At 44.7% G+C, this 57671-nt stretch carries 43 protein-coding genes (1 of these 43 only partly in view); 20 read left to right on the forward strand and 23 right to left on the reverse strand.

Annotation, left to right across the window (positions count from 1 at the left end):
• From ACLGGO_RS03845 to ACLGGO_RS03855, 3 genes are all read left to right on the forward strand, one after another.
• Positions 1-441, forward strand: the 3' portion of a protein-coding gene (locus tag ACLGGO_RS03845) for a CatB-related O-acetyltransferase (protein ID WP_446418331.1). Its footprint begins 189 nt before the window's first position; 441 of the gene's 630 nt are visible here — the last part of the coding sequence; the start codon falls outside the window, past its left edge; the stop codon is at positions 439-441.
• A 560-nt stretch (positions 442-1001) separates the two neighbouring features.
• On the forward strand, positions 1002-1247 hold the full coding sequence (locus tag ACLGGO_RS03850) for a hypothetical protein (protein WP_446418332.1): 246 nt from the start codon (positions 1002-1004) through the stop codon (positions 1245-1247).
• Positions 1244-2302 carry a ParA family protein gene (locus tag ACLGGO_RS03855; protein ID WP_446418333.1) on the forward strand — a complete coding sequence of 353 codons (1059 nt, stop codon included), beginning with the start codon at positions 1244-1246 and terminating at the stop codon, positions 2300-2302. Before ACLGGO_RS03850 ends, ACLGGO_RS03855 begins: the two co-directional genes overlap by 4 nt.
• Here ACLGGO_RS03855 and ACLGGO_RS03860 read toward each other — a convergent pair.
• Entirely contained in the window at positions 2297-2419 is a 123-nt protein-coding gene (locus ACLGGO_RS03860; protein ID WP_446418334.1) for a hypothetical protein, read from the reverse strand. The two genes, ACLGGO_RS03855 and ACLGGO_RS03860, sit on opposite strands and share 6 nt — an antisense overlap.
• Positions 2420-2446: 27 nt before the next feature.
• On the opposite strand from ACLGGO_RS03860, the gene ACLGGO_RS03865 reads away from it, so the two are divergent.
• The 6 genes from ACLGGO_RS03865 (at position 2447) to ACLGGO_RS03890 (ending at position 6846) form a co-directional block, all read left to right on the forward strand.
• Positions 2447-3118 carry a response regulator gene (locus ACLGGO_RS03865; RefSeq protein WP_446360344.1) on the forward strand — a complete coding sequence of 224 codons (672 nt, stop codon included), beginning with the start codon at positions 2447-2449 and terminating at the stop codon, positions 3116-3118.
• A 138-nt stretch (positions 3119-3256) separates the two neighbouring features.
• Positions 3257-5239, forward strand: coding sequence for a CHASE2 domain-containing protein (locus ACLGGO_RS03870; RefSeq protein WP_446418335.1), 1983 nt, complete (start codon positions 3257-3259; stop codon positions 5237-5239).
• 79 nt (positions 5240-5318) lie between these two features.
• Complete coding sequence (locus tag ACLGGO_RS03875) at positions 5319-6095, forward strand: DUF928 domain-containing protein (RefSeq protein WP_446418336.1); 777 nt, start codon at positions 5319-5321, stop codon at positions 6093-6095.
• Between the two features lie 63 nt (positions 6096-6158).
• On the forward strand, positions 6159-6413 hold the full coding sequence (locus ACLGGO_RS03880) for a UPF0175 family protein (RefSeq protein WP_446362203.1): 255 nt from the start codon (positions 6159-6161) through the stop codon (positions 6411-6413).
• Positions 6406-6579 (forward strand): hypothetical protein, encoded by a 174-nt coding sequence (locus ACLGGO_RS03885; RefSeq protein WP_446418337.1) that lies wholly within the window; start codon positions 6406-6408, stop codon positions 6577-6579. The genes ACLGGO_RS03880 and ACLGGO_RS03885 overlap by 8 nt, the downstream gene beginning before the upstream one ends.
• 99 nt (positions 6580-6678) lie before the next feature.
• Entirely contained in the window at positions 6679-6846 is a 168-nt protein-coding gene (locus tag ACLGGO_RS03890) for a hypothetical protein (protein WP_446418338.1), read from the forward strand.
• Here the strand turns inward: ACLGGO_RS03890 and ACLGGO_RS03895 are convergent.
• Positions 6827-9439, reverse strand: a complete 2613-nt coding sequence (locus ACLGGO_RS03895) for a CHAT domain-containing protein (protein ID WP_446418339.1) — start codon at positions 9437-9439, stop codon at positions 6827-6829. The genes ACLGGO_RS03890 and ACLGGO_RS03895 overlap by 20 nt on opposite strands.
• A 714-nt stretch (positions 9440-10153) precedes the next feature.
• On the opposite strand from ACLGGO_RS03895, the gene ACLGGO_RS03900 reads away from it, so the two are divergent.
• Positions 10154-15802, forward strand: coding sequence for a beta strand repeat-containing protein (locus tag ACLGGO_RS03900; RefSeq protein ID WP_446418340.1), 5649 nt, complete (start codon positions 10154-10156; stop codon positions 15800-15802).
• A gap of 182 nt (positions 15803-15984) precedes the next feature.
• On the opposite strand, the gene ACLGGO_RS03905 is transcribed toward ACLGGO_RS03900, so the two are convergent.
• On the reverse strand, positions 15985-16707 hold the full coding sequence (locus tag ACLGGO_RS03905; RefSeq protein ID WP_446418341.1) for a THxN family PEP-CTERM protein: 723 nt from the start codon (positions 16705-16707) through the stop codon (positions 15985-15987).
• A gap of 678 nt (positions 16708-17385) precedes the next feature.
• On the opposite strand from ACLGGO_RS03905, the gene ACLGGO_RS03910 reads away from it, so the two are divergent.
• Complete coding sequence (locus ACLGGO_RS03910) at positions 17386-17976, forward strand: Uma2 family endonuclease (protein WP_446418367.1); 591 nt, start codon at positions 17386-17388, stop codon at positions 17974-17976.
• A gap of 388 nt (positions 17977-18364) precedes the next feature.
• Here the strand turns inward: ACLGGO_RS03910 and ACLGGO_RS03915 are convergent, their stop codons facing one another.
• Positions 18365-19165: a PEP-CTERM sorting domain-containing protein gene (locus ACLGGO_RS03915; protein WP_446418342.1), complete on the reverse strand. Its 801-nt coding sequence runs from the start codon at positions 19163-19165 to the stop codon at positions 18365-18367.
• Positions 19166-19654: 489 nt separating this feature from the next.
• On the opposite strand from ACLGGO_RS03915, the gene ACLGGO_RS03920 reads away from it, so the two are divergent.
• Complete coding sequence (locus tag ACLGGO_RS03920; RefSeq protein WP_446418343.1) at positions 19655-21433, forward strand: ShlB/FhaC/HecB family hemolysin secretion/activation protein; 1779 nt, start codon at positions 19655-19657, stop codon at positions 21431-21433.
• Positions 21434-21815: 382 nt separating this feature from the next.
• Here ACLGGO_RS03920 and ACLGGO_RS03925 read toward each other — a convergent pair whose 3' ends face one another.
• The 4 genes from ACLGGO_RS03925 to ACLGGO_RS03940 form a co-directional block, all read right to left on the reverse strand.
• Positions 21816-25406: a GAF domain-containing protein gene (locus tag ACLGGO_RS03925; RefSeq protein ID WP_446418344.1), complete on the reverse strand. Its 3591-nt coding sequence runs from the start codon at positions 25404-25406 to the stop codon at positions 21816-21818.
• Between the two features lie 520 nt (positions 25407-25926).
• The gene (locus tag ACLGGO_RS03930) at positions 25927-26241 is read right to left on the reverse strand and encodes a hypothetical protein (RefSeq protein ID WP_446418345.1); all 315 of its coding nucleotides are present in this window, start codon (positions 26239-26241) and stop codon (positions 25927-25929) included.
• 329 nt (positions 26242-26570) lie between these two features.
• Positions 26571-26906, reverse strand: coding sequence for a hypothetical protein (locus ACLGGO_RS03935; RefSeq protein WP_446337622.1), 336 nt, complete (start codon positions 26904-26906; stop codon positions 26571-26573).
• A 340-nt stretch (positions 26907-27246) separates the two neighbouring features.
• A complete protein-coding gene (locus ACLGGO_RS03940; protein WP_446337621.1) occupies positions 27247-28119 on the reverse strand; it encodes an alpha/beta fold hydrolase in 873 nt (290 codons plus the stop codon).
• 358 nt (positions 28120-28477) lie between these two features.
• On the opposite strand from ACLGGO_RS03940, the gene ACLGGO_RS03945 reads away from it, so the two are divergent.
• The gene (locus tag ACLGGO_RS03945) at positions 28478-29623 is read left to right on the forward strand and encodes a response regulator (RefSeq protein ID WP_446418346.1); all 1146 of its coding nucleotides are present in this window, start codon (positions 28478-28480) and stop codon (positions 29621-29623) included.
• Positions 29624-29703: 80 nt separating this feature from the next.
• Here the strand turns inward: ACLGGO_RS03945 and ACLGGO_RS03950 are convergent, their stop codons facing one another.
• The gene (locus ACLGGO_RS03950; protein WP_446418347.1) at positions 29704-31134 is read right to left on the reverse strand and encodes a hypothetical protein; all 1431 of its coding nucleotides are present in this window, start codon (positions 31132-31134) and stop codon (positions 29704-29706) included.
• 939 nt (positions 31135-32073) lie between these two features.
• Between ACLGGO_RS03950 and ACLGGO_RS03955 the strand changes: the two genes are divergently transcribed.
• Positions 32074-32943, forward strand: coding sequence for a phosphotransferase (locus ACLGGO_RS03955; RefSeq protein WP_446418368.1), 870 nt, complete (start codon positions 32074-32076; stop codon positions 32941-32943).
• Positions 32943-33968 (forward strand): outer membrane protein assembly factor BamB family protein, encoded by a 1026-nt coding sequence (locus tag ACLGGO_RS03960; RefSeq protein ID WP_446418348.1) that lies wholly within the window; start codon positions 32943-32945, stop codon positions 33966-33968. Before ACLGGO_RS03955 ends, ACLGGO_RS03960 begins: the two co-directional genes overlap by 1 nt.
• Positions 33969-33982: 14 nt before the next feature.
• Here ACLGGO_RS03960 and ACLGGO_RS03965 read toward each other — a convergent pair whose 3' ends face one another.
• The 4 genes from ACLGGO_RS03965 to ACLGGO_RS03980 all read right to left on the reverse strand — a co-directional run bounded on the left by ACLGGO_RS03965 (position 33983) and on the right by ACLGGO_RS03980 (position 41505).
• On the reverse strand, positions 33983-34960 hold the full coding sequence (locus tag ACLGGO_RS03965) for a CHAD domain-containing protein (protein WP_446418349.1): 978 nt from the start codon (positions 34958-34960) through the stop codon (positions 33983-33985).
• Between the two features lie 47 nt (positions 34961-35007).
• On the reverse strand, positions 35008-35541 hold the full coding sequence (locus ACLGGO_RS03970; RefSeq protein WP_446337615.1) for a pentapeptide repeat-containing protein: 534 nt from the start codon (positions 35539-35541) through the stop codon (positions 35008-35010).
• Positions 35542-36004: 463 nt separating this feature from the next.
• Positions 36005-37333: a four-carbon acid sugar kinase family protein gene (locus tag ACLGGO_RS03975; RefSeq protein WP_446337614.1), complete on the reverse strand. Its 1329-nt coding sequence runs from the start codon at positions 37331-37333 to the stop codon at positions 36005-36007.
• A gap of 299 nt (positions 37334-37632) precedes the next feature.
• The gene (locus ACLGGO_RS03980) at positions 37633-41505 is read right to left on the reverse strand and encodes a PAS domain-containing protein (RefSeq protein WP_446418350.1); all 3873 of its coding nucleotides are present in this window, start codon (positions 41503-41505) and stop codon (positions 37633-37635) included.
• A gap of 238 nt (positions 41506-41743) precedes the next feature.
• On the opposite strand from ACLGGO_RS03980, the gene ACLGGO_RS03985 reads away from it, so the two are divergent.
• From ACLGGO_RS03985 to ACLGGO_RS04000, 4 genes are all read left to right on the forward strand, one after another.
• Positions 41744-42562: a nucleoside transporter C-terminal domain-containing protein gene (locus tag ACLGGO_RS03985; RefSeq protein WP_446337612.1), complete on the forward strand. Its 819-nt coding sequence runs from the start codon at positions 41744-41746 to the stop codon at positions 42560-42562.
• Positions 42563-42641: 79 nt separating this feature from the next.
• The gene (locus ACLGGO_RS03990) at positions 42642-42989 is read left to right on the forward strand and encodes a translation initiation factor (RefSeq protein WP_446337611.1); all 348 of its coding nucleotides are present in this window, start codon (positions 42642-42644) and stop codon (positions 42987-42989) included.
• A 133-nt stretch (positions 42990-43122) separates the two neighbouring features.
• Positions 43123-43689 carry a Uma2 family endonuclease gene (locus ACLGGO_RS03995; RefSeq protein ID WP_446418351.1) on the forward strand — a complete coding sequence of 189 codons (567 nt, stop codon included), beginning with the start codon at positions 43123-43125 and terminating at the stop codon, positions 43687-43689.
• Between the two features lie 247 nt (positions 43690-43936).
• Complete coding sequence (locus ACLGGO_RS04000; RefSeq protein WP_446337609.1) at positions 43937-44836, forward strand: hypothetical protein; 900 nt, start codon at positions 43937-43939, stop codon at positions 44834-44836.
• Between the two features lie 123 nt (positions 44837-44959).
• Here ACLGGO_RS04000 and ACLGGO_RS04005 read toward each other — a convergent pair whose 3' ends face one another.
• From ACLGGO_RS04005 to ACLGGO_RS04030, 6 genes are all read right to left on the reverse strand, one after another.
• Positions 44960-46675: a helicase HerA domain-containing protein gene (locus ACLGGO_RS04005; protein WP_446337608.1), complete on the reverse strand. Its 1716-nt coding sequence runs from the start codon at positions 46673-46675 to the stop codon at positions 44960-44962.
• A 103-nt stretch (positions 46676-46778) separates the two neighbouring features.
• Positions 46779-47261, reverse strand: a complete 483-nt coding sequence (locus ACLGGO_RS04010; RefSeq protein ID WP_446418352.1) for a hypothetical protein — start codon at positions 47259-47261, stop codon at positions 46779-46781.
• 285 nt (positions 47262-47546) lie between these two features.
• A complete protein-coding gene (locus tag ACLGGO_RS04015; protein WP_446418353.1) occupies positions 47547-49610 on the reverse strand; it encodes a serine hydrolase domain-containing protein in 2064 nt (687 codons plus the stop codon).
• A gap of 189 nt (positions 49611-49799) precedes the next feature.
• Positions 49800-51029: an RNA-guided endonuclease InsQ/TnpB family protein gene (locus tag ACLGGO_RS04020; protein ID WP_446337605.1), complete on the reverse strand. Its 1230-nt coding sequence runs from the start codon at positions 51027-51029 to the stop codon at positions 49800-49802.
• 330 nt (positions 51030-51359) lie between these two features.
• Entirely contained in the window at positions 51360-52151 is a 792-nt protein-coding gene (locus ACLGGO_RS04025) for a glutathione S-transferase family protein (protein ID WP_446418354.1), read from the reverse strand.
• A 95-nt stretch (positions 52152-52246) separates the two neighbouring features.
• Positions 52247-53023, reverse strand: coding sequence for an MBL fold metallo-hydrolase (locus ACLGGO_RS04030; RefSeq protein ID WP_446418355.1), 777 nt, complete (start codon positions 53021-53023; stop codon positions 52247-52249).
• Between the two features lie 461 nt (positions 53024-53484).
• On the opposite strand from ACLGGO_RS04030, the gene ACLGGO_RS04035 reads away from it, so the two are divergent.
• Positions 53485-53727, forward strand: coding sequence for a hypothetical protein (locus ACLGGO_RS04035; RefSeq protein WP_006105755.1), 243 nt, complete (start codon positions 53485-53487; stop codon positions 53725-53727).
• Between the two features lie 186 nt (positions 53728-53913).
• Here the strand turns inward: ACLGGO_RS04035 and ACLGGO_RS04040 are convergent, their stop codons facing one another.
• From ACLGGO_RS04040 to ACLGGO_RS04055, 4 genes are all read right to left on the reverse strand, one after another.
• Positions 53914-54606, reverse strand: a complete 693-nt coding sequence (locus ACLGGO_RS04040) for a carbonic anhydrase (RefSeq protein ID WP_446337602.1) — start codon at positions 54604-54606, stop codon at positions 53914-53916.
• 229 nt (positions 54607-54835) lie between these two features.
• Entirely contained in the window at positions 54836-55267 is a 432-nt protein-coding gene (locus ACLGGO_RS04045; RefSeq protein ID WP_446418356.1) for a PIN-like domain-containing protein, read from the reverse strand.
• Entirely contained in the window at positions 55264-55968 is a 705-nt protein-coding gene (locus ACLGGO_RS04050; RefSeq protein WP_446418357.1) for a DUF433 domain-containing protein, read from the reverse strand. Before ACLGGO_RS04050 ends, ACLGGO_RS04045 begins: the two co-directional genes overlap by 4 nt.
• Before the next feature lie 245 nt (positions 55969-56213).
• On the reverse strand, positions 56214-57545 hold the full coding sequence (locus ACLGGO_RS04055) for a sensor histidine kinase (RefSeq protein WP_446418358.1): 1332 nt from the start codon (positions 57543-57545) through the stop codon (positions 56214-56216).
• Positions 57546-57671 lie beyond the last annotated feature (126 nt).

Consider the following 57671-nt stretch of genomic DNA (forward strand, 5'->3'; position numbering starts at 1 on the left):
TTAATTGGCAAATTTTGCGCGATTGGTTCAGATGTAAAGTTTATTATGAATGGGGGGAATCATCGCACCGATTGGTTTACTAATTATCCCTTTCCAATTTTTGGTTCCGGATGGGAAGTCGCCATGCCTGATAGCTGGCCCCACAAAGGGGATACGGTGATTGGGAATGATGTCTGGATGGGTTATGGAGCAACAATTATGCCCGGTATTCATATAGGGGATGGGGCGATAATCGCCACCGCATCAGTAGTAACTCGCTCTGTTGAACCTTATACGATTGTGGGGGGAAATCCGGCGCAAGTAATCCGTAAGCGTTTTGACGATAATGTTATCGCTGAACTGTTAGAGATGCAATGGTGGAACTGGGATATTGAGAAGATTACCCGTAATCTGAAAGCAATTTGTGGTTCAAATATACAGGCATTACGTGAAGCGGTATGACTAACGGTTAGGGGAATTAGAACCCCAGCATCTTCAAGACAGCGGGATTCTCGTCGAGTGCGATCGCGTGCAATATTCTCCTGCTAAGGAATAAAGGATCAATTTTACGCTATCAGTTATTGATCCAAAACTGGGTGTGACACCCCTCACCCCTCAAGGCGATTATAAGAGTAGTAGATGTACCTTTAGGACTAGAGAGAGAGTTACATGAGAGAGTGACTCTCTTCTTCCTTTTGGGATCAAAAAATCCACTCAAGTAAATTAATGCAACAATTCTTTGACGCAAGTGGTAAGAGTTGGAGAATATTTTAGCTCTTGCAACGTAGGCGTGACGCGCAGCGATAGCGACGTAAGGAGCGTCAGCCTTCTCAAAGAGTAACCCAACGCAAGCCGTGTAACGGATTGAGTTTCGCTATCGCTCTACCCAATCTACTTGAGACTTTTGTACTTACTTTAATATACTTCCTAGGAACGGGCAGACGATGTTCAAGCAGTATCTGCCAAAGACTACTACTATAGAAACTACAAGTTAAGCTGAAAGTATTACTAAGGAGGGCTGAATGAATGATCAGGAGTTGGCAACTCTGCTAAATGATCTGGAATCGGATCGGGTGGAACGTAAGGCTTTAATATCTGACCGAAGTATCATTCGTCAGGCTATTTGTGCTTTTGCCAATGACTTACCCAACCACCAGCAACCCGGAGTTCTGTTGGCACGCAAAGAACTACAAAAAAACGGCAATCCACCTTTAGAATTCGTTGTCGAAGACGCCCATCTGCTAGTCACACTTAAGAAAAAACCATGAATACAACGATTATTGCGTTTTTCAATAACAAAGGCGGTGTGGGTAAAACGTCATTAGTTTATCACTTAGCCTGGATGTATAAAGATATGGGGCTGCGAGTTGTTGCCGCTGATCTCGATCCTCAAGCGAATCTAACGGCTGCTTTTCTGGACGAGGAGCGATTGGAAGAGCTTTGGTTAGGTAAGGATGCTCATACTGTTTTTGATTGTATACAGCCGCTATTAAAAGGAACAGGTGATATTGATAATCCCTACCTGGAATTCATTGAGGAAGCTCAGTTATCGCTTTTTGGAGGAGACTTAGGGCTTTTAGTCGGAGACTTATATCTTTCTGGTTTTGAAGATGATCTTTCAGGACAGTGGTCAAATTGTTTAGATGGGAAAGAAAGAGCGTTTCGAGTTATGTCTGCCTTCTGGAGAATTATGCAAAAAGCCGCTTTAGCTCATAACGCTGATGTGATATTACTGGATTTAGGTCCTAATTTGGGGGCGATTAATCGGGCGGCGCTAATTTCAGCCGACTATGTAGTTGTTCCTCTGTCACCAGATTTATTTTCCTTGCAAGGTTTGCGTAATCTGGGTCCAACTTTGCGGACATGGCGCGAAGAATGGCAAGAGAGACTAGCTAAAACAAGTTCTCCAGGAAAGAAGGGTTTAGCCACAGATTTACAGCTTCCCCAAGGCAAAATGCAGCCAATTGGGTACGTTGTTTTGCAACATTCAGCCCGATTAGATCGTCCAGTGAAGGCGTACAATCGTTGGATTGCGCGTATCCCAACGGTTTATCATGAAGATGTATTAAATCAGCCGCTGACTCATACTATTTCTGTAGCCGATGATCCGAATTGTTTAGCCTTGCTAAAAAACTATCAGAGTTTAATGCCCATGGCTCAGGAAGCCCGTAAGCCTATCTTTCACCTCAAACCGGCTGACGGGGCGATTGGCGCTCATACTTATGCAGTGAGGAATGTTTACCAAAAGTTTGAAACATTGGCTCGCGCGATCGCCCAACGAACAGGAGTAAAACAGTTACTAACACCAACTGTGCCTTTATAATGGCATAATTAGGTTGGTGAAAATAAACCTAACTATCCACGGAAGTCTCACATTGGCAAGGGTTTCGCGATCGCACTTGTCCAGTCCGTAAGGTTGAGTTAATTTAAGCCAATCCATTTATTTTTATTAATTAAGAAAACTACGATGAGCAAAGATTCATCAGAGCCAACACCGCGAAAAATTATTATTGTAGATGATCATGGGTTAATTTTGGAGAAAACCAGTGAATATCTACAACAGCAATATCCAGAGGCAAAACTTTTCCAGATGACAACGGCAAAAATGACTCTGGAACAAGTGGCAAGGGTTCAACCTGATTTAGTCGCCATAGATCTTTCCATCCCGGAAACAGATGGGGAGGTAGCCCGTGTTGATACAGGCATCCAACTGCTGCGAACCTTGATGGAAAACTATCCGACTCTGAATATTTTTGTGCAAAGCAGTTACATTAAGGCACTCGTGCGAATTAAACCAGATATTGATCGTCATCAGGGTGGTTTTACTTTAGCGGATAAAGCTCTTTTCAGTCAAGATATGTTAAACCGGATTGAATTGGCACTACAGGGAATTACCCATACCAAAGACCTGAAGCTGCCACCTGGAGAATTCAAATCTGAGTGGCTACAGGTTATTGATCTAGCCTTTCAAGACGGATTGCAAGATAAAACCGTTGCCGAAAAAATGGAGGTATCTGAACGAACGGTGCGTCACTATTGGACTAAAATCCAAGATGTTCTGAATGTTTATCCGGAACCGGGTAAAAATATGCGAATTCAAACGGAAAGACGCGCTAGAGAAGAAGGGTTTATTGATTGATATATGAACGCTAATCAGGTATATTGAATAAAAGTTATTTTTCATTGGTCATTGGTCTTATGTCATTGATTATTGGTCTTATGTCATACCAAATCCGGCATACATAACCCTGTTATGTCCAGATTGTAGAGACGTTTCATGCAACGTCTCTACATAAATCCAGTAAAATGGGATAAGTCAAGGAAGGAACAGTTGCGGCAAGGTTTGGGGAAGAAAATAATAGCAGAATTTGTGATCTGGCGCAGGGGAGCGCTACCAGGACTGGTAATTCTGATATTGGTGATTGTCGCTCGCCTCAGTGGTTGGCTGCAATTTTTAGAATGGATGACTCTTGATGCTTTGCTGCGTTGGCGTCCCCAGGAATCCATTGATGAACGGATTGTGATTATTGGCATTAATGATGGGGATATTCGCCAAGTCGGGACTTATCCTATCCCGGATCAAGAGATAGCCAAATTATTAAGAACACTACAGACTTACAATCCTAGAGCTATCGGGATTGATATTATTCGAGATATCCCTGTTGAACCCGGTCATGATGAATTAGTTACCGCATTTAGGGATATTAAAACTATAATTGCCATTGACAAAGTATTATTTCCACCCATGGCTGCGCCACCCACATTACCCTCTGAACAGGTGGGTTTTGCTGATGTTATTCACGATACAGATGGTCAGGTTAGACGCAGTCTTTTAGGAACACCAACATCGTTAGGATACAAGTTTTCGTTTCCATTGCGCTTAGCCCAAATGTATTTAGCGGCGGAAGGTATTTCCCTGGAAAATGGCACTCGTGATCCTCATGCAATGCGGTTTGGTGAAACTGAAATTCCTCGCTTTTTACCTAATTCTGGAGGGTATGTTGATGCTGATGCGGGTGGGGTTCAGGTTCTGCTGAATTTTCGCAATAGTCGAGAGGGATTTCGTACCCTATCTTTGGATGATATTAACCGGGGGAATTTTCCGGCACATTGGATTCGCGATCGCGTTGTTTTAATTGGTATCACTTCCCCTGGTGTGAATGATATTGTGAATACGACAGCTTTGACTGATTTGCAGCCCTCTGGACAGATTTATGGGGTAGAATTTCAAGCTCATGGGGTTAGTCAAATTATTAGTGCGGTTCTGGATAGACGCCCCCTGTTGAATGTTTGGTCCGATAGATGGGAATATCTTTGGATTATCAGTTGGGGTGTATTGGCTTTGAGTGTGGGGCGGCTGACTCAATCGTCGTTGCAGAATCTTGGCTATGTTAGTTTGGCTAGCTTGCTCCTGCTTGCTATGAGTTATGGGTTTATTCGTTTAGGTTGGTGGATTCCGGTTGCTCCCGTTTTGTTAGTTTTGGTGTTCAATGGTATGGGGATTAGTGCTTTTGCTTTCTATAAATATGACCGGGCGTTGAAGTCTCAACTTGAAGTCCGCCAACGCACGATTGAGCAAACATTTAATCGGATTCATAATCAACCGATGCAAACCTTAGCTTATGTGATTAAGCAGGTGCAAGACCAAGACTTGAGTTCAGAAATGATGGTGGTGAAACTTCAACAGGTTAAGGCGGAAATTTGGGACGTTTGTGAGTATCTTAAGTGGGAAGCATTAAGTCAATATAAGCTGAGTAAAAATAAAACATTACAACTGAGTAATGATTTAATCTTTGACCTAGAATTCCCGATTCATGAACTTTTTTATACCGTTAGTCGGCATACTCTGGAGCGAGACTTGCCGGAATTCAAAACTCTGAAGATTAAGGTTTTAGAGTTTGCGGCGATTGCCGAGGAGGACTTTAATTTTGAGCAAAAGCGAGGACTTTGTGAATTTATAGAAGAAGGATTGTGCAATGTGGGTAAACACGCCGTCGGGGTGACTCGCCTTAAGGTTATTGGTAAAATTCAAGATGGGTGGTACAGTCTCAGTATTCAAGATAATGGGGTTGGTATTCGCTCATTGGCTGAAGGACATGGCACCAAACAGTGTAAACGTTTAGCGAAACAGTTGGCGGGTGAGTTTAAGCGAGAGTCTATTTCTGGTCAAGGAACGTTGTGTGAACTGACTTGGCGTTTGGCAAGGAGGAGGTTAGACAGGAAGAGGTTAGACCTACGATATTGGCGAAAAAGGTTTTAAGCAATTAAAAGTTTATGGGTGGAAACTGGTACAATATATCAGTTAATATGAGCTAAATATCGCCAGGGGGTAATCAAAGGTGAAATATTCCTGTTCCCGATTTATTGTCCAACCATTTCTACTTATTTTAAGTTTATCCCTAGTTGTGACGCCGACAGCTTTAGCTGAATACGTGCCACCTCCAGATCAGAAACCACCCAGTGATTATACAACTTCATCGGGTCCAAGGGGCGGATGCGAAGGTGACGGAATACCCCTAACTGCCCTTGCCCCTAAAACTCATGTGGGGGCAACCCTGTCTACCCATCCCACCTTGGCTTGGTTTGTCCCTGACTCGACAATTAAACCGATGGAATTTAGACTCTATGAGTATGATGCTCAGGGTAAACCTAAACCTGTGGGTCAACCAATTCAGTTAGAGAGTTCACCAGGAATTATGATGTTATCCCTGGCAAGGGAGCAGTTAGAATTAACGGTGGGGAAGACCTATCTTTGGCAAGTGACGATTCTTTGTGATTCGGATAACGATTCCAGCGATTTAATTGCTAGGGCAGATATGCAAGTGGTGCAGATGCCATTAGCTTTGGAGGAGAAACTTGCTCAGGTTAAACCCGGTTTGGCGACGGTTGAACTCTATGCCTCGGCAGGGTTTTGGTATGATGCTATGGGTGAGGCATTACAGCTTGCTCCTCCCTGGCAATTAGGAGAAGATGCTGTATCTCTGTTGAGAGATCTGGTGAATTTTGCACCCAACCAAACCCGTCGAGAATTCTATAGAGCGGAGTTAGAATTGATTGAGAATACGATGTTAATTCTTCGGGCAGACAAAAATTGCTGTATTACGCCCAAGGATTGAAAATCAAAATTCCTTAATAAAAAGGCATGAAACCCTTTACATAACTCCTAGTCAAAAAACATAATGTCACACCAACTCACAATCACCTACCCAGAAACCTTTCCCGATGCCCTGCAACAAACCAGAGAACAGTTTGAACAAGAGGCAAAATGGGCAATGGCTGTCAAACTTTTTGAAATGAAACGCCTATCATCCGGCATGGCAGCCGCATTAATTGGCATGGATAGAATTTCATTCTTGTTAACCTTAGATCGTTATGGTGTGCCGATAATTGATCTAACTGAAGAAGAACTATTATCGGATTTAGAAAATGCCTGAAACTGAGAGGATTGTGATCAATGCTGCACCCCTAATCGCCCTTGTCGCCGCTTTAGGGGATTTAACTGTATTGCAATCTCTCTACACTCAGGTATTGGTTCCCCTTGAAGTCTGTCAAGAAATCCTAGCCGGTGGTTCTAGCGGGTTTGCCGTAGCCGAATTCTAAGCAGCAACCTGGCTGCAAAAACAGCAAACACTCCTGAGGATTTCCCCCCTTCTCCTGAATTCCCTTGATAGAGGCGAAGCCGCCGTCATTCAGTTAGCCATGAATGAAAACATCCAAACTGTCTGTATTGACGAAATAGCAGGTAGACGAATCGCCAGATTAAGTGGACTTTCGCTGACAGGTTCCATTGGCATTTTACTCCGTGCCAAGCGGGAAGGCTACCCTATTTCAATTCAGCAAATGAACATTATCGCCAGTTACCGATGAGGATAAAGGGTGCCCAGTATGCGGGGTGGACATATTGGTTGTTGATTTCTGGACTGTTTTCTGCTTGAATTAGTTTTCGTTGTGCGAGGCTCAGGGCTTGGGCTTTACTCATGCCAGGGTTAGACCAATTGTGGTAATATTCTGTGATCAGGGTTTTGGTGGAGGCATCGGGAATAAACCAGAGAGAGGCTAAGGCTGTTTTAACGCCGGATTGAACGGCGATACCTGCTAAACCTAAGGTGGCACGCTCATCGCCAACGGCTGTCTGACAAGCGGTGAGGGCAAGTAGATCGACTGAATCAGAACCCTGACTCACCTGACGAATCGTGGTTTCTAAGTCTTTAAGCGTCAGCTTATTATTATTACCGGTGACTAAGAATGTATCTTCGGGTACAGCACTAAACTGTCCATGAGTAGCAATATGGAGAATCGGATAAACAGTTTGGCTGAGTTCGGCTTGTAAGCGATCGCGCGTAAAATCATCGTCTAAGAGGGTTTTGCTGCCGGGAAATAGGCTCTCAAGTTGCTGGAGTTCCGATTTAACGTGGGTGAGGGCGGGAAAGGTTTGTCCGTTTACTGTGGCTTTTGCCGTTAACCCCAGAGCTAAAACTTGAAGCGATTCATCGGTTAAGTGTTGAGGTGCAGTGAGGGTTAAACTGGGGGTTGTGGCAATGGCGTAGGTTTCCACTAAGAAGCTTTCCCCATTATGTAGGGCAGCCATGGGAATGCTGCGTAAGATCCCATCTTGGCTGAAAACTAGGGTGTTTATCCCAGCGGCGTCTAAATCGGTAATAAAGGGGCGAATTATCCAATTGTACAGGTTTTGAGCAGGTTTGGGGTCGTAAATCAGATCCCGTCGTCTTTCCAATCCTCGGCGAAATTCATTGACGGTTTCTCGTAGGGTTTGACTATCGATATTAATCCATTTGAGTTGGGTTGGCTTGTTGGGTAGGGTGAGCAGGATCGCGGTATGATTGTTGAAGATAATTGAACGGAAAATAGCGGTATCGTCTCCCACCAGTTGCTCTACAGATTTCTGAGGAATGGGTGTGAATAGACAATCATTGCCAAAGTAATTTTGCAGTTCGGCAAGTTTGAGGGCATCTATAGTTTTCAGGGCAGATTCTATTTCCAGTTGAGCTTCGGTAACTGGGAGACGTTCGACTCGTTCTAACTGGTATTGGGCAAAGTCTCGGTGTAAGGGATTAATCCGATCGCGAAAGTCAAATTGGACATCTGAGTCAGCCATGAGTAGTTCTTGGCGAATATCAGTTAAAGTCGCGATCGCGCGTTGGTAGGCGGCGATGGCTTGCTCTGGGTTTCCCTGTGCTTGAAATAGTCGGGCGGCTTGCCATTCCCAGAGATACAGGCTATCTTGGGCTTGTCTGTTTTGGTCTGCTGCTAACCGGGCTTTTTGGGTAAATTGTAAGGCTTGGCGATAGTCATTCTGGCATTCGTAGAAATGACCTAATTCCCCCAGGGCAAAAGACTCGGAACGCGAGTCTTCCAGGCGTTGAGCGATGGAGAGGGCTTGCTGGAGCAGGGATTCGGCAAGGGATGGCAGTTGGCGTGGCGGACATTGGTATTGTTTAGGGGTTATGGTAGAAACCGCTGGTTGGAGATTGGCTAAATCGATCGCTGCATAAACCAGATTACGGGAATCGGGGAGTTGATTGAGTAAATCCAGAGCCTCTTTTAGGGCTTGATTGATTTGAGCGGCGTCTATTTGGGGGGAAATTAGGGGATGTTGAGCCAATTTAATTAAATTAAGTAAGGCTCCCATTTGATTGGGTTGATCCTGTGATCTGCGAGCCAATTCTAGACTTTGCTGAAAATAACCAAAAGCCTGTTGGTAATCATTTAGCGCCTTTTGCCGAAATTGACTTGCCCTTTGCTTGGCACCCCGTTGTTGAGCCGAGTCAGCATAGCGCTCTTGGTGTTGTCCTTGGCGGGTGTAGGCATTGCCTAAACTGTTCAGGGTTGATGTATGATAGGCGGGGTGGTTAATGGCTAAGCTAGCTTCTAAATCCGCGATCGCGTCTTCATAATTTCCGGTGAGGAGATGGGCATTGCCGAGACTGCCCAGGGCGGCGGCTTCTCCTTGATTGTCTTCAGTGGTGCGGGCAATATATAGAGCGGTTTCCGGTTGGCAGTCTGTGGGGGAAGCCGAGGCATCACATAAAAGTGCGATCGCGTTTCGGGGTTGTCCGGTGGTAGTATAAGCTTGAGCCAGTTCAGTCAGGTTCCGCCCCAGATTCTGCCTATCTCCCAGTTGGCGATAATCAGCGATAACCTGTTGCCAATACTCAATCGCCTGTTCCATTTGCCCCAGTTGTTGATAGGTTCTGGCGAGGTTTTCTCGAATAATGGCGGTATTGGTAAGATTATGGGTTTCTTGGTAGTATTCTAGGGCTGTTTGCCAAGGTGCGATCGCGCGTTTAAAGTCGCCAGCTTGGTATAGCTCAACTCCCTGTTGCACCAATTGATTCCCTGGCACCGATTCAGCGATTGAGGGCAGATGATTCAGCCACAAGCACAGGAGTAGGCTGGTGAGAAAGAGTAGGGATTTAAGTCTGAATCGGTAGCATTGCATCAGCTGTCACGCTTTTAAATGGCTGGTTGAGACAGACGCACCGAGGGGTTTTGTTTGTAGTGAGAACTTTAGTTCTCGCTCCGCCTAGCTGGAGAGGGCTAAAGCCCTCACTACGAACCGCCAAACGACTACCTATATTGTCAGGCACTTCAATGGTAATTTGCATATTAAATAGCACTTGGCTGTCTGATTCATTACAATTTATTTTAATTATAAATCGGACTTGGGAATGAGACTGTCCATGGAAGGCTGATCACTGACTGATTTTCAGCTTATCGCATTATTAGGCTGTCAGGGCTGGAATGGGTTGGTCATTTTGTGCCATTGACTTGTCAGGTTTAGGAACTTAAGTTGGCAGAAAAGTGCAACCTGTTGTTGTCGGTTTGCCTGTATGGTATAGATATTCAGGTTATTTGCCGGGGTATTGTTCAATTTGGACAGGTTCCGTAGGGGCGCACCGACGTGCGCCCGTGTCACCCCTTCAGGGTAAAGAGTTCTTAGAGCGAGGGTGTAGGGGCGGGTTTTACAGATAACTTATGGCACCCAACTGATAACTTGAATAAACCCGCCCTTTAAAAGAACCAGGGGAGCAGAAATCCTATAGCTGAAAATTAGAATGGGTAAGGGTTATGGCTTAAGTTGACACAGATGACCGACGTGCACCCTTTAAGCGACAAAACAAGACAGTTCAGATCGAGTATCCTGGAGGCTTTGATGAACAGTCCTTTCTTTAAGAATTCAACAGAAGTAACGTGTTCCTACCTGGCTCAGATTCAATCTTCAAAACCCAGGTATTGGCAGTTAGGGTTGGTGAGTTTTTTCACCAGTCTTACTGTCTTAATCAGTCAGGATACTCCCCTTCACGCCCAGATTACCCCAGATAATACCTTAGAAGCAGAGAGTTCTCTTGTCACACCCAATGCTCAAGTGCGGGGAAGATTAGCCGATTTGATAGAAGGGGGGGCAATCCGAGAAGCTAACTTGTTCCACAGTTTCCTTGAGTTTAATATTGAAAAGGGACAGCGGGTTTATTTTGCCAATCCAGTTGGAATTGAAACGATTTTTAGTCGGGTAACCGGGAATAACCCTTCAGCTATTTTAGGGACATTGGGAGTTAATGGGGGGGCGAATCTATTTTTCCTCAATCCCAATGGGATTATTTTTGGAGAAAATGCTCAGTTAGATATTCAGGGTTCCTTTGTGGCGAGTACGGCGAATTCTGTAATATTTGAAGATGGCTCATCATTTAGTGCCACGCATCCAGAAGACTCCTCATTATTAACGATTAGTGTACCCTTGGGGTTGCAGTATGGACAGCCAGCCGCTGACGTTTCACCGGAGTTGGGAAACCTCTCTCCAAACCTCTCTCCTACTCTTGAGAAGGCTTTGAATTCTTATCAATCCTTAAATTCTCCCCCTTCCCTTGATTCTCCCCCTTCCGTGCAACAAGAGCAAAGCATCCTCTCTTCTCCCCCTTCCCTTGCAGGGAAGGGGGCTGGGGGGTTAGGTCAAATCTCAATTTTGCCAGATGGTGTGACAAGTCAGCCGCCAGCAGCGGTAGTGCATGCAGGGAATTTGGCGGTTGGAGAGGGAGAGAATTTGACCCTGGTGGGGGGTACGGTGGTAAATTCGGGGCAATTATCAGCACCCGGAGGAACAATTAGTCTTGCGGCTGTGCCGAGCCAAGGTTTAATTCATTTGGATTTAACTGGGCAAGTTAGCTCTGTTGATTTACCATTCAATAATGATACAGGTGAGGTTCTATCTGCTGCTTCAGGTTTAGCAACGTTACTGGAAAATGCTGGATTAACTGAAGCAGATATTCCGATTAATTTTCATTGGGGAACTGTGGCAATTTTAGGTTCTGTCGATACCTCAAATCCTCTGGGTAGTGGCGGTGAAATTAATCTGACAGGGAATCGGATTCAGTTACTCAATGGTGTCATCAATTCCGGCGGCGTTACGGGAGGGGAAATTAATCTCACCAGTACCTTTGTGGAAAATCGGGGAGAGATTCAGGCGGATGGTGAACGGGGAGGTAGTCTCAATATTAATGTTACTAATTTTCTCGATACTGGGGTTCTCAGCGCCACAGGAAATGCTGGGGATGGGGGAATGATTCAAGTCGATTATCAGGGCACAGTAATTCAAACCGCTACTGCGTTGACTACTGTAACCGGGAGTGAAAAAGCGGGGAGGATTCGGTTTCAGGGGGGACAGGTTTTCACCACGTCTGGGAATCTCCAGGCACAGGGGAAGTTGGGGGGTGAAATTCAGTTATTTGGGGAAAGATTGCAACTGTTGGGGACACAGGTAAATGCCAGTGGGAATCAGGGTGGCGGTGAGATTCTGGTGGGTGGAGATTATCAGGGAAATACGGTGGGGGCTGAGAATGCCGACTATACCTTAGTGAATCATGGCACCCGGTTACAAGCCGATGGGTTAACGGTTGGGGATGGGGGGAAAGTAATTGTTTGGGCAGATGGGGAGACGGATTTTTATGGGAATTTGACGGCGCGAGGTGGGGCGTTGGCGGGAAATGGGGGATTGTTGGAGGTATCGGGTAAGGAGAGTTTGGTGTTTGGTGGGTGGGGAGATGCGAGTGCGGTGAATGGGGTGGCGGGGGAGCTATTATTAGACCCGAAGAATATTACCATTGATACAGCGGTAACAGGCAACTCATTTCAATTATTTGACCCCAATCCAGCGGCAGGAAATCGATTTGGGGAGAATACGGCGGTACTGGCAAATAACAACATTGTGGTGAGTTCTCCATACGATGATTTAATGGCACAGAATGGGGGAGCCGTATACCTATTCGACTCGAACACCGGAGCGATACTCGAACCTATTCATGGTGAGAACCCAGGGGATAATTTTGGCTTGGGTGAAATAACAGCCTTGAGCAATGGTAATTATGTTTTCGGCAATCCCTTGGCAGATATTGAGGCGGTAGGGAATGCTGGGACAGTAATTCTGGCTAATGGCACCACCGGGGCGGAAATTAGCCGTATCTCTGGTACTAACCCAGGCGATTTTTTCGGCTCTGGTGAAATAACAGGCTTGAGCAATGGTAATTATGTGTTCGGCAATCGACTGGCAGATATTGGGGGGGTACAGAATGCTGGGACAGTGATTCTGGCTGATGGCACCACCGGGGCGGAAATTAACCGGATCTCTGGTATTAACCTGAATGATAATTTCGGCTCTGATGCAATAACAGCTTTGAGCAATAGTAATTATGTTTTTGGCAATCCCTTTGCCGAGATTGGGGGGGTACAGAATGCTGGGACAGTGATTCTGGCTAATGGCACCACAGGGGCGGAAATTAGCCGTATCTCTGGTACTGAGCAAACCGATTCTTTCGGCTCTAATGAAATAACAGCATTGAGCAATGGTAATTATGTTTTTGGCAATCAAGAGGCAGAGATTGGGGTGATGCTCGATGCTGGGACAGTGATTCTGGCAAATGGCACCACGGGGGAGGAAATTAGCCGGATCTATGGTATTAACACAAACAATTCGTTCGGCTCTGGTGAAATAACAGCATTGAGCAATGGTAATTATGTTTTTGGCAATCCAGCAGATATTGGGACGGTAGGGGATGCTGGGACAGTAATTCTGGCAAATGGCACCACAGGGGTGGAAATTCGCCGGATCTCTGGTACTAACCCAAACGATTCGTTCGGCTCTGGTGAAATAACAGCATTGAGCAATGGTAATTATGTTTTTGGCAATTCAGGGGCAAATATTCAGGGGGTAGGGGATGCTGGGACAGTGATTCTGGCTGATGGCATCACGGGGGAGGAAATTGACCGTATCTCTGGTACTAACCCAGACGATTTTTTCGGCAATAGTGGAATAACAGACTTGAGCAATGGTAATTATGTGTTCGGCAATCCCAACGCAGATATTCAGGGGGTGGGGGATGCTGGGACGGTAATTCTAGCTGATGACACCACGGGGACAGAAATTAACCGTATCTCTGGTACTAACCCAAACGATAATTTCGGCAACGGTGACATAAGAATCTTGAGCGATGGTAATTATGTCTTTGCCAATCCCAACGCAGATATTGGGGGGGTAGTGGATGCTGGGACAGTAATTCTAGCTGATGGCACCACAGGGGAGGAAATTAGCCGTATCTCCGGTACTAACCGAAACGATAGATTCGGCTCTGGTGAAATAACCGCCTTAAGCAATGGTAATTACCTGGTAGCTAGCCCTTTAGCCAACAATAGAGCCGGACGAGTAGATATCGGCATCGCCAATCCCGCCTCCCTCACCCACAGTTATTTCCCAAATCGCAATATTACCGTCACTCCCGCCATCATTACCAACATCACTGATACCGGAACCTCTTTCACCCTGCAAGCAAATAACGATATTACCGTTAACCAAGCCATTATTACTAATAATCCGACAGGTAGTGGCGGCGCCTTATCCCTAGAAGCCGGACGCAGTATTCTCCTCAATGCCGATATCATCACCGACAATGGCAACCTATCTCTGTTAGCCAATCAGTCTTTAGCCGCAGGAGTGATTAATTCAGAACGAGATCCGGGTGCCGCCAACATCACCATGAAACCGGGTACTACCATTAATACGGGTTTTGGCGATGTCACCCTTGAATTAGACACAGGCGCCGGATTAACCAATAATACCGTTGGTACTATCACTCTGGATAACATTAACGCCGAAACCCTCACCGTTGATTCCGCTGGAGCCATCCTCGGTAACGGTATCCTCTCTATTAACGGCACAGGGATAACTTCCTTAAATGCGGGTAACAGCGATATCATTCTGAATCAAAACAATGATTTTATAAATCTTAGTATAAACGGTGGTCGAACTGTAATCATTAACGATCGCAATGATATTAACCTAATCAACTCCTCAGTCTCTGGCAATTTCAATGTCAACGCCAGAGGAGACATTACCAGCCAAGATATATTTAACCCCAGTGGTTCAATAACACTCACCAGCACGAATGGTTCTATCGATACCACCCGAGGTACGCTCCGTACATTTTCCTTAGGGGCTGGCGGTGCGATCGCCCTCTCAGCTCAAGGTAATATTACCCTGGGCAATCTTGACGCTCGTGGGGTAAATGGTGGCGGTAGTATTACACTCACCAGTCAAGGGAGAATTGCTGCAGCCAATAGTTTCATCCGTAGTAGTACCATGAGTCCTAGCAGTGATTCAGGTCAAGCTGGGGACATTACGATTCAGGCTGAATCCGTTTCCTTGACTGACACAATCCTATCCGCTTCTACCTTTGGTTCAGGGAAAGGAGGAACAATTACCATCAATGCCGCTGAATTCGTCGAATTACTCAATGACAGTCTAGTCCTAACCACAACAACAGGGAACGGCGATGCTGGAGACATCGAAATAACCACCACCCAACTGAACATTTTTAACGGTTCACAAATTGGCACAGCAACAGTCAATCAAGGAGCCGGGGGAAATATAATCGTCAACGCCTCAGACACCATCAGAATCGCGGGTACTGCCGCTGATGGAGTCCCCAGTGGTTTATTTACCGCCGCCCTTTCTGGCTCAACTGGAGTCGCTGGAGACTTAGCGATCGCCTCTCAAACATTATCCCTGGAAAATGGATCACAAATCTCTGCCCGAAGTCAAGGAGAAGGTAACGCTGGCAAAATTGCTCTAACTATTGCCGACACACTCACCGCCACCGATAGCAGTATCCTCACCGCCACAGCTCAATCCGCTGGCGGCGCCATTAATATCGCCGCAGGTGATATCCGACTCTGGGGCGACAGCGACATCACCACCAGTGTCTCCAGTGGTGGTGACAACGGCGGGAACATCATGATCACCGCTGACTCCATCCTGGCATTTGCTGATAGCGATATCTTAGCCTTTGCCCGTGATGGCAGAGGCGGCGACATCACATTAAATACTCCCATCTTCTTTGGCTTCCGCTATACCCCTGCCGCCAGAGGCACTGATCCAGCTACCCTAGATCATAACCAGCGGGTCGATATCAATGCCGATGCCGCGATCGATGGCATAATTACTATACCCGACCTCACTTTTATTGAAAATAGCCTCATCGATTTACCCGACAATTTCATCGACAGCGACAATCTAATTGCCAATAGCTGCATGGTTCGGGCTGATCAGCAAAATGGCAGATTCACCATCACAGGCGCTGGCAACTTACCCCCGCGTCCCGGTGATCTTACCATATCCCCCTATTCCACAGGCACCGTGCGGATGATTCCCACAGAAAGTACCACTCGCCCCTGGCAAAAAGGCGATCCGATTGTGGAATCCACTGGAGTCTATCGACTCCCTGATGGACGATTGGTGATGAGTCAGGATTGTTCTTAAATGCTCCGATCAACTGGATTGCTTAAGACGCGATGGTGAAGCGCCGCTGCGAAGCACAGATCGCAACAAAATCGTTTTAAGGATGTAGAATTGTTTTGAAATTTTCAGAGTGCAATGAGGCAAACAAAAACCCCAGACAGGCTCTGGAGTTTTTATAAATCTTTTAATCAATGAAATATTGATTAAACATCTTGCTTTGTTTTATTCTTTTTGCGAGAAGACTCTCGTTTTAAAAATGCTCCAAAGCCTAGAGCTGTAGCTGAGCCAAGGATAGTCAGAGGCTCTGGAACTGGCTCTGGCTTCAATTGACCAAACAGCATCGTTTGGTTTGACATACCTTCTTCAGTGATAAACTGAGTTACTTTGGGACCATCAATAGTATCTGAAAAGCCTAAAATCTGTAGCTTAAATGTCTTTCCATTATAGGAAATCGTTTCTTCACCTATAGCGCTGGGAATATCAACGACATCAGGACATACGGTGGAGCCTTGAGGATCACAGGGAATCTCGTTAAGAGTTTCATTGTGAGCGAAATCAAATGTAAAGTCTTGACTCACTTGCCCATCGATATCTAGATTCAATGCCAACGTGGCACCTAGGAAGTCGCCTTGTGTAATCGCGAAGTTGTTATGAGTAAATGTGCCAAGTTTGAAGACTTGAAACGTTGTGTCATCTACTTCGACGCCACCGTTGCCATCGAAAACGTATGAACTTTGATCACTAGATGTGTTAGCCGGATTTCCCCAAGAGATAGTGTTCCCGTTATTCATAACGTCAGCAGCAGTTCCTTGAGGATTTGACCAGGTTCCTGATGTGGTTACAGTGGCAGCATTAGCGACATTAGTATAACCCAACGCCAAGGTGGCAAAGGCAATAGTTCCCAGAGCTTTATTCAGATGTTTCATTGATTTCAAATTATTAGATTCCAGTCATTACTTCCATAATACAAGCCAGGTTTATGTAAGGATATACCCTTATCTGCAAATTTAATGGCGTAAATCAACAAGGCACTTGGCAAGATTCGGACAATCAGATTGCAGAAAACTGCAAAGTTTGTGGTCTATCTGTGCGTGAAGCTCTCGCTATCGCGTTAGCGAATCGCGTCATGGTGTCTTTTAAAGTTACTGATTTTTAAAAGCAGAATATCGCTCTCCTTCCCTATTGAATTGTTGAATATTTTGGGTTAAACTTAGTCAAGAATAGGATTGTACTAGGGGGCTATACAGCTTACTAAAAAAAGTTATTGAAAGAAGCGATAGTAGTCAACTTTTGACTTTTGACTCCTCTCGTAGCGCTATAAGCTGTTCGGCATTTAAACCTTCCTTAATGTCAATAATGGCGAAATCCTTGTACTGCGAGCATCTTGCTCGCTACCCATTCCCAATTAAAATGCATGACAGCTTAGTGGTTAAGGTGCGTTACGCTTCGCTAACGCACCCTACAAATAGAGGCTTTGCGTAAGTCCTACCAATGAAATTATCAAAGCTCAACCCAATTTTTTTGGGCGTCGTCTGAGGCAATGCCAGGATTCTGAAGTCCGGAAGAACCATAATGTTACGATGACCAATGACCAATACTTAAAGATGCTTTCCTCGCCCTTAGTGTTGACAATTCCACCCTCAATTCAACTCAGTGATGACCAGTTTTTTGAACTGTGCCAAATCAACCATGATTTGCGATTAGAACGTAACCTGAAAACCGGAGAAATTTGGATTATGACGCCAGCGGGGGGAGAAACAGGAAATCGCAATTTTTCCCTAATCGTTCAACTTGGTTCATGGGTAAAACAAGATAAAACCGGGATTGGTTTCGACTCTAGCACCGGATTTCGGATTCCAGGAGCAATCAAAGAACCAATGTCACCGGATGCCGCTTGGGTGCGATTAGAACGCTGGAATGCGTTGACGTCGGAACAGCAGCAAAAATTTCCCCCAATTTGCCCGGATTTTGTGGTGGAATTACGCTCTCCCAGTGATACATTGAAATCCTTACAAAAAAAGATGGAGGAGTGGGTGCGTTTGGGCGTACAATTGGGTTGGCTGATTGACCGTACTGGCTGCCAAGTTTATATTTATCATCAGGATGGTTCTCAGGATTGTTTACAGAATCCGGAAACCCTATCGGGCGAGATGGTGCTTCCAGGTTTTGTATTAGACATGAGTGAAATTTGGTAGGAATTGATAGCTTGCACCCGGTTAATAGATTGTCCAGATTCTTACCTATTTATAGAACGAAAGAGTTTCTTGTTCCCTTCTGGTTCTCTCCCCTTGGTAAGGGGAGGGTTAGGGTGGGGTTAATTTGGGAAAAACCAAGACGATCGCATCAAATGTTTTCATTCAAATCAAGCCAACGCGATCGCCGGTTCTTAGAATCACACAGACTAACACACAGAGGACAACACAAAGCGCGATCGCATCCCATTGATCAGGAGACAATATCACAAATCCCGTAGGGGCGCACAGACGTGCGCCCTGACTGAAGGCTTGCGCCCAGTTTAAACGTCAAATCTATTCCACAATTTTAGCTGTGTCAGTCCACTACTGGCTACTGCATTTAAGCAGATTACTTATCTTTCTTTTGCTTTTGGGAATGTTGTCGCTTGAGCAACCCTCCAAATCCTAAAGCAGTGGCTGAACCAAGGATAGTTAAGGGTTCAGGTACAGGTTCTGGGTTTACAGTACTTTGTGTGGCATTAAAGTTATCAAAGGCAAAACCGCCACCTCCCCCACGGCTAACACCAGAAATCCGAATGTAACCGATATCACCGCCTAAATCGCTGAAGGAAAAGTTATAGGGCAAAGCATCGAAAGTATCAGGACCTTCACCACCAGGGATAGGAGGTGTGGTAATGGAACTAACGACTGTCCCTGTAGAATCAAGCGCTGCGATCGAGTATATTTCGCCCCGATCAAGATCCCAGAGTTGACCTGATGCGCTTCTTGCAGGTGTACCTGTATATTTCACAATGAAATCATCGGTACTAAAAACATTAAGTCCTCCAGGAGCACGTAGCAACCAGTCGCCTCCTTCATTTGTTGCTGTCCGGTCTATGTCCACACCACCAGGAAAAGAAGTGTAAGCGCGACCCGTATTTCCTCCATCGTTACGACTCTCAAATAGGGCATCGGCATCAATGGTTAAGTCGTTATTTGTATCAAAACCAAAAGTGACGGTAGTACCATTTACTGTGTAAGAAGTCGTCAAAGCCGCGTTATCCGTGGGCGTAGTTATGCCATCGGGAAGGGTTTCAAAGTCGATAAGAGCAGCCTGAGCGGAACCCGAAAAACTTAGAAGTAAAGTCGTTGTTCCGGTTGCTGTAGCTATTAACAGTGGAGCTACCGATTTCTTGGTTATTGTTGTCATTTTTGCAGGTATTTTAGAGACAATCTCAATGAAGTTAAAACAACAGCGTAATCAGCTATATTTCGAGAATACCAGTCAGATTTATATAATGCATTAACCTTTTCTGCCAATTTGATGGCGTAAATCAACAAGGTTATTGGCAGGATTGAGCCAATCAGATTGCAGAAAACTACACAAAACGGGCTGCATCAACCGGAAACCCTGAGCCATTAATACTTTCAGAGGCATTGACAGTAGAGACGTTGCATGCAACGTCTCTACAAAAGGAAATCTGGTAAAATTTGACAAAATCCTGGTATCAAGATCCGGGAAAATTAGGCTAACCTTTCTTCTCCTTTTCCCTTATTTTGAACAGCTTCTAAGCTATAGCGTTTTCATTTGAGATGCCAACAAGCCACCCTTACCCAGTAAGACTTTCAGGGCTTTGGCTGTACAGGAATCATCTGTAAACACTATATTGAGCAAATAACAAATGACAATTAAATCAGGATGTATCTTACAGGGAAACGGACAACATTTGTAGAGGTTGGCATTACCATTTCAATATGTGGGGGCGCAAGCCTTGCACCCCTACAGATAGCTGTACCATCAGCACTGGCGAATACCTATACAGTTGCTCAATCTTCTCCACCCCCTGGGATAACGATTCCAGAAGGTGCACCAGAAACCCTGGAACAAACCATTCCCAATCCAACTGATTTATCCCCTCCTCTACCACAGGAAACCCCCCTATCCCCACCTCAACCCAACCTACAACTCCCTACAACTCCCCAACCGCCTCAAGTTCCCTCACTATCCCCAGAATTATTCCGCATTAATCAAATAGAAGTTCTCGGCAATACTGTATTGCAATCAGAAATCGCCGAATTAACCCAAACCTATCACAACCAAGACGTCACCTTTGAAACTTTACTCGAACTGCGCCAACGCATTACTCAACTGTATATTCAACAGGGTTATGTCACCTCTGGCGCCTTTTTACCCAAACAAAATATTAGTGATGGGATGATCCAAATTCAAGTCGTTGAAGGTGAAATTGAACAGATTCAAATCCAGGGATTAAACCACCTCAAACCAGGATATGTGCGCCGTCGCCTGGAATTAGCAACCGATACTCCTTTCAATCAGCATCGCCTCGAAGAAGCCTTACAACTTCTGCAACTTGACCCCCTCCTAAATCAAGTCAATGCTGAACTAATCGCTGGCAGTGGTTCTGGCAAAAACATCTTACTCCTAGACTTACAAGAAACACCATCCTTTCACGCCGGTGTATCTGGTGCCAATAATCAATCTCCCAGTATCGGCTCAGAACAAGCCAATCTATTTATCAGCCATGATAACCTATTCGGATTTGGCGATCGCGTGACTGCTGAATACGGGTTCACCGCCGGATTAGACTTCTATCGTTTTAACTACGGGATTCCCATCAATGCTCGTGATGGTAAAATTAGCTTCAGCTATAGCAACAGTAACAGTCGGATTCTAGAAGCCGGCTTTGAAGATTTAGGAATCAGAAGCGAATCCCGCACCCTATCTGTAAATTTCCGTCAACCGATTGTGCGATCGCCGGAAACTGAATTTGCCCTCGGTGTCAGCGTCGATTGGCGTCGTAGCCAAAGCTTCCTACTCAATGATATCCCCTTTTCCTTCTCCCTCGGACCAGAGGATGGCGAATCCAAAGTTACCGTACTTCGCATCTTTCAGGAATGGAGCGATCGCACACCTAACCGCATCTTAGCGGCTCGCTCTCAATTTAGTCTCGGACTCGATGCCTTTGATGCCACAATTAATAATACAGGAACCGATGGGCGATTCTTCTCTTGGTTAGGACAAATTCAATGGGTGCAGCGATTATCACCCAAAACCGTACTCCTGACACAAATCAATACTCAACTCACTCCAGATTCTTTACTCTCCCTAGAACGATTCGGGATGGGCGGTGGAGATAGCATTCGAGGGTATCGCCAAAATCAACTCGTTACTGATAATGGCATTTGGGGGTCACTAGAAGTCCGGATTCCCCTAACCTCAAACCCCAATCAATTACAACTCGTACCTTTCTTTGATATCGGTACAGCTTGGAATAATCAAGATGATGACCCAAATCCCAACACCATTGCTAGTTTAGGATTAGGATTAAATTGGCGGATTAATTCTGATTTAGATTTGCGTTTAGACTATGGCATCCCCTTAATTAAAGTCAATCAACGGGGGGATTCACTGCAAGAATCGGGTTTCCACTTTTCCCTGGATTATCAGCCATTTTGATAAATTAGGTAGGCACGCCGAAAAGTTAACGGTGGAGTCGTCATTCGTTATTTGTCATTAGTCCTTTGTCAGGGATAAACTAAAGACTTTCTTGTTCCCTCACCGCCGATTTTGGGATGGTTAGGGAGGGGTGGAAAATTTCCTAGATCAGGTAAAAACAAAGACGATCGCATCAAACTCTGAGAAAGTGGTAGGGGCGCACGCCGTGCGCCCAGAAACTCCGTACAATTTCTTTTCTACAATTAAATCAGGGCGGGTTTTGTTGAGGAGTTATTAGTAACAAGCTAGTTTGAGTTCCTAAACCCGCCCCTACAATTTAATCTCTGGTAGAGGCAATTCATGAATTGCCCCTACAAGTAGCGCCTACACCGCCAAGCAAACCTTACTCATAATCCTGTTGCGAATCAACCTTAAATGTCCCCACAGACGCCTGCAACTCTCGCGCCACTTCCACCGTTTTCCGCAGTGAATTCGACACCTTCGTTGAGGAATCTGAGGTTTGGGCTGAAACCATGGCAATTTCATACATCAAACTACTCACTGCTTGAGCCGTTTGAGTCTGAGACACCGTAGCCGTAGAAATTAACTGCACCAATTGATCAATCTGATAGGATACCTCTAACATCTGACCCAAACTATTTTTCGCATCATCCACCAACTGTGTCCCTTCTACCACCTGCTTGGTGCTTTGTTCCATCGCCTCAACCACCATCGCTGTTTCTCGTTGAATACTCTCGACAATCTCTTCAATTTCTTGAGTCGCCGCTGCCGATTTTGCCGCCAATTCTCCCACTTCTTCGGCAACAACGGCAAAGCCTTGACCCTCTTCACCAGCCCGTGCTGCTTCAATCCCGGCATTAATCGCAAGTAAGTTGGTTTGTAGGGCAATTTTTTCAATGATAGATACCACCTTAGCAATCTGTTGAGACGACTCACCCAAACGCTTCACTTTTTTCGCTGTCTCACCAATCGTACTCCGCAGATTTAAGATATTTTCTACCGTTAAATCCATCGCGGCTTGACCCATTTGTGCAGTATTGGATGCCGTACCAGCAACTATAGCCGCTTGGCGAGCATTCTCTGCGACTTCTTCAATCGACTGGGTCATTTGTTCGACAGAATTTAAAATCTGAGTTGTTTCTTCTGCCTGTTTCAGTGCCGCTTCTGCCAATTGCTGAATCGCTTTCTCGTCTTCCCCAACCGCCATATTCACCTGAAGCGCTGACTCTTGTACCCGCGTGACAATTTGCCGCAAGTTCTCAACAATCGAGTTAAAAAAGTCAGCAACGGTGCCAATTTCACCAATGTTTACCTCTGCCCGTACCGTTAAGTCACCTCTGGCTGCTCCTTCTACATCATTGAGCAGTTCAACTAATTGCATTTGAATGGCTTCTTTTTGTTGACGTTGCTCCTCTGCTAGGTTTTCAGCTTTTTGACGGGATTGCTCAATTTGGGCTAAGAAATCTAAACGATCTAAGGCTGAACCGAGTTGAATCGCCACCTGTTTAAAGAAGGTAATTTCTGATTCTTGCCACGCTCTGGTACTGGAACATTGATGAGTCACTAACAAGCCGTGAAGATCACCATACGCCAAAATCGGCGCGACTAAATTGGCTTTGACTTTAAAGGGTTCGAGTTGACCCAAATAACACTTGGTCAAACCCGCCTTGTGAATATCTTCAATCGCCTTGACTCGACCTTTCTTGTATTTCTCCACATATTGCTCCGCAAAACAGGGGTCAGCAATATTGGCTCCCAAGGCTTTGGGAAAACCTTCCGCCACAGATTCAGCCCTGATTGTTCCTTTCCAGTTTTCGTTAAACAGATAAACGATCGCGCGATCGGTTTTCATCGTTTTGCGAACTCCTGTAATCGCGGCATTATAAATTTCTTCCGCGGTCACAGATTCCCGAATACTTGACGTAATTTCGTTTAGTTGTTGCGCCCGTTCGGTTTCTGCTTCTTTCTCCACCAAGAAGTTCACCCGGTCTAAGGACAGACCTACTTGAATCGCTAACTTTTTGAGAAACTCAATTTCCGACTGCTGCCAATTATGGGGAGCATTACAGTGGTGGGCAATGAGTAAACCAAATAACTGGTCATCTTTGAGAATCGGGGTTACCAAATTGGCTTTAATTTGTAACCGTTCCATTAACTGGAGATGATCCGGATGGAAACCCGCTTCAAAAACATTATTGGTGGGTACGACTCGCCCTTTTTGGTAAGCTTCGATGAGAGCATCCCCAATACAAGCGTCTTCGATTTTATCCCCCAAAGCCCGAATAAAACCGGGAGCGACGGCTTCATTGGAGATGTATCCACGCCAATCGGGTTGGAACCGATAAATTACCACCCGATCCACGCTCAGAATTTGTAACGCTCCTTGAACAGCAGTCTGGAAAACTTCCTCTAAGTCTCGTTCAGTACGAGCGCGGGAAATGGCGATTTTAGTAAATAATTCTGCCTGTTGAGTTTCTGCTGATTGCTGATATAATAATCCTTTAACGCTGGTCACGAGATTATTAAAAGCTTGTGCCAAGAGGCGGGTTTCTGTCGGACCCACGGATTCAGCCTGCACATTGAGATCCCCACCGATGATCTGTTCAGCCGTGCCAACCAATTGTTTTAAGGGCATTGCCAAGCGACGGGCTAAAAACAACAGGGTTGCCGCGATCGCACCGCCTAAGAGCAGAAACGCTAAGGAAAAGGTCAACGTGGCTTGAGACCCAGTTTTGCGGAGATCACTTAGTTCCATGGAAACTGCAACTACCCAGTTGGTTTTGGGAACGGGGACGAGAAGATAACGGCGATCCGAGTAGGTAAAAGTGGCACGTTTTAAGGAATCGCCAACCTGAGAGGGGACGGACTCGATAGTTAGATCCTTAAATGGTAAATTGCTCACCACCGATTCCGCCTCAGAGTTCTGAGACTGTGCGCTATCGAGCAACATTTTGACACCTTGCGCGATCGCATCACCGCCTACGACTGTCTGCTGACCTTGTTCATCCTTAATCCCCACGTTATGAATGACGGTGACATTACCCTCGTTTGTTAGGGCTAAAAGCTGTACGATTTGAGAATCAACCCGGTGTAGTTCTGAGAGCAAATTATTCAGCACCGTCGCGAACACTGTAGCGGGTAAGACGCCTTTGACCACACCCAAAAATTCCCCAGAGTTGGGATCAGTAATCGCTTGACTCAGTTCAATCCCAAAGGTATTTGCCGATTGATCAAACGTCGGTTCGAGCAACCGACCCTCACCCGTTTTAGTCTGTTGCCACCATTGTTCATCCCGTTGCACAAAGTCCGAAAGTGGCTGACTGTATGCTACATTAAACCCGTGCTTATCGGTGAAAAATAACTCAGCAAATTCGCCAATTTCTGCCGTTTTCTGAAGATAACTATTCAGCGATGGATTGAGTTGGACAATTTTATTCGTGGCAAAGGTTTGTTCAAGCTGTTCAATCGGAATTGTCGGCAGTCCTTCTTCTTCAGCCACTGTCGCCGTATTTTTAGCCGCGTTAATAACTAACGGGTTATTTGCCACAATCGCCGGTATTTTTTCGGCTTCGGCTAACAACTCATTGACAAGATCACTGGTTAACAATGCTTCGTTTTGTAATAACTGCTCAGTTTGTTGTTGGCTGCGCCTAGAAATAATTCCAGATGTCACCAATCCGGCTAATGCCAGGGGAACCAGTACCGCCGGCAAAATGGTTTGTAATAACTGAGTCCGCAGGGGAGTACTGGGTTGGGATGACAACTGATTGTAGCCTCCTGAAAGAGTACGCCACACGAAAGGCTGTTTAGCCCCTTCTGGAGGCGTCATTCCTGGAGGTGGAACGGGTTCTAAAGGGAGTTGACTGTGGGGATAATTCGTTGCACTTTTTTGATACCCTCTATTCAAAGCGTCTTCGGTGAGTTCATGGGATTGAGAGTTATAAGTGTTAAGTGGATCAAACTGAGTAGCCATGAAATGATGTCCTTGAAATGAGAGTCTTTTTGGATTTTTGATTGTTGATTGTCATACTCGCTCTTCGAGAAGCAAGCTACGTCAAAGAATTATGGTATTGGCTCAGGATAGGTTGAGTAACATCAGGGTCAAAAAACGATAATGTTGAAACGCACCCCTACTCAAAACTAAAAACAGCCTTATACTTCATTGGTTATATTTGTGACCAAATCCGTTGCCACATTGACAGACGAAACTCTGTAGGCTGGCTCTAAATACAACGGCTCAACTTTCCCCTGTCTTCCTCTCTCCCACTCATCAACACGGGAAATGCTATATCAGCCTTACATCATTAGAAAACTAGACCTAAAAAAAAGGATATCCGAGTGACTTTGGTGTAAAAAACACGGCAGATGTTTATCCTCAGGGGGTGTGCAAAAATAAACCCCACACTTTTTGCTTGAGTCCTAATTCACGAATGAAAAATGACAATTGACAATGGACAATTGACAATTGTCAATTGACCAATGAGATACGACGCCTAAAGCACTCGTCTACAAGCCACACTAGCCGCCTTTACACCCCCACCAGAGGAAATTAAAGCGCCGATGGGACCACCAACAGCTTCCCCGGCGATCGCCATTTCAATCGCCACCGCCAACGTACAAACATCTAAATCTACTTCTGATGCGGGTTGCGCTTCTGGATGATTGTCTTTCCAGGCTTGGGCTAAAGGAACGGCAAGTTCTGCTAATTGATTTTCTAGGTCAAATTTCTGCACTTCTTCAGAAGATACAGTATCAGGGGTTGAGGGATTGATCTGACTTAATTGGTTTTCGGATTTGAATGAACTCATAGCGCTAGTACCTAAAAAACACCACATTCAGGAATAGTGGGATTTGAAGCGAAAACGATAGATTACCCTGGTGGTGTCCAACCTTGAGGAGAACGGAAGCAATAAAGGTGAGCGATCGCAGACCCTAGGCTTTCATTCCCACATCTGGTTGAATCTGTAAGACAGTCGTATAACTTGTAATACACTTTCCTTATCATAGGGCAACTACACGAGTATCAGCAACAAAGTCTTGGAGGTTTTATCGAGTCTTCATAAACTTGGACAGGGGGTACAGGGGAGATGAGGGAGAATTTCCCCATCACTTCCCCTCCTCACCCACCCCTTAGACATTACTCAAACAGAACCGTCACCTCACTTGATTGGGTAAAGTAGTTCCAAATCGCGATCGCTAAATCATTCTCATATTCCAGCTTTTCTATACCCTGACAATTCTGGCAATCCCTTGCACATGATGAAGTTTGACCATCTGCAGTTTGACCATCTAGGGAACCCTCTGGAATTGCTAAACAAATGTTAACAACCGGGATCTCGTTTCCCTCACCCAATCCGTTGTAGGTGCTGAACGTCACCGCAGCAACATAGTCCATATTTATGATCAAATCGGCGAGTCGGATGAATGCCAAAATAAACTCCTCGCACAGATAATTCAATAACTGTTTTGTCAAAAAAAACCTTAAATAAAAAGGTTAAGTTGTACACCCAATGGGTGTAGTCAAGGTGGAACTCTTCAATTTGGTGTCGTAGATGCACTTACTCGCAACGGACTAGAGAAGATAGCTCCTCTGGCTTGAGTTTTTCTCAAAAAGAGGGTTTCTTTTCTATGCCATTGCGATGACCCTGAAAGCGTACTTAACCGTAAGATAGCGTAAAACACGTAATACACCAATAGCATGATAGTCAATCTGCACGCTTCTCGGCAATAGGCTGATCACCAATATTGGTGATTAGGGATTGGTGAGTGCTAATTGAAAAAATTTTCCTGTGTACCCCCGTACCCCATATTTCTCATTCCGCCAAAAAATCCAGCAACGCCTTCGCTGTCTCTTGCGGCGCTTCCTCTGGCAGAAAATGACCACAGTCCAACGCCTGACCCCGAACATCGATCGCGCGATCGCGCCAAGTTTGTAAGACATCATAGCGGCGTTGCATTACGCCTTTTGCGCCCCATAGCACCAACAGAGGACATTGAATCTTCTGGTCAATATCTGCCTCATCGTGTTCTAGATCAATGGACGCGGCGGCGCGATAATCCTCACAGGTGGCGTGAATCACAGCAGGTTGGCTAAAGCAGCGAATATATTCCGCCATCGCCGCCTCGGTAAACCCCGCCTGTGTCGCACTCCATTGGTGTATCTTGGTCTTCAGGTAAAATTCTGGGTCAGCACCAATCAGTCGTTCCGGAAAATTATTCGGCTGGATCAGAAAAAACCAATGTTCGTAAGCTGTGGCTAACTCTTTATCCACGGTTTGAAAAATAGTTCGGGTGGGTACAATATCTAAAACCGCCGCCTTCTCAACCCGCTCAGGATGGTCAAGCAGGAGGCGATGCAACACCCGTCCGCCGCGATCGTGCCCGACGGCAAAAAAGCGCTTAAAACCCAGGATATCCATCAGTTCTACTTGGTCTTGGGCTGTTACCCGTTTAGAATAGGTCAGGTGGGCTGGATCAGAAGTGGGTTTATCGCTGTCACCATAGCCGCGCAAATCTGAACAAATCACTGTGAAGTGTTGCGACAGAAGTGGCGCAACCTGATGCCACATTACATAAGTTTGAGGATAACCATGAAGTAGTAACAGAGGATATCCTTCGCCACCCATCACCAGATTAATCGTGGCATCTGAGGTAGAAATCCGGTGCTGGGTAAATTGCTCAAACATAACTGTGCCGATGGGGGACAAGTAGACAGATCTTAACTAAGTAGGTTAGTTTATATTCAGACATAGTATCTAGCTGCAACTCAGATGGTGCAGATGGTGAAATCCTTTCAAGCAGCAGATACAGGTGCCTCAGATTATTCATCCTTTTTCTGATCGCGATCGCGCCGTTGAGTCAACGAGAGGGCATTTACATTTCAAGGCAAGCATCTACCCTTATAGAACATCGGTTCCATCATCGAATCAGATGCTGATTTTCTACAGAAAGATTAACATAAGTGACCTGAAAATCTAGTTGATGATGTATGTAGGGGAGCCGCTTGCACCCTGACATTAATTTTTATTTATAAAATTATTTAAAATGAATTTAACCCGTCTAATTCAAGAGTTAAACAACTTTAGTAAACATGGTAATGGCGAGCTAATTCTACAAAACGCTCAGACAGTTTGGACGCTTTACCTGGTTCGGGGTCAATTACTTTATCCCAAGAGTAAACAGCATCCAGTGAGGCGCTGGAACAGAGCCATAAGGCAGCATCGAGCGAATTGGAACTGGAGGGATGATTACTCCCAGTTTTCAGACAATCATAATTGGGAATGTCAGCTTATTGATCGCGGCTTGAGCAAAAAACAACTCAGCCTGATTCAAGCCAAGTTAGTCATTCGCAGTTTAGTTCAAGAATGTTTATTTGAACTCAGTCCTTACCCGGATTTAAACAGCGACTGGAAACCTACCCAAACAGCGATATCGACATTTTGCAAGGTTGTCGCCTTATCCACCAACGAAATACAAACGATTCTGGGTACAGCCCTGCAAATGCAGCAACAATGGCAAGCGGCTGGCTTAAGTCACCTTAGCCCAACTCTAGCTCCTATTTTACAAGAGGGAGCAGACACTTCTGAGTTGCCGATTGAAGACAAGTATCTCAACGGAAAATTAACCTTGTGGGATATTGCTATTGAGCTAAATAAATCCATAATTGATGTCACTCAGTCTTTGACGGATTGGGTTAAGCAAGGGATGCTCAAATTTAAAGAAATTCCTGATTTATCCTTACCAAGGACTAAGGATAACGTTGTAGATACTCCGGTAGTCGCCGGCAGAAAACCACCGGAAGTCAATCCGACTCCACTCAGAAACAAAACGCCTTTAATTGCTTGCATTGATGACAGTCCGGTGTTAACGCTCACCTTAAGAAAAATTTTAGTCCCCAATGGGTATCAAGTGTTGAGTATTCCCGAACCGATGCGAGGATTTTCCCAACTTATTGAATACAAGCCAGACTTAATCTTACTTGACCTACTTTTGCCCAATGCTGATGGCTATAGCATTTGTAAGTTTCTGCGAGAAACTCCTGTGTTTAAAAAGACACCCATTATTATATTGACGGCTAAAAATACGTCAATTGACCGGACTCGCGCTCAGATTGTGGGTGCAACAGGGTTTTTAGCGAAACCACCTCAAGCCCAAGAATTGTTGGACATGGTGCAGAAACATTTAGGGTAAGCGAACAGAGACGTTCCGGCGGAACGTCTCTACTGATGTGTCTTAACCGATACCCGTGGTTGCTATACAACAACAAGTGACTAATTGAGAGATTTCACATCAATTTTGAAATGGGCAATGAGGGTCATCCTTTCGTAGGATAAGAAGTACAGATGCAAGAGTTCGGGATTATCCTGATCAAGATGCATGACAACGCCATCTAAGGCGAGTTTGTGATGGTCAATCCACCCGCCCTTAGAATCCAGTAATACGCTGAAATAAGGACTTTTATCCGGATGGTTGGCTTTCAGTTCTTCGTAGTCTTGATAAAAAGGAGGGATACCAATCCCTAGAGGCATATACAACCCCTTATTATAGTTGTCTACAGGTAACTGCGGCAGGTCTTTGATATTGACGCCACTGATAAACAACTTATTTTCTTCCCCGGTTTTCGTATCCGTGAACGTCAACTCCAGTTCCTGTAATGTTTCATCGACGCCTACAGGATCAATATTCCGAAGAACGGCTTTGTCAAATTGACCAATGCGCCAGTATTCATTTCCCCATGGTTTATCTGTATTATAGTATCCAGGAGAAACAAAAGAGCCAAACTGAATCTCATGTTCACCGCTATAAAAATCGCCCCAGGTTTGCAAATTATTCGCGAGAACTGTTCTGACTTTACGGGTTTGCTCACCGGAAGCAATTATTTTTTCATCAAGGGGGAAATCGGCTCGAACCTCTTGCTCATTGATGACATTTCGCAGCAAATCCGTCTTGACAACGGTGCCACTGGGATCTTGCCAATGTTCTAGGCGTCGCCAGTATTTCCAATAGGATATATTGTTGATTTTTTCAAAGACTTGTTTGTAATATCCTAAGGGAAAGTCGAACCATCCTTGGTAGTAAAGGGCTTTATCACCATCCTCTTTGGCGGTTAGAATAACTTCCCATAATCCACCATTGATGCAATTATTTGCCAAAGCAACTTGAGCGAGGTTTTCTTTTTCAAAGCCATCGCCGCCACTAATTTCAATATGTTCCGAGTCAGCCGGAAAACTAATCTGTTGGCGGTTCCATTCGCGGTCAGTAAAGGCAATAACTTCTAACCCTTCATCGTTTTTGACCCATTCTGGTGCTTTTGGAGTTAAAAGGCTTAAGTCAATATTTTTGATAACGATTTTAGCCGTGTGGTCGTTATTCGGCTCTAGGACAAAATCGAAATGGGTATCATCTCGTTTGACAACGGTTAATGTCCGGTCGTTATAGCGTCGGAATTGCTTACTTAAACTTGATGTGTTGGCTGGATATTTAGTATTTGATAATTCCTTGAGATTAACCTGAATTGCATCGCTGACTTTATATCGAGTGGTCTGTCGATAAGCTAGTCCAGCTCCTCCTAAACCCATTACACCAATGCATACGGCAAGCGTGCCAATTAAAATCTTTTGCTTTGTTTTCTTAAGTGTTTTGCTCGCATTTGAAGCGGTAGTATGCATTGAACTATCTTGAGGCAAAGCAGAGTTTGACATGCAAGTTCCCCTGGTTTTTTCGTTCTGAATAGCATATTAACGAATTCATTTAAACTTGTGCAACCTTTTTCTAACGACTGAAAAAAAGTTCATCATTGCTTAAAAAAACTAAAGCATTACTTTATGGTTTCTTTATATAAAATGATTCATTTTGACTTGGAAATTTAGGTAAAGAAGGCGCAAATGCGCTATATATAGACAATTTAAGAGCAAAAAGCATTATATATAGCGTTTTCACCCTAAAAAGGGTGATTTGCCTAAAAATGGCGAAAAACCGTTAAAAATGGATAATCGTTTTTCTGGGCGGAGATATTCTCCACCTTTAGACGGAAGAGGTAATTGGGAAAATAGCTCAAAATATACTTGAGTAAATACTCGTAAAATAAAAAGTTTTTTTAAATATTATTATTAATTGTATCGATGTGATATAATTTCATTTTTTATATTAGCTGCTCATAAAGTTGTCGGCACAATTAGATGCTTGTAGTATTACAGCTTTAGTGCTAAGACAAAACAGTGTGTGGTAAATTAAAACATATTGCTATAGGCAGCGATAAACGTAATATAGACAATACAAGGGTTGTGAGTTCTCTCAGTTATTCCTACACAGAGACGGTGTAAGACAGATAGACCGGAAATGGAAATATTTGTATTACAAAGGGATGTAGGGGCGGATTTTACCGACAATCCCGGCGTATCAATTAACTCAACTTGCACTTTCCCCCTGTTGAAAAGGAAATCGCAGCTATACAAACTTGCGTCCGCAAGGTAAGGACTGGCGGACAGTAAAATGTCAAGTGCGATCGCCCGAGTCGGGACGAGTTAGCCCGGTTTGCGGCTACTCGTGTGGGCAAAAATCCAAATCAAGTTAACCTGAAAAATATTAAAGAACTGAAACAGTAAGGGGCGACGGGTGTTTCAGGTGCGCCTGTATTTTTTCTGTTCGATGACCAAGGTCAGTCTATCGCGACAGTCAAGCTTTTTCCCAATCTCCAGGAATTTGCCCGGGAATTATCCGCCTTGAAGCGGTTTGAGCAGGAAAAGTTTGAAGTGATTAAATCGCCGCAGAATTTGGGTGTGGCAAAGGCGGGAGAGTTGGGCGTTTTGGTGAGTTCGGTTGCGCCTGGGGCGGCAATTGATGATTACTTGCAACAGCTAGGGACTGCTACTGGAGAGAATCGTAGCACACAGATGGAACGGACAAAGCAAGCGGTAAAGGGTAATGCACGGGCATTGAGTGAACTGCATTCGGTGCGTGGCGGACAAGTCCCTCAAATGTTTTTGGAGCGACATGTTAATGCGGTAAGGGATATAGAAGGGAAACTATCTACAATCGTTCGTCAGGGCAATTTGTTAAGTTTAGATGAATCCTGGCTTCACGAAAAAATTGATAAAGTCGTTAATGATGCGATCGCGCATCCTGGACAAGCTTCTCTCATTCACGGTGACGCGCATCCAGGGAATTTCTTTTGGGATCAGCCAAGTGAACAACTAACGGCGATTGATACACCCACAATGCACTATTCAATGGGGGAGGGGGGAGAAGCAATTGGTGCGCCAGCGCGGGACTATGGCAATTTTTATCAAAAGTTGGCTAATTTTGGGGTTAATTATGGGGTGTCTTTAGAGGAAGTTGAGCAGTTACAGCAGGCTTTTGCTGATGCATACCAGGGGGAAATGCCAGAAGCAGGGGTGAAATTTTTTCGAGTTCGTGCTGGGTTGGGTGAGTTGATGAAGGCGATCGCGACGGATGATGAACGAGTTATCTATAACAATCTGCAACTTATAGTAAAACTACTAGAGGAATAATGAATATTGCTTTTTCAGTACCTCTGCCCTTTCGTAAGGTCAAGAGTTTAGTAGTTAGTAATAATCGGGTTTTGGTATCCGATTCTGATCAGATGGTGGCGATTACGGCTGAGGGGCAAATGCTTTGGCATCTAAGATTTGAACATCCAATCGGTAAAATGGTGGTTGCGCCTTCTGGGGACATTGTTGGCATCTGTGATGGTGGAAAGCAGTTAACGGTGCGATCGCCTAATACAGGAGAGCTAAAATTGTCGATTCCCGTCAATAGCTTTGTTTATGCCATCCCGGCGGTAACAAAAAGCCACTTAATATACCACGGTTGGGATAATCAGTTAAATGTATTTTATCAAACAGGTGAGCTTTGTTGGTCGGCTCCAACGGATAAAAAGGCAATCTGGATACAACCTGTTGTCGTTGAGGATTGGGTGTTTACCAGCACTCAGGGTGTGATGGCTTATGCTGTTGATGATGGCTCTAAGCGGGGGTCATGGGATGAGTTATCGCCTTCAGAGGAAATTTTAACCATGAGGAGGGCTGACGCAAAAAGAATTGTTGTTGGCTACGGCATTAATCAGCTATTCATACTTAATAAAGAACATTGTACTGTCTGCCCTTGGATTCTGCCTTCTGGATACCGCATTTTTATGGATTCGTTGACAGTTTTTGAGTCTCCAGATAGTGAATTAACGCTAATTGCTACAGCCGGGGTGGATGGGAAAAAAGCGGTTGTTTCAGTAACGGAGTCAGGGGAGATGTTATGGGAATACCCGATATCAAAAACTCCGGTGGCAATTTCTGTGGGAACCGCAGGACAAGTTTATATCGCCCAAAGTCCAACCCTGGATGAGTGGGATAAGTACAAAGACTTTTGTGAGTTTTCCTGCTTTCTGCTTGAGCTTTCGGCGACGGGTGAAGAGTTATGGAAGTGGGAAGCACCCGCGCCGATTACGTCTTTGTTGGCGGTAGCTGATGATGCGATTTACGTGGTTTGTGATGGAAATCTGATGCGTTTAGGGCGAAGATAGGGCAACGCATGAACCTACTTTTGAGCCGGAATTGGCTGCTCAAGTTCCGATCGCCAAACTTGCCAGTAAACGCCAATCCGCTCAACAAACACTCCCGGTTTTTCCGCATAAATGCGTCGTCCCAAAAACTGGGCAGATTGCTGCAATTGTAGTCGTCGGCGGTCAATTAAACCCAATAGGGCGTCTAGTTGAGTGCGATCGCGAGCTAGTTTGGGCTCCTGTTTCAGCAGTTGGCGCAACATCGCCAGATCATGATCATCCCCTAGATAATCGGCTAACTGTTTCGTCTCGGATGCCATTTGATCCATCAAATCGGGCCAAACTAATTTGAGAATTAGCAGGTGATACCAAAGATATTTCACCCGCTTGCGCCAATCATGAAAAGTCTCAACGCTGGGCTGCTTAACGGCACAATTTAATCCTTTATCCCCTCGCTTATAGACACGCTGGAGACTTGACTGGATGGTTGACCAATCATTACTTTTAATTGACCAATGCTTAACTCGTTTCCGCGCCTCTTTAATCATCCGAATGGCATCGTCTTGAGCATTTTTTTCTGCCAAAACCCGTTCACTAATGGATTGACTGCGGGCTTCTAATGCTTGACGCACTTCCTTAAAGCCATTGGCTGAGATAATTTTGGCAAAATGTTCGGTTAAATCATCTAAGGTTTCAATCGCTACCTGAGCATCCCGCACATCCGATAACAATCGCCCTGCATCTCGGAAACAGTTATTTTCTTGGTGGTACGTCTGTGAACCAATTTCATCGCGAACTAAGCGCACTAAGGCTCGTAGCTGCTTCAACCGCTTACGAGCATCGTGAACCGCTTCCTCTTGGCTATCATCGGTTTGACCCAATAATTGGGCTAATGCTTTGTCAATCTGTTCGTAAGCAATGCGCTGAACTCCCTGAGATATAGATTCGTGTGCCTTTAATCGATATGCCATGGTTAAGTGTGCGATCGCGTGGGAATTAGAGTAAGCTGACAATGCTGCCAGGAATAAGGAAGCAGGGGGATCTCCAGGTGCAGGGGGAATTAAATATCAACATATATCCTACGTGGTTTCCCTTGCGGCAATTTCTTCAGCCTACTACATAACAGACTTGACTGTTCACTGGTTAAAACAATCGTTCCGTCGGGTAGTATTGCTCCCCCTAAATCCGCATCGGTCAAATCTGCGCCACTCAAATCTGCGCCACTTAAATCTGCACCTCTTAGGTTTGCCCCTTGTAGGTTAGCACAATGTAAATTTGCCCAAATCAAATCTGCTCGGCGTAAATTCGCCCGACATAAGTTAGCTCTACTGAAGTTTGCCCGAGTCAAATTGGCTTTTTCTAAAATAATACCTTCAAGATTTGCCTGACTCAAGTCGATTCTCTGTAGATCTACTCCGTTTAACTCTAAGTTGCTGAGGTTAAATCCCCGATAATCCCGTTCTCCCGCCCCATACTCCTCCAGTAGGCGATCGGGTACTATTCTTATCCGTTCGAGTTTCTTAAATAACTCTTGCTTTCTAGCCGACGCCGAGGATTGGTGTTGGTTAAGGATATTTCGATCAGAGGATTGCATAGCCTTTTTTTCCTGATAAATTGAACATAGTTAATCTTCAGGTATTGGGCTGAACGATTAATTGAGTAACGTCCTACTTTTGGGTGAATTTAATCCGCTTTAGAGGTAACTTAACCCCCCATCCTGCGTGACTCTAATTTGTTCCCCACTGTGATCTACGTCGCTATTTTACTCGAACCGGAGACTATAGCGCCCTCTGCTAAAAGAAAGGGATTTATCCCAATTCTGTATAAAATTGCACTTTATCTACCCCACCGCTTACGACATCTTCCCTTAGTCAGGGGAGGTTGGCAGGGGTGAATATTAAGTCAATGTTACCAATAAATGGGATTAGATATAGGGGAGAAGGGTAATGGTTTTGCCTAAATAACTACAGGGATGATAGACGTCCGCTATAGCAGAACATACTATTATTTCCTATTTCATCTTGTACCAGACGTTGCAGGCAACGTCTAGTATATTATTATTTTTTGTCTTGGCAAAAGCGCTGATAAACGGTAACTAACCCATCCGCATCTCCGACATTACCCGGAAACAGTACAACAGGTAAATCCGAAAACTGGGGATGATCCGATGGGGTTCGCACCACTGAACAGCCAGGAATAATTTGACCCAGTAACCGGGCTGCTCTCAACTCTAATCCTGTACTTAAGACATCATTCGAGGTAATCCCGCCCTTACTAATTAAAAAGCCAATATCTCCGGGTAAGCCCCTGACAATATCCATCAATAACGCCGAAACTGCTGCGCCAAACTTGAGCCGAGTTTCCACGTCTTTAAAGACCAATTCCTCACGACTGGTATAAATTACTGGTGTTTTATTAGAGTTGTGAATCTCATCAACGGTAGCGAGAACTTTGGCTAAAAGTGCATCCCGTTGGGTTTGTGACTCTTCGAGTAAATCAGTAACATCCACCTCAACCCCGACAATATCGGAGACTTTGAGCAGTTGTTCAAGCTGTTGGGTGGTCTTTTTAACATGAGAACCCACCAGTACAACTCCGGGTTTTCCCTCTCTCACATACTGTGCCATATTCTCTGGCGGAACCGGTTGAGCGCCCAGATTCGCCAGAGAGGTTAAAATACTGGCAGCCGAGCGAAATAGGAATCGTTTTCCTTGAGCGGCGGCGGTAAGGACATCAGCCGCAAATTTATCTAAATCCCCTTGAGTTTCCCCATCAACGACACCACATTGGTTCCCACTCAGGTTGAGGAGGCGTTCTAAACTCCCTTGGCGAATATCCCAGAGGACAAATCGCTCAACGTCTTCGGCTTTAATCCTTCCTTTGGTCTTTTCTTCGACATAATCGGGTAAATAGCTGTGGTGATAACCGAATACCGAATCACGGGCAAATTCGGTTTCATGAACGGGTGTGGGAGCGCCATTCACCATCAGGTAATGGACACTGTCGCGGGTTACTCGTCCACCTTCAAAGAACGCCGGGACTAAGAAATGAGCATCAAAGGGTCCCACTTGTTGGGCAATCACATCGGTTTCTACGGGATAATGTCCCCGTAGGGTGGAGTCAGAGCGACTGACGACGAGAAAATCGTCGATTTTTTCGGTTTCTATGGCAATTTTCAGATTATGGCAAACATCACAGGTTACTGTTGCGGCTTCCTCTGGCGTCAACGCCCGAGTATTGGTCAGGACAAAGAAAATCGGTGAAGCGTCCGCTAGTCCTAAGCGCAGCGTTTGCACATCCCAGCGCGTCAGCAGCAAGCAACTGTGAACGGTTTGGGAACCGGTCGGGTCATCATCCAAAACGATAATTTTGGGTTTGCTGGTCATCTCTTGTTGTCCTGCGATCGGCAATGGTTAATTCGTCCCTAGAATTCAGAGTATCAGGATATCGAGTCGGAAGCACGTTTAGCGCGTCGGATAGATAAACTTGTTCCCCCCTTCAAAAGGGGGGCGAGGGGGGATCTCTATTCAAGTTGCTCTTTTCTTGAATAAGTTTAGGGATTTCTCTATTGGGTTGAGATCCCCCTAAATCCCCCTTAAAAAGGGGGACTTTGATCCATCCAAACCTCGCCCCGTCTCCGGAGTTCTCCCGTCAGCCTGAACTATTTAAATGCGCGACAGCATTATCACTCACTGGGTAATTCGATCGCGAACTCGGTACCTTGACCTGGAATCGAATCACATCGTAACTCACCCCCATGGCGTTCCACGACGATCTGATAACTGATGGATAACCCTAAACCTGTTCCCTTGCCTACAGGTTTTGTGGTAAAGAATGGATCAAATATGTGTTGGGAAACCTCGCCAGGGATTTCCTCACCATTGTTCCCGATGTAAATCACTACCTTTGAACCTCCCTGAATCTCACTATCCTCAGACCCAGAAACACGGGGAATTATAGCCGTGCGAACCCAAATTTTAGGTTCAAAGTTTAGGTCAAGTTCCAGTTTCTCCTCTAGGGCATCAATGGCATTACTGAGGATATTCATAAACACCTGATTAAGCTGACCCGGATAACATTTAACCTGGGGGAGTTGATGATACTCTTTAATCAGATGAATCTGAGGGCGGGAGGATTTTTGTTTGAGTCGGTGCTGTAATAACAGTAGGGTATTATCAATCCCTTCATGAATATCAACCGGCTTATACTCTGCTTCATCCAGACGCGAAAAATTGCGTAAGGATTTCACTATCTTAGTGATGCGCTTCGCCCCCTCTTGCATGGATGCCAGCAGTTTGGGAAAATCGTAGCTGATAAAATCGATGTCGATACTATCGAGTTGCTTCCCGATCGCGCTCACCGATTCCGGGTACTGCTGTCGATAGAGCTGGATTACGTGGAGGAGGGTTTGAGCATATTCCGTCGCTGGCTCGATATTCCCATAGATAAAACTGGTAGGATTATTAATTTCGTGGGCAATTCCCGCCACCATTTGTCCCAACGAGGACATTTTTTCGGCTTGAATCAATTGGGTTTGGGTGCGTTTTAATTCGTTGAGGGTGAGTTGTAACTCCCGTGCTTTTTCCCGTTCTCCTTCTTCCGCTTGTTTGCGCTCAGTGATATCCGTAATTGAACCAACAGCGCGGACTGGGTTTCCTAACTCGTCCCAATGGGCTTGTCCCCGCGCTAATAACCATTTATAACTGCCATCTTTACAGCGCATCTGATACTCTAGGGAATAATCAGCGGTTTCCCGGTTGAGATGCCTTTGAAAGGTTTCCTTGACTAAAGGAACATGCTCAGGATGAATATAACTCATCCACTTGTCAAAATTATCGATTTCCTCATAGTCATACCCCACTATTTCCAGACAACGGGGTGATAAAAAATGCTCCTGGGTAATCAAGTTATGATCCCAAATCCCATCATTATTACCTGAGAGCGCTAATTGCCAGCGTTCCTCACTCCTTCTCAGTTCAGTTTCGGCGCGTTTGCGATCTGTGATATCCTGTCCAATGCCAATACTGGTTCCATCACTGAGGCGAATATTTGCCCAAGAGGTTTCTATCGTTTGACCATTTTTAATCCGGACGCTGAAATCTTGCCATTTTCCCGAAGCATTTAACATAAAATCCCAGGCGCTTTGGCGATCCTTGGGATTGGGATAACATTCGGTTAACAAATCAATCTGATCAAGTTCGGCTTTAGACCAGCCTAACACCCGTTCCACCTCTCGGTTAACTAATTGAATTTGACTTGTGGCATCATAAAAACAAATCATCACCGGAATATGGTCAAAAATAGTTTGTAGAAGTTCTTTCTGATACCGGAGTTGGGCTTCAGCTTGTTTGCGTTCGCTGATATCCTGGGTTGAACCCACCATTCGCACCGGATATCCCGCGTCATCCCATAAAGCTTGAGCGCGAGACTGTAGCCACTTATAGGTTCCATCCTGACAGCGCAGACGATATTCGATGGCGTAATGGGGTATTTTTTGCTCCAGGTAATCTTGGAGACTATGATTAACGAAGTCAAGATCCTCGGGATGCAAACGACTTTGCCATTCAGGAAAATCGAGTTCAAATTGATCGTCATCGTATTCTAAGATTTTGCGGTAGCGATCAGAAATCAAGGCTTGACCCGTGGTGATATTCCAATCCCAAATCCCATCCTGATTCCCCTGAAGGGCTAATTGCCAACGTTCTTCGCTTTCCCGGAGTGCGGCTTCGGCTTGTTTGCGATCGCTAATATCGGTGGCTGTCCCTAAAATTTGCTCCGGCTTCCCCTCCTGGTTCCACGTAAAGACTGTCTCACGACTAGAAAGCCAACGCCATTCCCCTGTTTTGTGTTTAATCCGATATTCTAAATCAAACACCTGATCCAGTTGGGCGGTTTCTAGTTGCTGAAAATGGTGGAGAATTCCCGGTAAATCATCCGGGTGAATCAGCGTAACCAGAATATCATCCTCCATCTGAATCACTTCTTCTGGTGTATAGCCAAGCAGGTTCTGGATTTTGCGATTGAAATAAAGAATTTGCTTACTGATGCGGTCATAAATATACAAGATACTGGGATTTGCCTGAGTAATTGCACGCAGCAACCGCTGGTTTCCGCGCAGGGCTTCTTCCATTTGCTGGCGCTCGCTAATATCCCGCGCCACCCAGACGACGGAGTTTTCTGCGATCGGGGAAATACTCGCACTAAACCAAACCTCTCGCCCCTGTAGCTCAAGAGAGTAATCTAGGGTAAGGGTTTGCTTGGTTTTGATCGCCTGCTGAATCGTTTCCACCCAAACCGGATTGGTTTGGGTGGGATCTTCCAACAATCGCTGGATCTGATCTATAAAATCCGTCATTTCACACAGACAACTCGAAGCCGTTGGGATGACTTCGACATCTTGAATTTGATTATCGTAAGTATTAATAACTAAAACGACATCCGTCATCGCCTCAAACACAGCCCGGATTTTTGTCTCAGACGTGGATAATTTCTTTTGTAGTAATTCACGCTTACTAATTTCCTGTTGCAGTTGCTGATTTAACTGGCGTAATTGGTAGGTTTGCTGATCTAACAAATGCTCCAATGTTTCCACAGTTTGATAGATATCCATTGGGTTAATCGCGTTTAGCACCTGCGTCTGAGTAATCAAACCCACTAATTCTCCCGCTTCACCTGACACCACCAACCTTCGTACTCGATGCTGCTGCATACGTTGATGCGCCGTCCAAATAGAATCAGTCGGTCGAATCGGTAATAGGGGGGTACTCATCACGGCGGCGGCGGGAGTGTGGGCGAGATCTAATCCCAAATTGCTAAACTGAACAATATCTCGTTCGGTAACAATACCTATTGGACGGAGCAAGTTTTTCCGAATGTAGGGGCTCTTTTCACGATTATCGTTTGTTTCCCGCCCTGATTTGACTAAACCCGCCCCCACCGACGTTTTGAGTGTAGAGACTTTACGTGATACGTCTGAATTTTGCGTTGAAAAAGGGAATTCAGCCTCCTCGACAATCACCACACAACTGACTCGCTGTGAGGTCATCAGTTGTGCTAGTTCCAGGATAGAAGCTGTCCCTAGGGCGTGAATCACAGGCGTGGACATCACCTCAGAGACTTTTTTGTAGTTGAGTAAATCAACGGGTTGGAGAACATCCCGAATCGTTTGCGGTGTGATTAAACCAACTAAGTTTCCCCTCTCTCCCACCACCGGAAGATGGCGAATTCTATACTGACGCAGCCGATTAATCACGGTGACAATATCTTGAGCTTCAGTTTCTGTGATCGTAATCACTGAAGTGGTCATCATAGACGCCACAGACATGGTACGCAAGTCTTCACCAGAAGCAATCAGTCGCACCGTATCTCGTTCAGTAAAAATACCCACAACTGGACTATTCGGTTGATGATTCCCTAATACGAGTAGACAACTGCTGTGAGTCTGACTCATCCGCGCCAAAGCCTCGTTCACCGAGATATCAGGTGTCGCGGTTAGAGGGTAGCGATCGATGGCTAAACGGTTGCTATGATTCAGTTTAAAGGCAGTAGCAATGCTCATGGAGAAGCGCTCCTGAAGCCAAAGGTTTTTCTATCTTCCTATTTAATTCACGATTTATAGACTTGTTTCAGGGTTTTATCCCATTTTTTCTCTTAATACTTCATACTGCGTGCAGGGGTGACTTTTTTTCTGCGATCGCCACGAAATGACTTACGATTAAATCTGTCAAGTCCAATGAGTAAACCTTAAGTATAGACGACTTTGGGGGATCTCTGTATGTTTGGGTCATAGAAATACCATGGAACGCTTAATTTCTGCCTTGGGGCTGCTGGTATTCATCGGCTTAGGCTACGTTTTATCAATCAATCGGCGGGCGATTCGCTGGCAACCTGTATTATGGGGAATTGCCTTGCAGTTAATTCTGGCAGTGTTAATTCTCAGGACAGCACCAGGGGTGGTTATCTTTGAGTTTTTAGGGCAGTTAGTGACTCAGTTCCTGGATTTCTCTGATGCTGGGGCAAAGTTTGTCTTGGGGGAAAATTTAGAGGAACGTTTTATTGCCTTCAAAGTCCTACCTACGATTATCTTTTTCTCGTCTACGGTTAATGGGATTGATGCGGCGGCGACGGGGGCGCTGGATGGGTTGAAATTGGCAGCCAATGTAGCGGCGATGTTGATTGCATTCTTGGGACTGTTAGCCATGGTGAACGGCATTCTGGGGTGGTTGGGTGGATTAGTTGGACTACCCCAGCTCACGCTAGAATCAATTTTAGCGGTTATTTTGGCTCCCGTGGCGTGGTTAATGGGTGTTCCTTGGTCAGACTGTAGTCAGGTGGCAGTTTTATTAGGAAAAAAGACGATTTTAAGTGAATTTATTGCTTATCTGGATCTTAAAGCATTGATTGAACAATCTCAGTTATCAGAACGGTCAATTATTATTGCTACTTACGCCTTGTGTGGCTTTTCCAATATTGGTTCAATTGGAATTCAGCTGGGTGGAATTGGCGGAATCGCACCGAATCGGCAAGCTGATTTAGCACGGTTAGGCGTGCGAGCATTAATTGGCGGAACACTCGCTTGTTTTATGACCGCTTGTATTGCTGGAATGTTATTGTAGAAATGAGAAACTAACATGGCACGTCTTTCCTTAAAATCCGCCCTCCTCACTGATAATTGAACAAAACGATTTAACAGCTATGTCTAAACGTCAATCCTCTAACTCCTCCCAAAAGCGCGTAGCTTACCAAGAATTTGGTGGTAATCCGGTGGCTACGGAACGCGGAGTCCAAGAACTTCCACCCAATCAGCAAAACTTGCGTATTCAAGCCTCTCGTAAGGGGCGCAAGGGGAAAACCGTTACGGTAATTAGTGGTTTTCAATGTAAACCGGATACCTTAACTCAACTTCTCAAACAGCTTAAAACCAAATGCGGTAGTGGTGGTACGGTCAAAGATGATACCTTGGAAATCCAAGGAGATCATGCTCAGAAACTACTGGAAATCTTAACCCAGTTGGGCTATAAAGCCAAAATTAGTGGGGGTTAGTGCCTTATGTAGAGACGTTAAAGGCAATGTCTCTACTTATGTGTAGGCGCAAGGATGGTGCCCCTAGATTTTGGTGTATTATCAGCACTTAGGAACTGCTATATTAAGAAAAACCTTCTACAAAAAAATTACGATGATTGCTGCTCCTGAACATCCCTATCTCACACCTGATCAGTATCTCACACTGGAGGAACAGAGTCCCATCAAACACGAATATATTGATGGGCAAATCTATGCTATGGCTGGAGCCAGTGATCCTCATGTTACGATTGCTGGAAATCTTTTTGCTCTACTCCGTAGTCATGTCCGAGGTTCGGGATGCCGAGTTTATATTTCTGATATGAAAGCCCGCATAGAATCACTGAATCGATTCTATTATCCTGATGTTATGGTCACTTGTGACCCACGGGATCAAGAAACCTCGACTTATAAACGATTTCCAACTCTGATTGTCGAAGTTTTATCGGATTCTACTGAAGCGTTTGACCGAGGGGATAAATTTGCCGACTATCAGGAACTGGAAAGTCTACGTGAATATGTATTAATTAATACTAAACGGCAACGAGTTGATTGCTTCCGCCGCAATGATAAAGGGCAGTGGGTGTTACATTTTTATACTCCTATACAGAAAGAATTTATACTTGAAAGTATTGATTTTACCGGAACGTTGGTAGCGATTTATGAAGATGTAGATTTTTAATAAAAATTAGAGTAAGCCTCATCAGCCCTGACACCCGCTAAGAACTCAAGTTCTTGGCTAAAAGCTCAAGTCCATTAAAATGGACTAAAACTAGAGATGCAGTCCTCTTTAGACGACTTTCGCTTTTAGCCTTGGGTTTTAACCCAAAGCGGTTGATGAGACTGGTGCAAAATGTGAGTTTTAAAAGGTATAAGCTTTGGTTCAGGGCTTAAGTCTGTGCCATTCATATTAAGATTAAGATAATCTCATGAATGACGAAAATTTTTGCAAAAACAACATCAACATGATGTTAAGTCGCTCACAAACTAAAGTTATTTTTCCTGTAATTACTCTCGCCTTGGTTAAGGAATACCTATCTAATAAAAAAACTATTTTTTTAAACTCTGAGATTAAAGCAGCTTATCAAAAAACCGTTAACGCTATGATTGATTATTTGCAACATGATTTACATATAGGCGGTAAATACTATGATGCCTATCCGTCTAGGAATCTACCTAAATACGGAGTGTTAAGAGCGATTAATAGCGGTGAATATGAATTTACGTCACCCTATGTAAATAATGCTCAATTGCTGGATCAATGGATTCCTGAAAGAATTCAGCAACATATTAGCGGTAAATTAGGTGAAATTCCTCTCTTAAGCAATCGGGAAATTCGCTCTGAACTATCATTGCACAATAATCAATTTCTTAATTTCATAGAAGAGAATATTCGTCAAAATTCAACCAATTTTGAGATATTCAGCTTTGCTGTTATCAAGGTGCATCTTGAAAAATTTTCCTGTAAACTCTATAGAGATACACGCACATCGGCAAATGATAGCGGAGTTGATATATCGACTAACTTTGGGGTGGTTTATCAAATTAAAAAACTAAAGGTTTATAGTAAAGCTGTAGCGGATGATATTTATGCAGAACTTAAGGGTAATTTTGACCGGGAACGCTTGAGCGATGGCAATGTGATTTTGATTATCGATGATATCTCGAAAGATATTAAAAGTTACTTAATTAACATGAAGGTTCAATCAATTACTATTAAGGAAATCTTAAAATTAGCGTCTCACTTTGAAGACATGGAAGACCGAGAAAAAATATTAAGGATAATTTACGAAGAATTCCACCGCGAATATTCGAGCAATCTTCCTTAAATGGGTTACTGAAATAAATTGATTGAATGGATTGGGAGGTACAGATTTTGTTTAGGTAGGTAGCAAAATAACTCATGAGTGTTTTAACGATGAGGGCGAAGACAGCACAACGACGAACCTGGTTTAAAAGCCTAAATCTGCTTTAGCTGCATCAGCTGCAGCAAATACCTCCTCATCGGACATTTCATCCCAAGAGGGTTCGCCAATTTCTGCGTAGAATGCTTGATCATAAGGACGAGTTCGCACAACAACTGGCATGGGTACTGCATGTCCTAAAATTAATGCCTGTTGTTTAGAATCCAACTTAGCTAAAACTGATCGCAAACTTTGACCTCCTGAAACTCCGGTAAAGATAGCCTCAATATCCTTATCATCATTCAATAAACAGGTAATTCGGGTGCCAACCTGAGACATGACTTCATTATCAATCCCTGATGGACGCTGATCGACAATTAGTAATGTAACGAAATATTTCCGCATCTCCCGGGCGATAATGCCAAAGATGGTTTGACGTACTGTCGCTGAATCCAGGAAACGGTGCGCCTCTTCAATCGTAATCACTAATGGGCGCGGGCGATCGCATGGATTTTTGCTTTGCAGAAATTTCTCCGCCTTACGCACATATTTACCATGAATGCGGCGTGTCATCACATTCGTGGCTAACATATAGGAGAGCATATTCGATTGAGAACCAAATTCCACCACCACATGCTTCCCCGCATCCAAGGATTGCAGAATCTGGTCAATATAATTGTTAGGACAAGCACTTCGTATGTACTTTAACTCCTCTAGACGCAGTAACTTGCGCTGTAATGCCATAATTGAAGACTTATTTCCCCGCTTCTCATCGCAAAATATCTGGATATCCTCATTCGTCATATTCAGGAGTTGAGTAATCCAGGTTTTGCCAAACTCATTGCGGAGAATAATCGCATTTTCTAGACTCGCCTCAGACAGGTTTAACTCCCCTCGCACCAGCATAATATCTTCGACTTCAATTTGATCGAAACTGAGATACATTTCCTGGGCGTCTCGAATCCCTCGGCGTTGGGTGGATTCCGGGTCAAGGGTGTAAACTTGGACTTGATTGGGAAAGAGTTGGCGCAATCCTTTGACGGTACTAAATTGTTTTCCCTCCGATACGGCTTCCCATCCATATTCGGAGTGCATATCGAAGATTAAATTAACCGCCGCTTGCTTGCGAATAATCCCGGATAATAATAAGCGAGTTAGAAAGGATTTCCCGGTTCCCGATTTGCCAAATATACCATTACTGCGTTCCACAAACCGATCTAGGTCTAAGCATATTGGCACTTCCATGTCAAGGGGTTGACCGACAGAAAAATTACGCCGATGGGGATCATCTTCCCAGCCAAACACCTTGCGGAAATCTCGTTCACTAGCGTCATAGACTTGGGAGAAGTGACTGGGAATCGTTTTCACCGGAAGTAATTCGTCGTCGTTATCACTACTTTGAGGTTGAAACGACGCTAAAGGACTTTTGCCATTCAGATTAAGGTTAGGTGTCTCGCGTTTTCCCGTGTTTGGCGTCAACATCAGCATCGGGGTTAGATTGATCGTCCCAAAGGTGCCACTTCCGGCGAGAACCTCACGCAAAAATTCATCATCGGGATGGGGGGGATTCGCCCAAATCCGCTGACTGGAGGTTCCTAGAGCCACATCCGTCAGCATACAGAAAAAGCGCGATCGCACCCCTTTAACAACCAGAAATTTGCCCACGCGCATATCTTCCACGGAGACATCCGCATTTAATCGCACTTCCAATCCGCCGGAGAGAGAACCTTCAATGACTGAACCTAAGCGTTTATCTACATCCATCACTGCTAGGGTTTGAACGAAGCCAAGCCTATCTTATCGCTCTATTGTTGGTTATAGGGCATTCTGCCTCGATTCAGGGGGTAAATTATTGCGCTTGGCTTTGTCAATGGCGTAACTGTAAACCCATTCCTTCCCGGCGATTGCGGAGATCATAGTAAATGACGGCTTTAATGATTTGCCAAAATGGCATGACTAACAGACCAGCCAAGATAATCATAATGAATGTTAATGGAATTAACACCCCTAGGCTAGAAATTAATGCCTCTGGCGAGGGCGCCATAAATAAACTTGGAATTATCAGCACTATAGGAATGAAAGCGAGCACTCCTAGCGGAATTGTGATCAGAAAAGCGACGGTAATTACCCCCGTAATTTGGATGACTAACCCCTTTGTCAATTGCCAGCTGCGGTCAAGGCAACTCGTTGAACTCATACCCGGTTCTACGGCTAGCGGTAACTCAGCAATACAGAAGTGAGAGTAGACCCAGATGAAAATAAATAGACTTACTACATTAATCACCAATCCTAGAATATTTAAGATAGCAACTAACGTTACATTATCTGGAAAAACCGTCGAAACAATCATTGTTGGTATACTAACAATAATTACTGACAAGATAGACAGCGCAAAATTGACGCCAAAAGAAATCAGCCCAATTAAGATCTGAGCAATCCAAAAGTCCCACATTTTCGGATTTAGCTGAGTACGAATCCTATCGATGGTTTCTGGTTGCTCAGCAAACTCACTAACGGCATGACGTGAAATAATAGCCTGAATTTGATATAATTTTGCCCAACCATAAATTGGGACAAAAGACTTGCAGGGGTCAGGCTAAGGATGTTAAGGGGACAGAGAGTTAGGAATTCCAGCTTAGAACTGAAATCCGAGTAAATTCCAGTACGCCAAAACGCCGATGAAAACTAAGGCGGCTAATGTGATCACAGAATAATGCGATCGCGCCCCAAAAGACCAGTACTGATTTTTCCAAGCTAACACGGTAAAAGCCAGCAATCCCAGGGTAGCCAAAGCGGTTAAGACAGGAAGACACAAGAGTGCGATCGCGACAGGGGGAACGCCGTAGGCTAACTTCCAGACGCCGATCAGCCAAAGTGACAGAGGTAAGCCAATCAGGAAGACTAAATTTAAAGTCGCGATCGCTCCCGCTAATCGCCACGCTGAGTTATACTGCTGTTTATCTTGACTAGGCTTTCCCCGCCACCATTTAATTAAGGGTTGTAGGATTCCCCTACTAATAGCGGATAGGAACACCAAAACACAAAACCCGACAAGTCCAAAATGCACCCAAATCCCTTCATACCAGGATATCCGCTCATAAGTGCCAATCTTGGGAAACAGGGGATTGTAGGCAAACGTAATCTGTCCCTCCTCATTTTCCTCAAACGCCGTAAATGTCGGCGTATCCACTCGTTTAAATAACAGTGGCTCTACAGGTTCAAGCTGAACGGGTTTGATTTTATTCAAAAAGAAGAGACTAGGAGTCTGAATTTCCAATCGGTTGTCATCAGTTTTTTTAATATTGATATGTTTGAATGTTCCTGCCAGTTTTGTAAACGTATGGCGGGGATATTCCATATCTCGATAAGTCCCCGTAAACCGATCAAGTTCTACCTGGGAAGTATCAAGGGATTGAATGGGTGTAGACTCTTGGTCAACCGGAAAATAACGATCAAAAAATTGAGTGAGAAATTTACTATGAATTCCGCTAAAACTATTAGAGGCAATGAAAATACCAATATTTTGGTTAGGGATTAACGTCAGCGAACTCGAATACCCCCGTAAGCTGCCTAAATGTCCGATCGCACGGATATTGTTAACCAGACGTTCCCGAAACCCGTAGCTAGTTCCGGGTAATTTTGGGTGAGGTTTAAAATGGGTCTGGTGCATGAGTTTCGCCGTATCCTCCTCTAAGATACGCTCGTTTTCATAACGACCATGTTGCAAGTGAGCAATCATAAAATGTGCCATATCTGTGGCGGTGGCACTTAGGGAGGCGGCGGGTGCAATATTAAGGTAGAGGAAGGGAACAGCGTTGTAGTTGCCATTTTGATACTGATAACCAACCGCCAAATCATCCGCTAAATCCGGTGGCGGGGGTTGAGCAAAGCTGCTGCGCTGCATATCTAGGGGTTGTAGAATATTGTTGTTAATATATTCCAAAAATGGGCGACCTGATATCTGTTCCACCAAATAACCCAATAAAGCTGTAGCATGGCTGGAATAGCTGTACAATTCTCCCGGTTGCCAGACAATCGGCGGCATATAATCAGCCAGGTAATCCCCTAAGGGCGTCATCTCTTGTTCAGTGCGGGCAGCGAGTCCAACCAGACGCTTCGTGCTACCATCGGTATGCATCATCAGCTGGGCAAAGGTCACTGGTTCAGAGTGGGGGTTGTCGAGTTGAAAGCGTTCCAGGTATTGGCTAACATCACCATTTAAATCAATCTGTCCCTTCTCGTACAATTGCATTGTGGCGGTAGCCGTGAAGAGTTTAGACAAAGAAGCAACCCGAAACAGCGTGCGATCGGCAACAACGGGAATTTTTTTCTCGATGTTGGCATAACCATAGCCTTTGGTGAATAAAAGAGTTCCATCTTTGACCACAGAAATTACCGCACCAGGAACGTGAGACTTGGACATCTCCTGTTCAAAGAAATTGTTCACAAATGTGGTAACTTCCTGTTGGCTAATAATTCCGGGCGTACCGGGTTCTGGGGAAACCGGGGGTTCTTTTTCAATCGCTTCCTGCGGTGGGCGATCTAAAGTGGGAATCTGGAAGGGTTCATTTTGCGCCACAGAGGGAAAGCCTGACAAAGACAGAAACAGGATGAATCCGAGTAGTCCGCTAATAATTCCCTTAAACCATTGCTTTAGGGGTAATTTATACTGGCTTTTGTCAACCTGCGGTTGGGTCATTCTTCAAAACGATGGAGTCGGCAACAGAAATTGGGTCGGGATATTGCAGGGTGAGTATCCCTACCTTGGCAGTTTACCAAGGTGGTGAATCGCTGGAATCTGCATAGAGGATGATGATCCCAAGTTGCGGTTAACAGAACTCAAAAGGCAAAACCAGTAGATTTTACGGTAGCTACGGGTGACATACTCCTACACTGACCTGAGTACAGGTACAGTGTAGGCTTCGCAACCAATCCGGCTATTGCTTAGGAGGCGTTGCGCTTTAAGGACTGGATGCCCCTCAGCCCTATTTCTGATATTGATAGCTGCATTATGATCGCGGTCAAGAGAGCATCCACAATGAGGGCAGTCATGCCAACGAATATGCAGCTTTTTTGGTACTTTCTCACCACAATTGGAGCAATCTTGTGAGGTATTACGGGCGCTTACTGGCACAACCAACTTCCCAGCATTTTCGGCTTTGTTTGTCAGTATCGACAGAAAGTTTGACCACCCCGCATCCAACACAGATTTTGCCAATCGGGTACGAGCTAGACCAGAAACGCTTAACTCTTCATGAGCAACTACATCGTATTTTGACAGCAGATAATTAGCTGTCTTGAAGTGGAAATCCTTGCGTTTATCTGCAACTTTTTTGTGCTGTTTTCCCAGTTGCTTGATAGCTTTAAGTCTGCCGTTACTCCCTTTTTTGCGGCGTGATACCCGTTTCTGGATAACCCGTAGGCGCTTCTGGGACTTGCGGTAGTGTTGAGGAATAGCAACGGTTTCACCCTCTGAAGTTGTCAAGAATTCTTTTAAACCCATATCAATCCCAGTAATTTTATCTGGGTTGAAGTCTGGCTTAATTTCTGGAACAGTTTTATCTTCTAAGGAGAGCGTGACATAGTAGCCATCAGCTTTCAAGGTAACAGATGCAGTTTTGATTTTAAACCCATCAGGTATCGGGCGATGCCAGACAACTTTGACCTTGCCAAACATCGGCAAGTTAATCAGATTGCCCTGTAAACATCCTTCTTTCATCTGGGGATAAGTGAAGGTGCGATAGCGGTTACGAGCCTTGAACCGAGGTTTACCACTTCGTTTGCCGTTACTATCACCCTTCAAGAAATGGTCAAACGTTATCTTGACTCGTTTAACTACATCCTGAAGAACTTGCGAATAGATTTCGCCGTACCAAGGATGAGCTTTCTTAAGTTGCGGTAACGTTTTCTTCTGGCTGTAATAGTCAGGATTATCCCGCAACTCTGGCAAATGACAAACAAGAGGACAAGCGTTAACAGGAGAACGATTCTGCTCATACCAATTAAACCTATCAGCCAACAAATAGTTGTACTGAGCGCACAACATTGACAGCCATCTGTCTAGCTGAATAACTTGTTGTTTTGTTGGACGTAATCGGTACTGGTGAGCTGTCCTCATTAAGGTTCCCTCTCGTTTATCGACCTATAAAACAGTATCCTATATTTACGTACATATAACCAGAATAAAGTGAAAAACATTCGCTTAGAAATTAGAATCACAGAATAGGAATCTAGACAGCTTGAGCAGGAAGCTGTAAAGCGCGGTATGACCAAATCAGAGTTAATTAGAAGCCTGATTGCTCGTTTAAGAGCACCTATTTGATAGCCTCCGTACCTCCGGCTATCCGCCTATCCATCCCAACGCCAACCTGGGTACAGGTATGGCGTGGGGCTTTCGGCGAAAGAAAGCTAAAACGGATTGCAGGTAAATTGTTATCGGACTACTTCTCTATTCAATCTCAATCGAGGTTGGTGACGAATCGCTCATTCCCGTTGTGGTCAATGGTGTGCGATACTCAGCATAGAGGCGATCGCGCCAGTCGAAGAAGGTTTGATACACGCTACTATCGGCTAAACCAGGAATGCCTTTCCCTGGAAGGGAGTCAGGTAAGTCGAGATAAGGACCATCGGGAAATTTCAGCAGTAAACTCACCCCGGCGACGGCAAAATCAGCTAAACAGGGACTGTCTGTGACTAAATAGGGGCGATCTGACAAGATTAAGCTGAGGGCTTCTAAGTCCTGCTTCAGACTGTCTCTGGCGTCTTTTATGGCGTCTGCACCATAGCCGATACCAATTCCCAAAACCTCAAAGACTTCTGCGGGAACACCGCCCAGAAAAGTTTTGAAGAAATATGGTGTATCTTTGGGTAATACGGATGTGCGATAACTGGGATTGTGACTTAATGCTCCATAGAAGACTTTGCGACTTTTGACACCAATAGACTCATCCGCCCATTCTTCCATCAGTAAACATTGGGCGCGTTGCTGGGGATCGGTGGGAATGAGAGGCTTATCTGGATACTTGCGATCCAAGTACATCGCGATCGCAGTCGAATCAGCAATGACGGTATCCCCATCTTTGAGAACAGGGACTTGCTTTTGACCCGATAGGCGATACAAGTCTAGCTGTCCGATTCCTGGGGTGACTTCAATTTTGCGATACGCTAGCCCTTTGTAATCAAGAATCAGCCGCACTTTTTCCGAGAACTGCGACAACTCAAATTGATACAATTCCAACATGATCGATCTCCTTAGGGTTTGATTTGTCATTTGTCCTTTGTTCTTGGTGATTGCCTAAATTGAACCAATAACTCTGGACAAGAATGTGCAATGGATTAAGCCATTTGAGGTGTCAGGTTGAGTTCGAGCACTTCGTTTGGCTGAGGGTCAATCACCTGAGTGGATAGGTTGTGCTGTGCCAGTTGCGATCGCAACTCCTCCAAACTACCAACCTGATGCAGCAGGGAATCTAGCACTCCCTCGTACTTAACTCCACCTCCGGCGGCTGTAGGTAGAAACACTTGCGGTTGCACCCATTGAGCCAGTTGCAGTGCGCTATGATGACCTTGGATAATGGGTCCAAGCACAGGCAATTCCAATGTCACCACGGGACTAATCACCACATCGATTGGAGCATACTCTTTTAACTGCTCCGATGGATACCCGTGAGGCTCATAATAGAGACTTGTGCCACTATCTAACTGTTTAATCAGATAGGCGTTTTCCTGCAAAAAAGGACCAATCGGTGCCCCCGGTAAGGCGCGGATTTCAATTTGGTCAGCGAGGGTGAAGGTTTGACCAAAGGCTAACGGTGTCACCTGAGTATAGCCCAACTCCTTCACCACTTTTGCGGCACTCTCTGAACCAACAACGGGGATTGTCTTGTCCAGCTTTGCCAATGTGGGTCTGTGGGCGTGATCCTCTAGTCCCTGGGATAGCACAATCAAGTCTATCTGATCAGGAAGCGCATCCAAGGCGGGAAGTTTGTCGCCTTTGAACAACCAGGGAAGATTGCCAAAGATTAAGGAATCCACAAGCCAGGGATCAATCAGGATGTGTTTTTGCCCGAGTTCGAGTAGCCAGCTATTGGCGCCGAAGTAGGTTAGGTGCATAGCAGTCCGACTATTATGATGAGGTCATCTCTCCCAATTGTAAAGTTTCTTAAAGTTTCTGCCCGTTGTTTAGGAGGTGCGAGGGGGCGCTGCTGACTTTTCACGGCATATAGTTTTGATTGTGTAGGGGCTCACTTTCACTACTATCTTGTTGATTGCACCCAGATGCAACTAAACCCGCCCCGACTTGATCCTTCGATTCAAAGGATCGGACATGGCGTATGACTGCGACTTGGTATCAGGTGTAAACAAATGACCCCTGACAAATAACGAATGACGAATGCTAGGGTAGAGACGGATACAGGGAAATCTACCAAAAGCGAGTCGGAACTGTTAAGCATTTAAACCCTACCGTAGGGTGGGCATTGCCCACCAACCCTAAGTCAGTACCATTCATCGATACCTAATGTAAATGCATGACAGTTTCCCGAAATTTATATCCGAGAATTAGCTGATTTTCCATGTCAACCCTAATCGAAAAATTACTTGCCGCAGGCTGGTGTTACGAAAGTAATCGACCCAGCCATAGTCATGAAAAGACCGAAATCTATAAAGATTGGGAGATTATTACATATCCCGAATTGGCATTGCATTATCTACCAACGGGAGAATATTTTATTGGTTCGACTAATCCCACCTTAGGGTCAAAAGTTTCCCAAGCTAAAATCGGCGTCATTAAGGCACTGATTGATTCATCAGACTAAAGTCACGCATTCGTAGAGGCGGGTTTAGCCACTCAGGTAAGTTTGTCAGGTAATAACTGATCAACAAAACCCGCCCTTATCCAAAAGCATTCGCGTTCTCATGTCTAGGTTCCACTCAAAATGAGCGTCGCCAACACCTATACATCAGCAAAAACTGGTTACTTGCCAAGAATGACGAATGACAACCTAATGATCATTATAAGAGCCTTTAAAAATACGCTCTTGCTGTTCTGGCGTAATCCAAGTCGCTCTAGCAAACTGGGTTCTCGGTGGTACGAACTGACCTTGAATCGGGTTATATTCCATAACTTCTCCCGTTTCAATTTCATAAACCCAAGCATGGAGTTGCAATTTACCAGCTTTGAGTCGAGACTGAATTACGGGGTAAGTGCGTAGATTTTCCAATTGGTTGAGAACATTCTCTTGAATAGAAGCATTTAGCAGATCTTCACCTTCATAGTTTTGGTAATGTTCCTTAATAATCCGCCGCGTCGCTTCCGCATGTTTGAGCCATTCGTAAACCATTGGCATTTCCTCTTCCAGCTTGCTGAGTTTCAGCAATCCTTTCATCGCGCCGCAGTGGGAATGACCACAAACAATCACATCTTCAATGCCTAACGCATGAATAGCATACTCAACGGCTGCACCTTCTCCGCCATTCGTCGCCCCATAGGGAGGAATAATGTTACCCGCATTGCGGATGATAAACATTTCACCCGGCTTGGTTTGGGTCATCAGATTGGGATCAATCCGGGAGTCTGAGCAAGTAATAAACAGAACTCGCGGATGCTGTCCTTGAGAGAGTAACTCAAATAGCTCCCGGTGAGCCGTAAAGTAATTGGTCTGAAACTCATGCAGACCCTTGATTAACTGTTTCATCGATCAACGTTTCCGAAGACAAGGGGACATCATTGTCTATGATCCCACACAAGTGTAAGCTGTCACGCATTTAATCTGATAGTTGAGGCTGACAGGGAAATAGGCGTACTTCAAAGACAAGGAGATCTCCTTAAATAGAGGAACCAATAACAAACCCCCTGATAACTCAGTCCGCGTTAGCGAAGCATTTTTTCCTGGAAAGCATCGAAATCATTGCTAGGCAAGAGTTTCAAAACCCAATTTCATCGAGTAAGTCGGTGGCGTCTTTCCAAGCCACCACTTTGCCATCTTTATACAGTTTTGCAATGAAAGGAGCCTGATTTTTTGAAATGAATTTCAGCATGGATGGTAAGGCATCTCGAAAGGCGGTCGCTGTTTCTTCTCCAGACAGTCTTTTCGAGGCAAGGGTGAACATCCGAATGCCTGCACGGGCTACAGCTTGGCGTTCTATGGTATTTCTAGCAATGCGTGCATCTTTTGTTAGGATAATCCAACCCCATTCTCCAACTTGTGGTATCCAGTCTTGATCCAAGGTATTTTGTGGAAAATGATCATCATGAATTTCGACGCTAACCCCTGTTTCTCTCAGCATTTCTAGAATGGGATGTTTTCCTAAGCAGCGATCAATGAAAAAGACGGTTGTTTTTGGCTTGAGATTCATGCAGCAACAGGGCGACTCACACAGCGTATAGCTTCCTCGATTTTCTCGATTTCACATTCATAGTCATCGGCAAGCTGTTGGTAAGAATCACCAGCATAAAATCGTTCGCCAATGACATCTACAGGAATTCCTGTACCTGCAATGACCATTCTACCAAAGGCAACACGCGGGTCTATCACGACAAAACGTGGGTTATTTTCTTCTTGATTGCGGGTGAATGGGAATAGCTTGAGGGCTAAACCTTGCTCATCGGATTCGATTCTTTCTAAGTGGGTTTCTAAGGCATTTTTTAGGATTCTTTTACCATCCTGTGAGGCATTGATAAGAGAGCCATAATGGTCAATGAATAAATCAACACCATCTGTATAAAATTCTTTATGTGCGAGGGGATGGCGGATATGAATTGTTTTGTTGATGTAATCTAATGCCGCTCTAACTTTTGCTAAGTCGATGTGATGATGTTGGCGGATAGCTCTGAGAACATGAATTTCAATTAGGTTGATGAATGTCAGGGTTAAGGGTATTCTTTTCTTAATGTCGATGACGGGTTCAAATTCTTTATTGCCGTCTGTAACTTTGTATTTATAGCCGACTGTCCAAGACCGAATGGTTGAGTATGGTATATTCAGGTAGCGGGATGCGTCCCCAGCCGAGTAAGTGGGAATGTCGCGTGGATCTTTACCGCCATAAATATCAATCATTGTGATGTTGTTTCCCCTCTATCTGTTTTTATTTTAAGCCTGAATGTCTCTGTTTTATTAAATCCTTAAGGTAAAAATAGTCAGGAATTACGCAGCTACGCTATCCATAGTGGTAATGGTGGGTTAAGCTGGGCTAACACACCTGAAGGGGTGACACAGTAATCGAAATCAAGATGAAAGTGAAGCCGAAAGCGTTCAAGAAGCTCGAACAGGCGCGAGATAGTTATCCAATGGTTATAGATGGATTACTCTAATGGCAACAAGATTTCAAATGTTGTACCTTTCCCTAACTGCGAATGCATTAATAACTTCCCGTCATGTTTCTCGGTGACAATCTGATGTGTAATCGCTAACCCTAATCCTGTCCCTTTACCGACTGGCTTGGTCGTAAAAAATGTCTCAAATATTCGCTCTTGAATATTGGGTGCTATTCCTGTACCATTATCACCAATTTGTACCAAAACCCAATCTCTTTCCTTCTCTGGTAACAGGTGAGTGCTAATCTCAATCTGAGGCTGCCATGAGCCAGACCCATTTCCGACTTTTTCTATCTTTTCATTCAGGGCGTCAATGGCATTGCTGATTAGATTCATGAAAACCTGACTAAGCTGACCGGATGAACAATTAACAAGCGGCAAATTTGCATAGTTTTTACTTATCCTGATCCCTGTCTTAATCCGATTATTTAAAATAATTAATGTACTTTCGATACACTCATGAATATTCGCAGGCTGATGTTTAGACTCATCCATGTGTGAGAAGTTTTGCAGACTACCAATGATTTTGGTTAATCGTTCTGAGCCTAATTTCATGCTAGTCAGTATTTTTGGCAAATCCTCTAAGATAAAGTCGAGTTCATGCTCCTCTTTTAGCTGACTTAAATCTTCTGATGGCTGTGAAACTTCTGCGGCGTAGGCTGTCAATAGCTCGATTAACTTAGCACAATAATCATCTAAGAATTCAAAATTCCCGGTAATACAGCCGACGGGATTCTTAATTTCATGAGCAATCCCAGCCACCATTTGTCCCAAACTTGCCATTTTTTCGGTTTGAATCATTTGAGCTTGAGTTTGCTCGTGCAGTAGCTGGGTGGTGAGTTCCTGAATTTGCGACTGAGCCACGAGTACTTGATGCACGTCTAATAAGCGATAGGTTCCTGGCTCGAGTTCGACAACAATCGGTTCGTATACGAATTTCGGTGTACGCTGAAGTGAACGGCGAGCAGCATCAACTATTTTTGTATCTCCTCGGAGGATTAAAACGTCTGCACTGACAAAGCGGTATAAGGAATGAAGGGGACGTTTCAAAAACAGTTCCAATCCATAAGGACGGCTCATTTGTTCCAAAAACTGCCTTCGCGAAATCATGCCGATAATTTTTCTATGTTGAATAAGAATAACTCCGGGTAATAGAGGATTTAATTGAAACGATTGAGCCACGTCTCTACCCGGTTGAACCGATTCCACCTGAAAGTTATAGAGATTGAGTTCTCGGATGGTGGAATCTAACGTCAGATTAGTGGTCTTGAGTTGAGGCAAGACGGATAGTTCGGGGTAGGTGTGTTGCAGAGAAACCATAAAACTATAAAATTAAGACTCTAACTTGTATCTAAACTCACAATTAGCCATTTTTCATTTGGTTTGTAAAATGATTTAATAGTTGGTTTATAGGAAATATTATAGAAAATGAAGATGCTCTGAAGG

The sequence above is a fragment of the Coleofasciculus sp. genome, from assembly GCF_046565525.1.
In the GTDB taxonomy this organism is placed as follows: Bacteria; Cyanobacteriota; Cyanobacteriia; order Cyanobacteriales; family Coleofasciculaceae; genus Coleofasciculus.

Coding starts and splice junctions, on each gene's coding strand:
- ACLGGO_RS03850 (WP_446418332.1), top strand. CDS start 1,002: ATGAATGATCAGGAGTTGGCAACTCTGCTAAATGATCTGGAATCGGAT.
- ACLGGO_RS03855 (WP_446418333.1), top strand. CDS start 1,244: ATGAATACAACGATTATTGCGTTTTTCAATAACAAAGGCGGTGTGGGT.
- ACLGGO_RS03860 (WP_446418334.1), bottom strand. CDS start 2,419: ATGGATTGGCTTAAATTAACTCAACCTTACGGACTGGACAAGTGCGAT.
- ACLGGO_RS03865 (WP_446360344.1), top strand. CDS start 2,447: ATGAGCAAAGATTCATCAGAGCCAACACCGCGAAAAATTATTATTGTA.
- ACLGGO_RS03870 (WP_446418335.1), top strand. CDS start 3,257: ATGCAACGTCTCTACATAAATCCAGTAAAATGGGATAAGTCAAGGAAG.
- ACLGGO_RS03880 (WP_446362203.1), top strand. CDS start 6,159: ATGTCACACCAACTCACAATCACCTACCCAGAAACCTTTCCCGATGCC.
- ACLGGO_RS03885 (WP_446418337.1), top strand. CDS start 6,406: ATGCCTGAAACTGAGAGGATTGTGATCAATGCTGCACCCCTAATCGCC.
- ACLGGO_RS03890 (WP_446418338.1), top strand. CDS start 6,679: ATGAATGAAAACATCCAAACTGTCTGTATTGACGAAATAGCAGGTAGA.
- ACLGGO_RS03895 (WP_446418339.1), bottom strand. CDS start 9,439: ATGCAATGCTACCGATTCAGACTTAAATCCCTACTCTTTCTCACCAGC.
- ACLGGO_RS03900 (WP_446418340.1), top strand. CDS start 10,154: ATGAACAGTCCTTTCTTTAAGAATTCAACAGAAGTAACGTGTTCCTAC.
- ACLGGO_RS03905 (WP_446418341.1), bottom strand. CDS start 16,707: ATGAAACATCTGAATAAAGCTCTGGGAACTATTGCCTTTGCCACCTTG.
- ACLGGO_RS03910 (WP_446418367.1), top strand. CDS start 17,386: ATGCTTTCCTCGCCCTTAGTGTTGACAATTCCACCCTCAATTCAACTC.
- ACLGGO_RS03915 (WP_446418342.1), bottom strand. CDS start 19,165: ATGACAACAATAACCAAGAAATCGGTAGCTCCACTGTTAATAGCTACA.
- ACLGGO_RS03920 (WP_446418343.1), top strand. CDS start 19,655: ATGTATCTTACAGGGAAACGGACAACATTTGTAGAGGTTGGCATTACC.
- ACLGGO_RS03925 (WP_446418344.1), bottom strand. CDS start 25,406: ATGGCTACTCAGTTTGATCCACTTAACACTTATAACTCTCAATCCCAT.
- ACLGGO_RS03930 (WP_446418345.1), bottom strand. CDS start 26,241: ATGAGTTCATTCAAATCCGAAAACCAATTAAGTCAGATCAATCCCTCA.
- ACLGGO_RS03940 (WP_446337621.1), bottom strand. CDS start 28,119: ATGTTTGAGCAATTTACCCAGCACCGGATTTCTACCTCAGATGCCACG.
- ACLGGO_RS03945 (WP_446418346.1), top strand. CDS start 28,478: ATGAATTTAACCCGTCTAATTCAAGAGTTAAACAACTTTAGTAAACAT.
- ACLGGO_RS03950 (WP_446418347.1), bottom strand. CDS start 31,134: ATGTCAAACTCTGCTTTGCCTCAAGATAGTTCAATGCATACTACCGCT.
- ACLGGO_RS03960 (WP_446418348.1), top strand. CDS start 32,943: ATGAATATTGCTTTTTCAGTACCTCTGCCCTTTCGTAAGGTCAAGAGT.
- ACLGGO_RS03970 (WP_446337615.1), bottom strand. CDS start 35,541: ATGCAATCCTCTGATCGAAATATCCTTAACCAACACCAATCCTCGGCG.
- ACLGGO_RS03975 (WP_446337614.1), bottom strand. CDS start 37,333: ATGACCAGCAAACCCAAAATTATCGTTTTGGATGATGACCCGACCGGT.
- ACLGGO_RS03980 (WP_446418350.1), bottom strand. CDS start 41,505: ATGAGCATTGCTACTGCCTTTAAACTGAATCATAGCAACCGTTTAGCC.
- ACLGGO_RS03985 (WP_446337612.1), top strand. CDS start 41,744: ATGGAACGCTTAATTTCTGCCTTGGGGCTGCTGGTATTCATCGGCTTA.
- ACLGGO_RS03990 (WP_446337611.1), top strand. CDS start 42,642: ATGTCTAAACGTCAATCCTCTAACTCCTCCCAAAAGCGCGTAGCTTAC.
- ACLGGO_RS03995 (WP_446418351.1), top strand. CDS start 43,123: ATGATTGCTGCTCCTGAACATCCCTATCTCACACCTGATCAGTATCTC.
- ACLGGO_RS04000 (WP_446337609.1), top strand. CDS start 43,937: ATGAATGACGAAAATTTTTGCAAAAACAACATCAACATGATGTTAAGT.
- ACLGGO_RS04005 (WP_446337608.1), bottom strand. CDS start 46,675: ATGGATGTAGATAAACGCTTAGGTTCAGTCATTGAAGGTTCTCTCTCC.
- ACLGGO_RS04010 (WP_446418352.1), bottom strand. CDS start 47,261: ATGATTGTTTCGACGGTTTTTCCAGATAATGTAACGTTAGTTGCTATC.
- ACLGGO_RS04015 (WP_446418353.1), bottom strand. CDS start 49,610: ATGACCCAACCGCAGGTTGACAAAAGCCAGTATAAATTACCCCTAAAG.
- ACLGGO_RS04020 (WP_446337605.1), bottom strand. CDS start 51,029: ATGAGGACAGCTCACCAGTACCGATTACGTCCAACAAAACAACAAGTT.
- ACLGGO_RS04025 (WP_446418354.1), bottom strand. CDS start 52,151: ATGTTGGAATTGTATCAATTTGAGTTGTCGCAGTTCTCGGAAAAAGTG.
- ACLGGO_RS04030 (WP_446418355.1), bottom strand. CDS start 53,023: ATGCACCTAACCTACTTCGGCGCCAATAGCTGGCTACTCGAACTCGGG.
- ACLGGO_RS04035 (WP_006105755.1), top strand. CDS start 53,485: ATGTCAACCCTAATCGAAAAATTACTTGCCGCAGGCTGGTGTTACGAA.
- ACLGGO_RS04040 (WP_446337602.1), bottom strand. CDS start 54,606: ATGAAACAGTTAATCAAGGGTCTGCATGAGTTTCAGACCAATTACTTT.
- ACLGGO_RS04045 (WP_446418356.1), bottom strand. CDS start 55,267: ATGAATCTCAAGCCAAAAACAACCGTCTTTTTCATTGATCGCTGCTTA.
- ACLGGO_RS04050 (WP_446418357.1), bottom strand. CDS start 55,968: ATGATTGATATTTATGGCGGTAAAGATCCACGCGACATTCCCACTTAC.
- ACLGGO_RS04055 (WP_446418358.1), bottom strand. CDS start 57,545: ATGGTTTCTCTGCAACACACCTACCCCGAACTATCCGTCTTGCCTCAA.